General features: G+C 71.4%; 55 protein-coding genes and 1 pseudogene. 24 read left to right on the top strand and 32 right to left on the bottom strand.

What is annotated here, in order from left to right; translation table 11 throughout:
- Positions 1 to 34 precede the first annotated feature (34 nt).
- From TR46_RS05660 to TR46_RS05685, 6 genes are all read left to right on the top strand, one after another.
- On the top strand, positions 35 to 964 hold the full coding sequence (locus tag TR46_RS05660) for an NAD-dependent protein deacetylase (RefSeq protein WP_042394515.1): 930 nt from the start codon (positions 35 to 37) through the stop codon (positions 962 to 964).
- 188 nt (positions 965 to 1152) lie between these two features.
- Positions 1153 to 2685, top strand: coding sequence for an FMN-binding glutamate synthase family protein (locus TR46_RS05665; RefSeq protein WP_042394518.1), 1533 nt, complete (start codon positions 1153 to 1155; stop codon positions 2683 to 2685).
- A gap of 74 nt (positions 2686 to 2759) precedes the next feature.
- Positions 2760 to 3521 carry an alpha/beta hydrolase family protein gene (locus TR46_RS05670; protein ID WP_042394521.1) on the top strand — a complete coding sequence of 254 codons (762 nt, stop codon included), beginning with the start codon at positions 2760 to 2762 and terminating at the stop codon, positions 3519 to 3521.
- 641 nt (positions 3522 to 4162) lie between these two features.
- Positions 4163 to 5065 (top strand): lytic transglycosylase domain-containing protein, encoded by a 903-nt coding sequence (locus tag TR46_RS43545; RefSeq protein WP_052432568.1) that lies wholly within the window; start codon positions 4163 to 4165, stop codon positions 5063 to 5065.
- Positions 5066 to 5336: 271 nt separating this feature from the next.
- On the top strand, positions 5337 to 6035 hold the full coding sequence (locus TR46_RS05680) for a hypothetical protein (RefSeq protein WP_042394526.1): 699 nt from the start codon (positions 5337 to 5339) through the stop codon (positions 6033 to 6035).
- 114 nt (positions 6036 to 6149) lie between these two features.
- Positions 6150 to 6440 (top strand): hypothetical protein, encoded by a 291-nt coding sequence (locus TR46_RS05685; protein WP_042394528.1) that lies wholly within the window; start codon positions 6150 to 6152, stop codon positions 6438 to 6440.
- A gap of 97 nt (positions 6441 to 6537) precedes the next feature.
- Here TR46_RS05685 and pyrE read toward each other — a convergent pair whose 3' ends face one another.
- From pyrE to TR46_RS05715, 6 genes are all read right to left on the bottom strand, one after another.
- A complete protein-coding gene (gene pyrE / locus TR46_RS05690; RefSeq protein ID WP_042394532.1) occupies positions 6538 to 7065 on the bottom strand; it encodes an orotate phosphoribosyltransferase in 528 nt (175 codons plus the stop codon).
- A gap of 100 nt (positions 7066 to 7165) precedes the next feature.
- Complete coding sequence (locus tag TR46_RS05695; RefSeq protein WP_042394534.1) at positions 7166 to 7894, bottom strand: VIT1/CCC1 transporter family protein; 729 nt, start codon at positions 7892 to 7894, stop codon at positions 7166 to 7168.
- Positions 7895 to 8229: 335 nt separating this feature from the next.
- Positions 8230 to 9135 (bottom strand): RNA polymerase sigma factor SigF, encoded by a 906-nt coding sequence (locus tag TR46_RS05700; RefSeq protein ID WP_152626310.1) that lies wholly within the window; start codon positions 9133 to 9135, stop codon positions 8230 to 8232.
- Between the two features lie 169 nt (positions 9136 to 9304).
- Entirely contained in the window at positions 9305 to 9637 is a 333-nt protein-coding gene (locus tag TR46_RS05705) for a MerR family transcriptional regulator (protein WP_042394537.1), read from the bottom strand.
- 598 nt (positions 9638 to 10235) lie between these two features.
- Positions 10236 to 10448 carry a DUF5133 domain-containing protein gene (locus tag TR46_RS05710; protein WP_052432569.1) on the bottom strand — a complete coding sequence of 71 codons (213 nt, stop codon included), beginning with the start codon at positions 10446 to 10448 and terminating at the stop codon, positions 10236 to 10238.
- A 471-nt stretch (positions 10449 to 10919) separates the two neighbouring features.
- Complete coding sequence (locus TR46_RS05715) at positions 10920 to 11090, bottom strand: hypothetical protein (RefSeq protein ID WP_042394540.1); 171 nt, start codon at positions 11088 to 11090, stop codon at positions 10920 to 10922.
- A 591-nt stretch (positions 11091 to 11681) separates the two neighbouring features.
- Between TR46_RS05715 and TR46_RS05725 the strand changes: the two genes are divergently transcribed.
- A complete protein-coding gene (locus tag TR46_RS05725; protein ID WP_042394547.1) occupies positions 11682 to 11957 on the top strand; it encodes an isoamylase early set domain-containing protein in 276 nt (91 codons plus the stop codon).
- A gap of 104 nt (positions 11958 to 12061) precedes the next feature.
- Here TR46_RS05725 and TR46_RS05730 read toward each other — a convergent pair whose 3' ends face one another.
- From TR46_RS05730 to TR46_RS05740, 3 genes are read right to left on the bottom strand one after another with little or no spacing between them, the layout of a single operon-like run.
- Positions 12062 to 12328, bottom strand: a complete 267-nt coding sequence (locus TR46_RS05730) for a DUF4235 domain-containing protein (RefSeq protein ID WP_042394550.1) — start codon at positions 12326 to 12328, stop codon at positions 12062 to 12064.
- Positions 12325 to 12789: a DUF3618 domain-containing protein gene (locus tag TR46_RS05735; RefSeq protein WP_042394554.1), complete on the bottom strand. Its 465-nt coding sequence runs from the start codon at positions 12787 to 12789 to the stop codon at positions 12325 to 12327. Before TR46_RS05735 ends, TR46_RS05730 begins: the two co-directional genes overlap by 4 nt.
- Complete coding sequence (locus TR46_RS05740) at positions 12786 to 13214, bottom strand: phage holin family protein (RefSeq protein ID WP_042394557.1); 429 nt, start codon at positions 13212 to 13214, stop codon at positions 12786 to 12788. The genes TR46_RS05735 and TR46_RS05740 overlap by 4 nt, the downstream gene beginning before the upstream one ends.
- Before the next feature lie 264 nt (positions 13215 to 13478).
- Here TR46_RS05740 and TR46_RS05745 point away from each other — a divergent pair, with 264 nt between their 5' ends.
- Positions 13479 to 13967: a flavin reductase family protein gene (locus TR46_RS05745; protein WP_042394561.1), complete on the top strand. Its 489-nt coding sequence runs from the start codon at positions 13479 to 13481 to the stop codon at positions 13965 to 13967.
- 17 nt (positions 13968 to 13984) lie between these two features.
- Here the strand turns inward: TR46_RS05745 and TR46_RS05750 are convergent, their stop codons facing one another.
- On the bottom strand, positions 13985 to 15628 hold the full coding sequence (locus TR46_RS05750) for a phospholipase D family protein (protein ID WP_042394563.1): 1644 nt from the start codon (positions 15626 to 15628) through the stop codon (positions 13985 to 13987).
- Between the two features lie 122 nt (positions 15629 to 15750).
- Between TR46_RS05750 and TR46_RS05755 the strand changes: the two genes are divergently transcribed.
- On the top strand, positions 15751 to 17301 hold the full coding sequence (locus TR46_RS05755) for an ATP-dependent DNA ligase (RefSeq protein WP_042394566.1): 1551 nt from the start codon (positions 15751 to 15753) through the stop codon (positions 17299 to 17301).
- Between the two features lie 10 nt (positions 17302 to 17311).
- Here the strand turns inward: TR46_RS05755 and TR46_RS05760 are convergent, their stop codons facing one another.
- A complete protein-coding gene (locus TR46_RS05760) occupies positions 17312 to 20365 on the bottom strand; it encodes a glycosyl hydrolase (protein ID WP_042394570.1) in 3054 nt (1017 codons plus the stop codon).
- Between the two features lie 258 nt (positions 20366 to 20623).
- Positions 20624 to 20926, bottom strand: a complete 303-nt coding sequence (locus tag TR46_RS05765; RefSeq protein ID WP_042394573.1) for a hypothetical protein — start codon at positions 20924 to 20926, stop codon at positions 20624 to 20626.
- A gap of 216 nt (positions 20927 to 21142) precedes the next feature.
- On the opposite strand from TR46_RS05765, the gene TR46_RS05770 reads away from it, so the two are divergent.
- On the top strand, positions 21143 to 22327 hold the full coding sequence (locus TR46_RS05770) for an alpha/beta hydrolase family protein (RefSeq protein ID WP_042394575.1): 1185 nt from the start codon (positions 21143 to 21145) through the stop codon (positions 22325 to 22327).
- Between the two features lie 11 nt (positions 22328 to 22338).
- On the opposite strand, the gene TR46_RS05775 is transcribed toward TR46_RS05770, so the two are convergent.
- The 4 genes from TR46_RS05775 to TR46_RS05785 all read right to left on the bottom strand — a co-directional run bounded on the left by TR46_RS05775 (position 22339) and on the right by TR46_RS05785 (position 25471).
- The gene (locus TR46_RS05775) at positions 22339 to 23868 is read right to left on the bottom strand and encodes an ArnT family glycosyltransferase (protein WP_236655212.1); all 1530 of its coding nucleotides are present in this window, start codon (positions 23866 to 23868) and stop codon (positions 22339 to 22341) included.
- 91 nt (positions 23869 to 23959) lie between these two features.
- Positions 23960 to 24127: a hypothetical protein gene (locus tag TR46_RS43030; RefSeq protein WP_169790631.1), complete on the bottom strand. Its 168-nt coding sequence runs from the start codon at positions 24125 to 24127 to the stop codon at positions 23960 to 23962.
- A 47-nt stretch (positions 24128 to 24174) separates the two neighbouring features.
- Positions 24175 to 24753 carry a YciI family protein gene (locus tag TR46_RS05780; RefSeq protein ID WP_042394576.1) on the bottom strand — a complete coding sequence of 193 codons (579 nt, stop codon included), beginning with the start codon at positions 24751 to 24753 and terminating at the stop codon, positions 24175 to 24177.
- A gap of 121 nt (positions 24754 to 24874) precedes the next feature.
- Positions 24875 to 25471 carry an ArsR/SmtB family transcription factor gene (locus TR46_RS05785; protein WP_042394579.1) on the bottom strand — a complete coding sequence of 199 codons (597 nt, stop codon included), beginning with the start codon at positions 25469 to 25471 and terminating at the stop codon, positions 24875 to 24877.
- A 150-nt stretch (positions 25472 to 25621) separates the two neighbouring features.
- Between TR46_RS05785 and TR46_RS05790 the strand changes: the two genes are divergently transcribed.
- From TR46_RS05790 to TR46_RS05800, 3 genes are all read left to right on the top strand, one after another.
- Positions 25622 to 25888, top strand: coding sequence for a metal-sensitive transcriptional regulator (locus tag TR46_RS05790; RefSeq protein WP_042394582.1), 267 nt, complete (start codon positions 25622 to 25624; stop codon positions 25886 to 25888).
- Between the two features lie 33 nt (positions 25889 to 25921).
- Entirely contained in the window at positions 25922 to 26311 is a 390-nt protein-coding gene (locus TR46_RS05795; protein ID WP_042394585.1) for a DUF302 domain-containing protein, read from the top strand.
- 134 nt (positions 26312 to 26445) lie between these two features.
- A complete protein-coding gene (locus TR46_RS05800; protein ID WP_084717968.1) occupies positions 26446 to 28635 on the top strand; it encodes an MMPL family transporter in 2190 nt (729 codons plus the stop codon).
- A gap of 16 nt (positions 28636 to 28651) precedes the next feature.
- Here TR46_RS05800 and TR46_RS05805 read toward each other — a convergent pair whose 3' ends face one another.
- On the bottom strand, positions 28652 to 29083 hold the full coding sequence (locus TR46_RS05805) for a hypothetical protein (RefSeq protein WP_042394591.1): 432 nt from the start codon (positions 29081 to 29083) through the stop codon (positions 28652 to 28654).
- Between the two features lie 104 nt (positions 29084 to 29187).
- On the bottom strand, positions 29188 to 31116 hold the full coding sequence (locus tag TR46_RS43985) for a putative Ig domain-containing protein (RefSeq protein WP_042394593.1): 1929 nt from the start codon (positions 31114 to 31116) through the stop codon (positions 29188 to 29190).
- 259 nt (positions 31117 to 31375) lie between these two features.
- Between TR46_RS43985 and TR46_RS42095 the strand changes: the two genes are divergently transcribed.
- Positions 31376 to 31546, top strand: coding sequence for a hypothetical protein (locus TR46_RS42095; RefSeq protein ID WP_236655213.1), 171 nt, complete (start codon positions 31376 to 31378; stop codon positions 31544 to 31546).
- 45 nt (positions 31547 to 31591) lie between these two features.
- Here TR46_RS42095 and TR46_RS05815 read toward each other — a convergent pair whose 3' ends face one another.
- Positions 31592 to 32239, bottom strand: a complete 648-nt coding sequence (locus TR46_RS05815; RefSeq protein WP_042394844.1) for a TetR/AcrR family transcriptional regulator — start codon at positions 32237 to 32239, stop codon at positions 31592 to 31594.
- A gap of 149 nt (positions 32240 to 32388) precedes the next feature.
- Here TR46_RS05815 and TR46_RS05820 point away from each other — a divergent pair, with 149 nt between their 5' ends.
- The 3 genes from TR46_RS05820 to TR46_RS05830 all read left to right on the top strand — a co-directional run bounded on the left by TR46_RS05820 (position 32389) and on the right by TR46_RS05830 (position 35402).
- A complete protein-coding gene (locus TR46_RS05820) occupies positions 32389 to 33903 on the top strand; it encodes an MFS transporter (protein WP_042394597.1) in 1515 nt (504 codons plus the stop codon).
- Positions 33904 to 33961: 58 nt separating this feature from the next.
- Positions 33962 to 34462, top strand: coding sequence for a GNAT family N-acetyltransferase (locus tag TR46_RS05825; protein WP_042394602.1), 501 nt, complete (start codon positions 33962 to 33964; stop codon positions 34460 to 34462).
- A gap of 94 nt (positions 34463 to 34556) precedes the next feature.
- On the top strand, positions 34557 to 35402 hold the full coding sequence (locus TR46_RS05830) for an MBL fold metallo-hydrolase (protein ID WP_042394606.1): 846 nt from the start codon (positions 34557 to 34559) through the stop codon (positions 35400 to 35402).
- Positions 35403 to 35423: 21 nt separating this feature from the next.
- Here the strand turns inward: TR46_RS05830 and TR46_RS05835 are convergent, their stop codons facing one another.
- From TR46_RS05835 to TR46_RS05845, 3 genes are read right to left on the bottom strand one after another with little or no spacing between them, the layout of a single operon-like run.
- Complete coding sequence (locus TR46_RS05835) at positions 35424 to 36380, bottom strand: aldo/keto reductase (protein ID WP_042394609.1); 957 nt, start codon at positions 36378 to 36380, stop codon at positions 35424 to 35426.
- A gap of 38 nt (positions 36381 to 36418) precedes the next feature.
- The gene (locus TR46_RS05840) at positions 36419 to 37021 is read right to left on the bottom strand and encodes a gamma carbonic anhydrase family protein (RefSeq protein WP_042394847.1); all 603 of its coding nucleotides are present in this window, start codon (positions 37019 to 37021) and stop codon (positions 36419 to 36421) included.
- A gap of 24 nt (positions 37022 to 37045) precedes the next feature.
- On the bottom strand, positions 37046 to 37432 hold the full coding sequence (locus TR46_RS05845) for a VOC family protein (protein WP_042394612.1): 387 nt from the start codon (positions 37430 to 37432) through the stop codon (positions 37046 to 37048).
- Positions 37433 to 37506: 74 nt separating this feature from the next.
- Between TR46_RS05845 and TR46_RS05850 the strand changes: the two genes are divergently transcribed.
- On the top strand, positions 37507 to 38055 hold the full coding sequence (locus TR46_RS05850; protein ID WP_042394614.1) for a GNAT family N-acetyltransferase: 549 nt from the start codon (positions 37507 to 37509) through the stop codon (positions 38053 to 38055).
- 57 nt (positions 38056 to 38112) lie between these two features.
- On the opposite strand, the gene TR46_RS05855 is transcribed toward TR46_RS05850, so the two are convergent.
- From TR46_RS05855 to TR46_RS05890, 8 genes and pseudogenes are all read right to left on the bottom strand, one after another.
- Positions 38113 to 38802 carry a phosphatase PAP2 family protein gene (locus tag TR46_RS05855; protein ID WP_201776370.1) on the bottom strand — a complete coding sequence of 230 codons (690 nt, stop codon included), beginning with the start codon at positions 38800 to 38802 and terminating at the stop codon, positions 38113 to 38115.
- 145 nt (positions 38803 to 38947) lie between these two features.
- Complete coding sequence (locus TR46_RS05860) at positions 38948 to 39673, bottom strand: DUF998 domain-containing protein (protein WP_084717972.1); 726 nt, start codon at positions 39671 to 39673, stop codon at positions 38948 to 38950.
- A 45-nt stretch (positions 39674 to 39718) separates the two neighbouring features.
- The gene (locus TR46_RS05865; RefSeq protein ID WP_042394617.1) at positions 39719 to 41236 is read right to left on the bottom strand and encodes a catalase; all 1518 of its coding nucleotides are present in this window, start codon (positions 41234 to 41236) and stop codon (positions 39719 to 39721) included.
- Positions 41237 to 41365: 129 nt separating this feature from the next.
- A pseudogene (locus TR46_RS05870) lies at positions 41366 to 42390 on the bottom strand (YihY/virulence factor BrkB family protein).
- 88 nt (positions 42391 to 42478) lie between these two features.
- Positions 42479 to 46153: a discoidin domain-containing protein gene (locus TR46_RS05875; protein WP_042394620.1), complete on the bottom strand. Its 3675-nt coding sequence runs from the start codon at positions 46151 to 46153 to the stop codon at positions 42479 to 42481.
- A gap of 128 nt (positions 46154 to 46281) precedes the next feature.
- On the bottom strand, positions 46282 to 47310 hold the full coding sequence (locus tag TR46_RS05880) for a LacI family DNA-binding transcriptional regulator (RefSeq protein ID WP_042394623.1): 1029 nt from the start codon (positions 47308 to 47310) through the stop codon (positions 46282 to 46284).
- A gap of 87 nt (positions 47311 to 47397) precedes the next feature.
- Positions 47398 to 48663, bottom strand: a complete 1266-nt coding sequence (locus TR46_RS05885) for an MFS transporter (protein WP_042394625.1) — start codon at positions 48661 to 48663, stop codon at positions 47398 to 47400.
- Positions 48664 to 48685: 22 nt separating this feature from the next.
- Positions 48686 to 49681: a LacI family DNA-binding transcriptional regulator gene (locus tag TR46_RS05890; protein ID WP_042394628.1), complete on the bottom strand. Its 996-nt coding sequence runs from the start codon at positions 49679 to 49681 to the stop codon at positions 48686 to 48688.
- Positions 49682 to 50046: 365 nt separating this feature from the next.
- Here TR46_RS05890 and TR46_RS05895 point away from each other — a divergent pair, with 365 nt between their 5' ends.
- The 3 genes from TR46_RS05895 (at position 50047) to TR46_RS05905 (ending at position 53136) form a co-directional block, all read left to right on the top strand.
- Positions 50047 to 51189 (top strand): glycoside hydrolase family 19 protein, encoded by a 1143-nt coding sequence (locus TR46_RS05895; RefSeq protein ID WP_042394859.1) that lies wholly within the window; start codon positions 50047 to 50049, stop codon positions 51187 to 51189.
- Positions 51190 to 51412: 223 nt separating this feature from the next.
- Positions 51413 to 51832, top strand: a complete 420-nt coding sequence (locus TR46_RS05900) for a YciI family protein (protein ID WP_042394631.1) — start codon at positions 51413 to 51415, stop codon at positions 51830 to 51832.
- Positions 51832 to 53136: an RNA polymerase sigma factor gene (locus TR46_RS05905; RefSeq protein WP_042394634.1), complete on the top strand. Its 1305-nt coding sequence runs from the start codon at positions 51832 to 51834 to the stop codon at positions 53134 to 53136. Before TR46_RS05900 ends, TR46_RS05905 begins: the two co-directional genes overlap by 1 nt.
- A gap of 41 nt (positions 53137 to 53177) precedes the next feature.
- Here the strand turns inward: TR46_RS05905 and TR46_RS05910 are convergent, their stop codons facing one another.
- Positions 53178 to 53411 (bottom strand): hypothetical protein, encoded by a 234-nt coding sequence (locus TR46_RS05910; protein WP_042394637.1) that lies wholly within the window; start codon positions 53409 to 53411, stop codon positions 53178 to 53180.
- Positions 53412 to 53697: 286 nt separating this feature from the next.
- The gene (locus TR46_RS42100; RefSeq protein WP_161790089.1) at positions 53698 to 53856 is read right to left on the bottom strand and encodes a hypothetical protein; all 159 of its coding nucleotides are present in this window, start codon (positions 53854 to 53856) and stop codon (positions 53698 to 53700) included.
- Positions 53857 to 54019: 163 nt separating this feature from the next.
- Here TR46_RS42100 and TR46_RS05915 point away from each other — a divergent pair, with 163 nt between their 5' ends.
- From TR46_RS05915 to TR46_RS05925, 3 genes are all read left to right on the top strand, one after another.
- Positions 54020 to 54430 carry an SgcJ/EcaC family oxidoreductase gene (locus TR46_RS05915; protein ID WP_042394640.1) on the top strand — a complete coding sequence of 137 codons (411 nt, stop codon included), beginning with the start codon at positions 54020 to 54022 and terminating at the stop codon, positions 54428 to 54430.
- Between the two features lie 143 nt (positions 54431 to 54573).
- A complete protein-coding gene (locus tag TR46_RS05920) occupies positions 54574 to 55035 on the top strand; it encodes an SRPBCC domain-containing protein (RefSeq protein ID WP_042394643.1) in 462 nt (153 codons plus the stop codon).
- Entirely contained in the window at positions 55032 to 55370 is a 339-nt protein-coding gene (locus tag TR46_RS05925) for an ArsR/SmtB family transcription factor (protein ID WP_042394646.1), read from the top strand. The genes TR46_RS05920 and TR46_RS05925 overlap by 4 nt, the downstream gene beginning before the upstream one ends.
- Positions 55371 to 55413 lie beyond the last annotated feature (43 nt).

Genomic DNA, 55413 nt, shown 5'->3' on the forward strand with positions numbered 1-55413 from the left:
GGGCGGGAGCGGGAGCGGTCGTAGGCTGACAGGTATGCGCACCCGCCCCATCGTCGACTGGCCCGTCACCGGCGTGCCCGGCGCCGCCGCACCCGTTCCCGCCGTCACCCCCGCCGAGGGCCTGGCCCGGATCCGCGACCTGCTGGCGCGGGGCGGCGTGGCCGTGCTGAGCGGGGCCGGGCTGTCCACCGAGTCCGGCATCCCCGACTACCGCGGGGACACCGGCAGCCTGCGCCGCCACACGCCGATGACGTTCCAGGAGTTCGTGTCCGACCAGGACGCCCGGCGCCGCTACTGGGCGCGCAGCCACATCGGCTGGCGAACCATCGCCCGCGCGCAACCGAACGCCGGCCACCGTGCGGTACAGGTCCTGCGGACCCTCGGCCACGTCGGCGCGGTGATCACACAGAACGTGGACGGCCTGCACCGGGCCGCCGGAACCGCCGACGCGGTCGAGCTGCACGGCGGCCTGGACCGGGTGGTCTGTCTGGAGTGCGCGCAACTCACCAGCCGCGAGGAGCTGGACCGGCGGCTGCACGCGGCCAACGGCGTCCTGGACGCGACCGCTGCCGCGGTCAGACCCGACGGCGACGTGGACCTGGCACCGGAACAGGTGGACTCCTTCCGCGTGGTCCCCTGCCTCGCCTGCGGCGGGGTGCTCAAGCCGGACGTGGTGTTCTTCGGCGAGAACGTCCCCCGGGACCGGGTCGACCACTGCTTCGAACTGGTCGATTCCGCGAGCGCACTGCTGGTGCTGGGATCGTCGCTGACCGTCATGTCCGGACTGCGCTTCGTGCGGCGTGCTGCCAAGGCCGGCCTTCCGGTGGCGATCGTGAACCACGGCCCCACGCGCGGGGACCAGCACGCCCACGTCCGGGTGGACCTGCCGCTGGGCCGCGCACTGAGCGACCTGGCCCGGGAGCTCGGCGCCGACCAGGCCCCGCAAGGGTCCGGAGAACGCTGACCGCCGCCGCAGCCCGGGTCGGCACCCTGGGCACATGCCCGTCGGCGTGACCTCCTAGTATGCCTTTCGCATCGTTCGACGGGCGCCGACGCCCGTCAGCCGTGCGCGTCGCCCCAGGGCCTGGCTCCCGCACGACCCGACGACGTCACCGCACGGCAGCGCAGCCGTGCATCAAGGAGGAAACACTGATGCACGTCCGGAGGATCGGCGCGGTCGCCGCGGCAGCAGTGGCGCTGGTGGCAGCCCGCGACCTGGCCCAGAAGAGGCACGCACTGCTTCGCAACTTCCCGGTCATCGGGCACGCCCGGTACGCGCTGGAGACCATCGGGCCGGAACTGCGCCAGTACATCGTGACCTCCAACGAGGAGGAGCGCCCCTTCAGCCGGGACCAGCGCAGCTGGATCTACGCGTCGGCGAAGGAGGAGAACAACTACTTCGGCTTCGGCACCGAGGTCGACGTCGAGCACGTGCAGGGGCACGCCTACATCAAGCAGCGCACCTTCGCCGCCGGCGCGCTGCCGGACGCGCACGACCCGCAGGCACTGCTGCCGTCGGCCAAGGTTCTGGGCGGCCCGCGGGGGCGCGCCAAGGCGTTCCGGCCCGCCAGCGCGGTGAACATATCGGCGATGAGCTTCGGGTCGCTCTCCGGCGCGGCCATCGCGGCCCTCAACAAGGGGGCGGCGCTGGCGGGCGCGATGCACAACACCGGCGAGGGCGGCCTGTCGCCGTACCACCGCAACGGCGGCGACGTCGTGCTGCAGATCGGCACGGCGTACTTCGGCTGCCGCAACGAGGACGGCAGCTTCGACCTCGACAAACTCAAGGACGTCGTCGCGAGCGCCCCGGTCAGGGCGATAGAGATCAAGCTCTCCCAGGGCGCCAAGCCGGGGCTGGGCGGGATGCTGCCGGGCGCCAAGGTGACCCCGGAGATCGCCGCGATCCGCGGCATCCCCGTCGGCAAGGACTGCGCCTCCCCCTCTCGGCACAGCGCGTTCGGGGACGTGGACTCGATGCTCGACTTCGTCGAGCTGCTCGCCGCCGAGACCGGTCTGCCCGTCGGAGTCAAGAGCGCGGTCGGGGACATGGGCTTCTGGCAGGAGCTGGCCGCACTGATGGAGCGCGGCGATCGCGGCGTCGACTTCGTGACCGTCGACGGCAGCGAGGGCGGGACCGGGGCCGCGCCGCGGATCTTCGCCGACTCGGTGTCGCTGCCGTTCCGGATGGGTTTCTCCCGGGTCTACGGCACCTTCGCCGAGCTGGGGCTGACCGACGAGCTGACCTTCATCGGCTCCGGGAAGCTCGGGCTGCCCGAGAACGCCGTCGTCGCCTTCGCCCTGGGCGCCGACATGATCAACGTGGCCCGCGAGGCGATGCTGTCGATCGGCTGCATCCAGTCGCAGAAGTGCCACACCGACAAGTGCCCCACCGGCATCGCCACCCAGAACCCGTGGCTGGCCCGCGGCCTGGACCCGGCGTCGAAATCCACCCGGGCCGCCGTCTACCTGCGCACCCTGCGCAAGGAGCTGTCGAAGGTCTCCGGCGCGGTCGGCGTCGCCCACCCGGGTTTCATCACCGCCGACGACATCGAGATCCTCAACGGCGACTACGAGGCCCGCACCCTGGCCGGAGTCTACGGCTACAAGGACGGCTGGGGCCGGCTCGGCCCGCGCCTCGCCGACGAGCTGTCCGCGCTGCTCGCCGCCTCCGAGCCGACCCGCTGACACGGCCGGTCCTCCCGTCAGCCCCCAGCCTGCAGCCCCAGCCCCGCGAACAGTTCAACCGGAGTGATCACAGCGTGCCCGAACAAGTGAGGTTCAAGAGCGTCGTCGGCCCCGAACTGGCCGGCTCGATCGACCTGCCGGAAGGCGAGGTCCGGGGCTGGGGCGTCTTCGTGCACGGGTTCACGCTCGGTCGCAACTCGCCGGCCGCCTCGCGCGTCAGCAAGCAGCTGGCCCGCGAGGGGATCGGCATGCTGCGCTACGACAACCTCGGCGTCGGGGACTCCGACGGCGACTGGGGCGACGGGTCCTTCACGGTCAAGGTCCAGGACACCATCCGCGCGGCAGCGCTGATGGCGGAGCGGGGAACGCCGGCGGACCTGCTGGTCGGGCACTCCTGGGGCGGCGCCGCCGCCATCGCCGCAGCCGCCGAGGCGACCGGCGTCCGCGCGGTCGCCACCATCGGGGCGCCCGCCGACCCCAGCCACGTCGAGCGGCAGTACGACGCGGTGGTCGACCGTGTGCTCAGCGAGGGGTCGCACGAGTGGTTCGTGGGCGGCAGGACCCTGGTGCTCAAGCGCGCCTTCGTGGACGACGTACGCCAGGCCCGTCTCCGCGACCGGATCCGCGAGCTGGACCTGCCGCTGATCGTCCTGCACTCGCCGACCGACGACACGGTCGACATCGCCAACGCCGGGGAGATTTTCCGCGAGGCGCGCCATCCGAAGAGTTTCGTCTCGCTCGAAGGCGCGGACCACCTCCTGACCGCCCGAGGACAGGCACAGCGAGCCGCCCACATCATCAGCGCCTGGGCCGACCAGTACATCCACACCCCGTAGCGGCCCGGCGCGGCGGCAAACCGACCTGACGTATCGTCAGATGGCGTACGGCGCGAGGGATTCAGCGGCTGTGACGGCGCATCCCGGAGCCCTGCGCGCGCACGGCTGACCCAGCCCGGGCGCAGGGCGAGGCGGTGCGCCATCACGGCTGGGCCCGGGGCATCAGGCTCTGCCGGTGCAGCCGGGGCAGCCCTCCGGGCGGGGTCGACAACGCCGCGTTATTCCCGGTCGACGACTCCGACCGGATCACCAGCTGGGAGCTATACGGCCGCCCGCAGAGCGAGTTCACCGCACACCCAATTCGGACAAACATCCCTTTTGTGGGCGAATATCCGTGCTGCTCAGGCTAATTGAGACGCAGGTCACGGTTTGAGTGTGGCGTGTCGCACTTTCAAGCGGAATTTCTTGCTCCGTAAGTGAAGCCTGTGTGACGGTGCTCGAGGCAGGCGACAGAGAGACCTGCCGGGAGCGAGGCGAACGGCGCACCGAGCGTCGGAGAATCTCGCCGCCAACCCGCTCCCATGCTCGGTCGGGCCAGTCCCGAAGCTGCCGAGCGGCCCACCCGCTGTAGCGACGCCTTTGGCGAGCGCGCGGTCCGGTGTGCCCTCGGCCCTGGGCAACCCCGTCGACATCGGAGTTCCATGCGCCACCGCATCCAGCCTTCGCTCGCCCGTTTCAACCAGCGCGTCGCCGCTGTGCGCCTCAACAAGCGGCTCACCGCGGGCCTCGTCGCCACCCTGATCGTCGCCGGTACCGGCACGGGCACCGCCGTCGCCTTCACGGGCAGCGATTCAGGCACCTCCCACACGACAGCAGCGGCGAGCACCGGTACCGCCGCCGCGCGCCCGACCACCGACACGGCGAACCGCTCCGAGCAGCGCGCGACGCTCCAGGTGCCGTCCGCCGACGCCTCGGCCTCCGCAGCAGCGGCTGCCAAGGCGAAGGCACAGGCCGCCGCACAGGCCGCCGCCAAGGCGAAGGCACAGGCCGCGGCTGCTGCGGCCGCCAAGGCGAAGGCCGCCGCACAGGCGAAGGCACAGGCCGAGGCCGCCGCCAAGGCCAAGGCTGCAGCACAGGCCGCCGCACAGGCGAAGGCACAGGCCGAGGCTGCCGCCAAGGCCAGGGCGGCAGCGCAGGCCGCCGCGGCCGCGAAGGCTGCCGCCGCCGCGCGGGCTGCCGCCGCCGCACGGGCTGCCGCCGCCACCCCGACCTATGCCAACAACCTGTCCGGCTGGATCGCGGAGGCCCAGAGCATCCTCTCCGCGCACGGCGACCACGTGCCGTCGGCCGCCGCCATCAGCGCCCGGGCCATGACGGAGTCCAGCGGCAACCCCAACGCCGTCAACAACTGGGACTCCAACGCGGCCGCAGGCACCCCGTCCGAGGGCCTGATGCAGGTGATCCAGCCGACGTTCGACAGCTACGCGGTGTCCGGCCACACGGACATCATGAACCCGGTCGACAACATCGTCGCCGCAGTCCGCTACGCGAACGCCACCTACGGCGCCTTCGAGAACATCGCCTACGGCAGCAGCGGCTACTGATCCCGCGCACCGACAAGCACCTCGACGGCTCCGCACTCCTGCCCATGACGCCTGCGTCATGGGCAGGAGTGCGTCCGGCACGCCCCGCGGTCCCGGAATCGGTGAGTTCGATCAGCACCGGGCGGGTCATGGTTGGGCTGGCGCCGAAATGCGCGAAATGACATGCTTATATCGCCTTTATCACAAAAACTGCAGGCCCGCATGCCGTCTCCGCAGTGGCAACGTACGCCCCGCGTGTCACGACCTACGGCAACATCGAAGGGATGTCGCCATGAGCAACGAACGCATGGCGCGGTGGATGGGTCCGCTCGCGCTCGCCTTCCTGGTCACCATGGTTCTGGGCTTCTTCGTCCTTGCGCCCAACGCGCCGAACCAGAACGCCTCGGCCGCCACGGTCACCGCCTACTACCAGGCCCACGGCTCCGCCGCTCTCGCCGGCATCTACGTCATCGGCGCCGGCCTGGTTCTCCTGGCGTTCTTCATCAGCGCGCTACGGATCGCTCTCACCAAGGGCGACGGCGGCCACGCCTGGATGCCCACCACCGCGTTCATGGGCGGCGTCCTCTTCATCGGCGCATTCGCCGCCATCGGGATCTCGCACTTCGTGCTGATCCAGGCTGCCCACAACAACCGCACCGACATCGTGCGGACCATGAACTTCATCGACCAGAACAACCAGATCGCCGTCTTCGTCGGCGTCTCCGTCCTGGCGCTCGCGACAGGAGCGGCGATCCTGACCGAAGCGGTCCTGCCCGCCTGGCTCGGTTGGCTCTCGATCGTGATCGGAGTGCTCCCGGTCATCGGCGGCCTCGGCTTCATCGCGTTTCTGGCCCTGCCGATCTGGATGACGATCCTCGGCTTCATGATCGGCAGCAGGATGACGAGCACGGCCACGGAAGGTGCCACGGCCTCGACGCCCCGCACGACAGTGCCCACCACCCATCGCAGGCTCACCCTGCGGCATCACTGAACCGACGCCCCCGCACACCAACGGACCTCCCGGAAGGCGAACCCGGCGCATCCCGAAGAGCCTTGGACTGACGGCACAGGGGTGCCGCTACAGCAACTGAAAGTGGGATGTGACATGCGGGTTCTGCTTACCGCCCAGATGGACACGGACAAGGGCAACCAGGCGATCAAGGACAAGACGCTGCCGGAGATCATGAAGGCGGCGATCGGGGCCCTTCAGCCGGAGGCCGCGTACTTCGGGGCCAAGGAGGGATGCCGGACAGCCTTCATCGTCTTCGATCTGAAGCAGGCGTCCGACATTCCCAGTGTCGCCGAACCGTTCTTCCGGGAGCTCGGCGCCAAGGTGGAATTCATCCCGGTGATGAACTTCGACGACGTCCAGTCCGGCCTGGGCAGGGTCGACTAGCGGCGATCGGTGACGTCAGCGGGCCCCGTGCACGAGCCGGTGCACGGGGCCCCCGTCTCCACAAGCGCTGCGGACTGCCGCCGTCCGCCGTCCGACGTCAGGCCATCGCGGCACGCAGGTCGTCGGCCGTCAGCAACGACAGCAAACCGATGCCCTGTGCCGCGAGGGCTTCGGCACCGCCCTGCTGACGGTCGATCACGCACAGGGCCCGGTCCACCACGGCCCCCAGGCCACGCAGGTCAGCCGTCGACAGGACGATCTGCCCGCCGCTGGTGACCACATCCTCGACGACCAGCACCCGGCGACCGGCCACCTCCGCGCCCTCGGCCAGCCGGCACGTACCGTACGGCTTGGCCTGCTTGCGCACGAACGCGCACGGCAGACCGGTGTGACGACCGAGCGCGGTCACCACCGGGATGCCGCCCATCTCCAGGCCCGCCAGCACCTCGGTCGTGGACGGCACCAGCGGGGCCAACTGCCGGGCGATCTCGTCCAGCAGCACCGGGTCGGCCTCGAACCGGTACTTGTCGAAGTACTCGCTCGCAGTTCGCCCGGACCGGAGCGTGAACTGCCCGGTCAGGTGGGATACGGCATGGATGCGGCGAGCAAGATCGGAATATGTCACAGCCGCCAGTCTCCCAGCCGCCCGGCGAACTCGGCACACGGGGACCAGCGGGTCGGGTTCCACTGGACCGGCTCTCCGCAATCACCGTGCAGGCCGGGCATCAGGTGCCGGAGTGGCCCAGCAGCGCGCCGGCTCCGTAGGTCACCGCCATCGCCAGGGCGCCGCCCAGGACGTTGCGCAGCACGGCGGGGCGGACCGGCGCACGGCCGAATCGGGCGCTGGTCCAACCGCAGGCCGCCAGGGCGAGCAGCACAGCTCCCACGGTGATGAACAGGCGGACGGACGCGGGAGGCAGAACGATCGCCAGGAGCGGGAGCAGGGCTCCTACGGCGAAGGAGACGGCGCTGGCCCCTGCGGCGTGCCAGGGATTGGTGAGCTGCTCGGGGTCCAGGCCCAGTTCGGTCTCGGCGTGGGCGCCCAGCGCGTCGTGGGCGGTGAGCTCCTCGGCGACCCGGTGGGCCAGTGCCGCGCTCAGGCCCTTGGCCTGGTAGAGGCCGGCCAGTTCGGCCAACTCGGCGTCGGGGTCGTCGGCCAGTTCGGCGCGCTCCACGTCCAAGGTGGCCTTCTCGGCGTCGCGTTGCGTGCTGACCGACACGTACTCGCCAGCGGCCATCGACAGCGAGCCCGCGAGGAGTCCGGCCAGGCCGGCGGTGAGCAGTGCCCGGGTGGAACTGGTCGCGCCGGCGACACCGATCACCAGCCCGGCCGTGGACACGATGCCGTCGTTGGCCCCCAGTACAGCAGCCCGCAGCCAGTTGAGCCGAGCGCCGCTGTCCTGGCGGTGCGGCTCCCGGTGACTGCTGTCGGGGCGTTCGTCCTTGACCGGCATCGCGCCGCTGCTCCCCAGTGTTGATCACGCATCCGTGCTGTCTGCCGCGTCCCGACGGGCGATCAGCGACCAAGGGCGCCAGACCTGCACCTGGCGATCCTGACAGTTCTACGGGCGCGGCGTCCCCGTCTCCCGCGCCTTCTGCGTCGTGTCGCAACCTTCGGCTCAATGAAATGTATATGAGTCGATACCGGCCACGGCCCCCGTCGCGGGCTCAGTGGTCGCACAGGGCGGGGAGCAGGCTCTTCTCGGCCCAGTCCAGGAAGGGCCGCTGGGCCCGGGCCTCGAAGAACGGATCGCCCCTCTGCGTCGAGCGGCGAGGCCTCCCCCGGCGTTCACTCCTCCAGGGTGGTGCGCAGCTTCGCCAGGGTGCGGGCGAGCAGGCGGGAGACGTGCATCTGGGACAGGCCCAGCTGGGCCCCGATCTCGGACTGCGTCATGTCCTGCACGAACCGCATGGACAGGATCAGACGGTCGCGCTCGGGCAGCGCCGCGATGACGGGCTTGAGCGCGGTGAGGTTCTCCACACTCTCCAGACGCGAGTCGACCTCGCCCAGCCGGCCGGCGAACGACGCCCCGTCCTCGTCCTCATCAGCCCCCGGCGCGGTGGCGTCGATGGAGCTGGGGCTGTAGCCGTTCGCAGCCACCAGGCCCTCACGCACCTCGTCCTCCTCCAGGTCCAGGTGGGCCGCGAGCTCGGCCACGGTGGGAGCCCGCCCCAGCCGGCCCGCCAGCACGTCGGTGGCCTTCGCCAGCACCAGGCGCAGTTCCTGCAGGCGCCGCGGCACGTGGACGGCCCAACTGGTGTCGCGGAAGAACCGCTTGATCTCCCCGGTGATCGTGGGCAGCGCGAAAGTGGTGAACTCGACCCCGTAGCCCGGGTCGAACCGGTCGATGGCCTTGATCAGGCCGACGGTGCCGACCTGCACGATGTCCTCCATCGGCTCACTGCGCGCCTCATAGCGGCGGGCGGCGAACCTGACCAGGGCCATGTTCAGCTCGATCAGTGTGTTGCGCACGTACTGGTACTCGTGCGTCCCTTCCTCCAGCACGCCCAGTCGCGCGAACAGCACCTTCGACATCGCCCGCGCGTCCACAGCACTGACCGAAGCGGGATCCGACAGATCCAGCTCAGGGAAGTACACGGCCGCGGTTCGGGCAGCCATCGCGGGCGCGGGGGCCGGAACGCCTGCGGAGTGCACTGCCGACGTCGTCGTCCGTACGGTGGCGGTGGTGGTCATCGGTGAGCCCTTCCCTCGATGCGTCGCGGTGGATGCGTCGTCGTACCCGGCTGTGCAGGGCCCGTGCCCGCTACCGCCGCGTCCATGCCCGCCAATGGCGGAGCAGCAGATTCTCGACAGCGCCGGCGCGCGCCCGCGTCGGGGGTGCGCGCTGCCGCGCTACCGGCTCTCAGGGGGCGTCGGAGCGCTCGGCGCGCATCTGCTCGTTGACGCGCAGTGCCTCTTCCAGCTGGTCCTCAAGGATGACGATGCGGCACGCGGCTTCGATCGCCGTCCCCTGGCCCACCAGGTCGCGGGCACGGGCGGCAATGCGCAGCTGGTACTTGGAGTAGCGGCGGTGTCCGCCCTCGGACCGCAGCGGGGTGATCAGTCCGGCTTCGCCGATGGCACGGAGGAATCCGGGGGTGGCACCGATCATCTCGGCCGCGCGGCCCATGGTGTAGGCCGGATAGTCGTCGTCATCCAGCCGGTCTGTCGATCCGGGTTGGTTGCTGGAAGTCATGGCACCTCTGTTTGTCGTACTTCTCAAAGGATCAGGGAACGCGTCGAGGGGCCCCGGCGCCGAACCGCGCGCCAGGGCCCCGGAGGGAAACAACACCATCCACCGGCGTGGTCGCCGGGCTACATGTTCCGCACCCTGCCCCTGGGGGGTCGGGGCTGTGCGGGGGATCGCAGCTGTATGACCGGGAATCACCTTCCAATCGAACAAAGGGCTTTTCCTGGTACCCGACCTGATTGCAGGGTCGGGCGATCCTGATGGCGGGGCTCCTCTCGTAACTTCGCTGGAATCTCTACCGTGCACTGCGGTACTGCGATCTTCGGGAACGGCGTTCCCGCAGCGGCCCTGTTCGGCCGCCGGGCCCGGTCACCAGCCCTGGGGCCCACCGGCAACCTGACCGGCCCCAACGACTCCGCAACCGTTCCCACCTGCCCTGCGCGCCAGTTCGTGTCTGCCGCGCCCTTCGGACTGCTTGGCTACACAGAGAACACTACGCACGGACGCGGGCAATGTCTACTGCAGCCGGGATAGATTTTCTTGCCCGGGATGATGTGATCATCCACCCCGCCCTGGATAGGGCATCTCGGCTCCGAATGCTCGGTCAAGCAGCGGCGGACAGGCTGTCCCGACCGGGGGCGAGCAGGCGGCGAGCCTGCTCCACTGCCTGGGCGGGCTCGCGTATGCCCATGGATACGCACAGCGTGTAGTGCAGGTCCTCTCGCCGACGAAGTGTCTCCTCGCTGCCCGGGGATCCTTCCAGGGCATCGAGTGCGGCGACCAGACGGCGCAGCTCAGAAGGGTTGATCAGCGGCATGGCCAACTCCTGGCGATCGAGTCGGTACGGGCGAATCCCCACCGTCCGGCGCGGTGCTCCCGCAGGCGGCCCCTCGTGGAACCAGAGCCGATTCCGCTGAGCCTCATCCTGGTCCACATGTTCCGCACCCGGTCGGCGGCGACAAAATCATAGAGGAACTGGACGCGTAAAACTACTCCGGTCGAGATAGATTCAGTCGGTTCGGGAGCACAGTGTCCGTGCACCCACTGCGAAGCCTTCGGACGCCCGGACCACAGCCCGGCCGATCCAGCCGGTCGTCGCAGGCCGACGTGACTCGTCCTTGAAACGCTGCGCCGACTGCGCACGCTCCGCCCACGCCTGCGTGTTCGCGGCACAGGACTGCCCGTGACTCGATCAACTGGTTCTTCCGACACGGACCGCCCGAACAAGCATGTCGAAGGGGTCGGCAGCCCTTCGGCCGCCGACCCCCTGAGTGATCGGTACTGCCGCTTACCAGCGGTACCAGCGACCTCGCGAACCGCCGGAACTCACCCCGCGGAACGCGAAACCCAGCAGCCACAGCACCAGGACCGCGAGCGCGACCCACCACAGAACATGTACCGCGAAACCCACGCCGCCCAGGATCAGGGCGAGCAGCAGAACCAGAAGCAGTGCACCCATAGTCATCATCCTCCTGGCCCTCACATGCCCCCGAACGAGTGACCTATGCACGACTGTTCCCGCAGGCCAGAGGGCTGACGGCCCCAATCGGGACTCCGCTGCCCCAGACAGCCACGCCGACATGTCCGCAGCTCCGCATCACCGTGCGTCACTGGATCGCCGGGAGCGGTCAGACAACCTCGATCAGGTCCGGTAGGGCGCCGATGCCGCCCTCGCGGCGGGCACGGTGCCGGGGGCCCGCCTCCCGGCAGGGGTCTGCGCCGGCGCGCCGGCTGCTGCGGACTTCTCGGCCTTGGTGGCCCGGCATACCACCAACCGTGCGTCGGAAGCGAGTTGAAGGCGCGTTCGAGACAGCGGCCGGCGTACATCGTCGTCGACAGCGGGCCGTGGATCTTCGACAAGCACCCGCTGCTGACGTCCCTGCTGGTCATCGCCCGGGCCGTCGGCAACCTGTGCCGAGCCCAGACCCGGCCCCCGGGTAGGGGCCGGCGGAGTGAATTCGCCGCGCACGCCACCTCTGCAGGAGGCCGACGCCAGGAATGCGAGCGAGGATCATCGGAAGGATTCCCCCCGACGTGGAGGTGCAGCATCATGCTGGAGCGCAGTGTCCGCAAGGCCCGGACCGAGATCACATTCGTTCTGCCTCCAGACCATCCGGCCGAGCAGGTGAGCGTGGTGGGCGACTTCAACGACTGGCGGCCGGGGAGCCACGCGCTGAGCGCCCGTCCGGACGGCAGTCGCGCGGTGAAGGTCGCCCTTCCCAACGATGGGCGGTTCGAATTCCGCTACCTGGCATACGGCGACTACTGGTTCGACGAGGCCGACGCCGACGGCCACAACGGCCGGAACAGCTATCTGCACACCTGAACACCGCCCGGACCGGCCTCCCCCAGCCTTTCCGGTGGAGGCCGCCGGACGCAGCCTGACCGCCCCTCATCCGTCAGCCGGGCACGGCGTCCGCACACGCCTCTCTAACCGGGCCAGACGCCGGTCAGGCGTTGCACGGCCGTCGCTCCGCCGCGGTCGACCGCGGCTTTGACCACCGCGAAGACGGCGCCCTGCAGCGCCGCGGCGAGCAGGATCTCCTGCCACCCGCGATCGCGGTCAGTGGCATCGGGGGCATCGTCGTCGTGTCCGATGGCCTTCCACAGCTGCTTGAACGCCGCTCCGGCGATCACGCCGCCGACCGCTCCCAGGACCAGACCGACCGGCTTGTAGGCGATCTTGGCGGCGTTCACCGGCGCCTCCGGCGACGGAGCGCGACCAACACGGCCGCGGCCGCGACCGCCGCAGCGATCGCCGCGCGGGGACGTCGCCGCACCGCTTCCGCTGCCTGGTCGGCCTTGGCCGCGACCGTCTCCGGCGTGTTCTCGCGCACCTTCGCCGCGACCGCGGAACCCCCGTGCTGGACCGCCGCGGCAGCGCTCGCCGCCTTCTCCCGCACAGGGTCGGCGACGTTCTCCTGAACCGCGTGCAGCACCTCGGCCGCGCCCTCGCGGACCTGTGTGCCGGCCTCGGCCACCGATTCCGCCAGATCGGCCTTGATCTGGTTGCTCTTGTCCTTGGCCCGCGCCCTGACGTGGGCTCTGGCGGCGATCTCCTGCACCGTCTCCCCCAGTTCCTCGCGGGTGCCCTCGACCATCGCCTGCAGTTCCTGCGCAGTCGGCGTGCTCTTCCTGTCCTCGGGTCCGTCGGTCATCGTTTCGCGCTCTCCTTGATAGTGGCCACATCGGTCCGCAGACCGGTCACGGCCTGCTCCGGGGCGACCGGCACCGCCCGAGCCGTCTCCCGCCTGCCCGCCACGCCGAGTCCGGCCGCGACCAGGAACAAGGCGGCGGCCACGATCAGCGCCGACGCCCATACCGGCACGACCAGCGCCAGCGCTGCGACGGCCGCAGCCACCAGCGTCGCCGCCCCGAGCCCGGCCAGCACGCCGGCGCCGCCGAACAGGCCCGCGCCCAGGGCGAAGGCCTTGCCCTTCTCCGTCATCTCCACCTGCGCCAGCCGCAGCTCCTCCCGCACCAGCCGGGACGTCTGCTCGGTGGCGCGCGCGACCAGCTCTGCGATCGGGGCGTGCGAGGTGTCGGGTCCGTGATCCGAAACTGTCCGTTCTGCAGCATCCATCAGCACTTCTCCTTCGCGTCGCTCACTGGGTGGCTACCCCGATCACGTCGGCGCAGACGCGCGGCGTTCGCCGCCTCACGGCGGAAGCTGTCCGGTTTTTCCGGTTGGATCCCGGGAATGCGTCACCCGGTGCACCGCCGCGGCCGCGAGCAGCCGCCGCACCGGGCGCCGACGCGAACGACGCGAACGACAGTCGGACGGAGACATCTCATGCACGTGGACCGTTCGGGCGAACACCGGAACGCGCAGTAGGGCCTGGCGGCCATGGCGTCGTTCGACGACTTCACCAACGCGCTGGACTACCCCATGTACGTGGTCACCGCGAGTGCCGACGGCCGCCCCTCGGGCTGCCTGGTGGGCTTTGCCTCCCAGTGTTCGATCAACCCGCCCCGCTTCCTGGTGTGGCTCTCCAAGGAGAACCACACCACTGAAGTGGCGGCCCGGACCGACGTGCTGGCGGTCCATCTCCTGGGTCCCGACCAGCAAGGGCTGGCCGCGCTGTTCGGATGCCTGACCGCCGATCAGGGCGCGGACAAGTTCGCGTCGGCGCCCTGGCAGCCGGGGCCCGGCGGGGCGCCGGTGCTCTGCCATGTCACCGCCTGGTTCGAGGGCCGCATCGAGCAGCGCTTCGACGGCGGGGACCATGTCGGACACCTGCTCGCCCCACTGGAGAGCGGCGGATCGGCGTCCCCGGCACGCGGGCAGCTCACCTACTCCGCCGTCCGGAACCTCGAACCCGGTCACCCCGCCTGAACTTCCTCTGCACCCTCTCAGAATTCGCCAGCCCGCCGCATCGCGCGCGGGCGGCCGTCCGGATCGGCGATGAGCCGTTGCAGCGGAGTGCTCAGCAGCGTCGCCGTGCGCGAGAGCCGCGGGTCGCCGTAGCGGCGCAGCCGTCCGGGCGGGCGCGGGCCGGTGCGCCCGGCCGCGTGCCAGGCGTCGAGGGCCGCGGCCGAGTCGGCGAAGGCGCGGAAGGCAGCGGCCGGGTCGCACAGCACCTTGGCGGCCTCGTCACCGCCGCCGACGTCGGGTCCGCCGCCGCTTCCTGCACCGCCCAGGTCCAAGTGCTCGCGGCCCAAAGTCAGCCGCAGGTCCCGGGCGAAGACCCGGGCCCGGTCGCCCAGGCCGGCCGGGTCCAGCGGTTCGCGGGGATCCGGGGCGCTGTCCAGCACGACGCAGCTCAGTTCCGAGTCATGGGTCCAGGAGCGGCGATTGATGTTGTCGGAGCCCACCGCGGCCCACACGTCGTCGATGACACAGACCTTCGCGTGGACGTAGACCGGTGTCCCGGCGTGGTTCTCCACCCCGTACACCGCGAAGCGCTCTCCGCCGGCGCCTCGCAGCAGCCGCAGTGCCTCGATCCGTCCCAGCAGATTCATCGGCCCGGTCAACCGGCCCTCCTGGTCGGGGAGGAGCGGGACGACGGCGATCATCCGCAGGCCGGGCTCGCGGGCCAGCGCCGCGGCGAAACCCGCCACGACCGGGGCCGACCACAGGTACTGGTCCTCCAGGTAGATCAGCGACCGCGCCCGGGCCAGGGCCTTGCGGTAGCCGCGGGCGACGCTGCGCTCGCCGCGCGGGGCGAAGGGGTAGCCGTGGCGCAGGGCCGGGTAGGTCCGCAGCAACTGCACGGCGTGCTGTCCGCCGGCCACGGGAGCAGGGTCGGGGAGCTGGGGCGGCAGCGGGTCCGCGACGGTGTCCTGGCGGTCCACTGCCTGGCGGATCCGGCCGGCGAGGCTGCGGCTGAGCGGGGACGGGTCCTGCCAGCGCTCACGGAAAACCGCCTCGATGTCGCCGACAGCCGGCCCGCGGACCGCCAGTTGGAGGTCGTGCCACGGAGGCCGCCGGCCGTAGGCGGCCGACATCGGCTGGGCGTGCGGATCGCCGAAGTGGCGGGCGTCGTCCCGGCGGCTGTGGCACAGGTCGATGCCGCCGACGAAGGCGACATCGCACTCCGGGCGGCCGGGATGGCGCAGCACGACGAACTTCTGGTGGTGCGAACCGCCGGGCCGCACCCTCATGTCCAGCAGGCACTCGCCACCGGCCGCCTCGATCTCCTCACCCAGATGCCGGTTCTCCCGCTCACTGAACTGGAACTGGTCCAGGTGCGAGCGCCACACCAGGCCCTTGACCACCACCCCGCGCTCCGCCGCGCGGCACAACGCCTCGCCCACGGAGTCCGCACCGTCCAGCGGTTCGTCCGGGTCGCCGCGCCAGTCGGTGAACAGCAGCAGGTCACCGCGTCGCTGAGCGCGTACGGCGTCGAGGAGCGCGGCGAAATAGCTGCGGCCGTGCACCAGCGGACGCACGGTGTTGCCCCGGCTCCACGCGGCGCCGTCCGGTCGCCGGGCGTCGATCCCGGTGGAGGGGTTGCCGCGCTCGGCCGCTGCCAGCATCCAGTCCTCAAGGCCCATGGCCGACGCCTTCCCCGTGCCGGCCGAGCCAGGCCCCGCCACCGGTCCCGAAAGCGCCGCCGGCCGGCCGGGCCGGCACGACGCCCGGGCGGCTCCGGCCCGGCCGGGACACAATGGGGGCCATGCAGCTTCACCAGGTAGCCGCAGTCTCGCGGGACACCGCTGCCGAGCCGGCCCGCAACGCCAAGATCGCGCTACTCGCCGATCTGCTCCGCGGGCTCGAACCGGCCGACCGGCACGCCGCGGTCGTCCTGCTGTCCGGCGAGTCGCGTCGGATGCGGGTCGGTGTGGGACCGGCGGCGCTGCGCGACCTGCCCCCGGCCGCGCAGCAACCGCAGTTGGGGATCGCGGAGACCGAACAGGCCCTGCAGGCCATCGCCGAACTGCAGGGGCCCGGATCCCAGGCCGAGCGCCACCGGATGCTCGACGACCTCTTCTCCCGGGCCACGCCCGAGGAGCAGGCCTTCCTGCGTGCGGTGCTGGGCGGCGAGCTGCGGCAGGGCGCGCTGGACGCCGTCATGGGCGACGCCGTCGCCAGAGCTGCGGGGGTTCCCGTGGCGGACGTCCGCCGGGCGCTGATGTTCCGGGGATCGGCGGCTGCGGTCGCCGATGCGGCGATGACCGGAGGCTCGGCCGAACTGCGCGCCTTCGGCCTGGAACTGGGCCGGCCGGTACGGCCGATGCTGGCCGCCTCCGCACCGGACGTCGCCTCCGCCATGGAACGCATCAGGCCCGCCGCGCTGGAGTGGAAGCTCGACGGCATCCGGGTGCAGGTGCACCGGGACGGCGACCGGATCGGCGTCTACACCCGCAGTCTGGACGACATCACCGCCCGCGTACCCGAGATCGTGGAGGCGGTGCGGGCGCTGCCGGTGCGCTCGCTCGTCCTCGACGGCGAGGCCCTGGCCCTGGGCCCGGACGGGCGGCCCCGGCCCTTCCAGGTCACCGCCGCGCGCACCGCCTCCCGCAAGGACACCGAGACGCTGCGCGCCGAGGTCCCGCTGAGCGTCTTCTTCTTCGACCTGCTCCACCTGGACGGCACCGATCTGCTGGACGCGCCCGCGCAGCACCGCAACGACACCCTGGCGGCGACCGTACCGCCGGAGCTGCTGGTGCCCCGGCTGGTCACCGCCGACGACGACGCGGCCCGTGCGTTCTTCCGCGACTCGCTCGCCCACGGCCACGAGGGCGTCGTCGTCAAGGAACCCGACGCGCCCTACGCGGCCGGCCGCCGGGGCGCCGGATGGATCAAGGTCAAACCGCGGCACACCCTGGACCTGGTGGTGCTGGCCGCCGAGTGGGGAAGCGGCCGCCGCCGCGGATGGCTCAGCAACCTGCATCTGGGGGCACGGGCGGACGGCGCGCCGGGGCTGCCGGAGGGCACCGGCGACTGGGTCATGCTCGGCAAGACCTTCAAGGGCCTCACCGACGAGATCCTCGCCTTCCAGACCCGTGAACTGCTGCTGCGCGAGGTCCGCCGGGACGACTGGACCGTCTACGTCCGGCCCGAGCTCGTGGTCGAGGTCGCCATCGACGGCCTGCAGCGCAGCCCCCGCTACCCGGCCGGACTGACCATGCGCTTCGCCCGGGTACTGCGCTACCGCGACGACAAGGGCCCAGCCGACGCCGACACCGTCGCCACCGTCAGAGAGCTCGCAGCCGAGGGGCTGTGACCGGGCCGGACTACTCCGCCCGGGCCTGCCCGTAGGGCACCAGTTGCACGGGCCCCAGCAGCCCGTAGGCTCCGCGCCCGGCAACGGCGTAGACGGCGGGGTCGCTGACGCGCAGTCGGTTCTCGAGCGGGGTCGCCACCTCCACCTGGACGGTGTTGCGCCCGCGCCGCAGATACGGGCCGACGTCCGCCACCAGACCGATCTGGTCGACCGGGTCCAGCCGGGTGCCGTTGACCGTCACCCGGCAGGTGTCGGTCGCGGCACCGAGATGGAGCGTCGCGCCGAAGCCGCCGGTCCAGGATTCGGGCAGGTCGAGGGTCGCGGTGTAGGTGCCGATCCCGGAGACGTCCTGCAACTCGGGGACGGCGGACCAGGGGGCCAGCGCGTCGAGGGCCAGCGAGTGGTGCACCACCGCAGTCCCGGTCCCGGTGGCGTCGGGCTGCCAGTCGTCCACCTCCAACTGCCAGGCCGTCAACGGGATGGGGTCCGGAACGGCGCCGATGACCGCGACCGCGGCCGGCCCCCTGGACAGCTCGGTGGTGTAGCTGCCGGCCTTCGCCGAGCGCACGGCCAGACCGCTGTCCACGAAGAGCACCGAATCGGCGTCGGTGGCGGTCGCGAAGGGCTGGTTGCCGCGCAGGTCGTCGCCGAACAGCCCGGGACGGCCCAGAGCCACCACGTGGGCCTGCGAGGGCTGCAGGGTCACCCGCAGGGTGATCACGTCCCCGTCCCGGGTGTACTGGGCGATGCGTTCGGCCTTTCCGCTCCACAGGTCGAGCCGGTAGGGCACGGCGTCGGCGGCGGAGGCCCGGAAGGACACCTCGTGGTCGATCGCCGCGACGGGGGGCTTCACCGTTGCGGCGTGCTGCCCGTTGCACAGGTAGTAGTAGTCCACGCCGTCCGCGACCCGGTGGGCGTTCAGCAGGGTCGACGGCGTGGAGTACCCGGCGTCCGGTCCGAGGCCGAGGTCGGCGAGCGCCCCGGGCACGTCCGCGGCGGCGGCGACCACCCGCACCCTGCGCTGGGAGAGCAGCTGCGCCATCACGTTCGCGAGCTCGGCCTGCCGGCCGGTGACGGGCAGGCCCGGCGGGGCAGCGGCGTTCCACGCGCCCAGGAACACCAGCGGCAGCCCGGCGCGGGTCAGCGCCAACAGCCGTCGGGCGTCGGCCACGCGCAGGGTGCACAGTGAGCCGTTGAAGTGGTCGCCCTCGATGAACATCACCTTGTACGCGATACCGTCGGGTGCCAGCCGTCCCTTGCGCACGGTGGCGTCGGGCAGGTCCAGCAGTGTGCTGCTGAGGAGCTGGTGGGTCCAGCCGAGGGTGATTCCGGTGGGGGTGAACCAGGACGCGCCGATGCCGGTGGCGCTGTAGCCGGTCTGCCGGAAGACGGCCACGTCGGCCCTGGGCTCGCCCGCCTGCAGCACCTGGTGGACCCGGCTGAGGTAGCCGGAGATGTCGGTGATGTGCCGCCAGGTGGGCTGGCGCGGACCCCAGGACTCGCCGTATCCCACCGTGCCGCCGTAGGGCGTGAAGGCGGCGAATCCGGGCCAGGCGGCGCCGGGGGCGGTGGCGTAGGAGAAGCCGTGGATGACGCTCTGGTTCACCCCGGCCGCGTAGGCGCCGCCCATGGTGTGCAGGAACTTGTTCCAGGTGGTGTTGTAGGCGCCGCCCGCGAAGGCGCCGGCCTCGCAGGAGAGGATCTTCCGCCCGGCCATGTCCCGGCCACCGGCCAGGCAGCGGAAGTCGTCGAGGTTCTTGAAGCCGAGCGACTCGCCCTCGGGAATGTCCAGGATCGCCGCGGACTCGATCGAATCGGTCTGCAGCCCGTACGGCTGGCCGCGCAGGAGCAGGCCGATGGAGTGTGCCCACTCCTTCAGCGGCGTGAAGTGGTTCCGGTTGAAGAGGTCGGAGACGGTCTGCCAGAAGTCGAGGAGCGCCTCGTTCGTGGTCGTCGTGTCATACACGAACACCGGCTTGCCGTTGTTCTGCATGATCACCGGCAGGTACGGCAGCAGCGAGCGGCCGGTGCGCCGCTGGAAGGCGGCGGGCAGCTCCGCCGTCCACATCAGCGCCTTGGTCTCGATCTCGATCGAGTCCTCGAACAGCGCCCCACCGGCCTGCTTCAGCAGCTTGCGGATCCGGGGGGTCAGCAGCTCCTTCTCCCAGAAGTCCGTCACCGCACGGGTGCCGGCCGCGCTGAAGTGGTCCACGACGTAGGCGGGCGGGTCGGTGTGCGGGCCGGCCTCGGGCTGCTGCCCGGAGCCGCGCACCCAGTAGGAGATCAGCACGTACGGGCCGTCGGTCGGCGCGGTCCAGTCGATGGTGGTCCCGCCGGTGACCGTGCTGGTGAGGTCGACCACCGATGCCGGGTCCAGGCCGGTCGCCTTGCGGGTGGTGTTGGCGGCGTACACCCTCGCGGCCTGGACCAGGAGCAGGTTCTGTACGGTGACGCCCGGGGCGGCGGCCTGGACCGCGGGCGGCACCGGGCCGCTGTAGCGGGCGCCGGCCGCCACGCTCACGCTGCCGTAGGCGAGTTCCTTCATGGCGGCGGGGCTGTCCGGAGTGATCGAGGGCACGGCCGCGGGCCAGCTCGGGCCGACCGTGATGTCGACGGATATGCCCCGGCGGGCCGCCTGCTCCAGTGCGGACTCGACCCCGGCGTTCCACGGCGCGGTTCCCCAGCCGTAGGTCTTCGGCTGGAGAACGGTGACGTCGGTGATGCTGTGGTGGTTGGCGGAGATCTCGACGCCGCCGAACCCGGCGTCAGCTATCTGGTCGATCTCCCGAGCGATCTCCGCGGGGTCCACCAGACCGTCGGGCCACCAGTAGCGGAACTTGGGACGCACCGCCGCCCCGGGTCTCGCGAACCACTCCCCCGACCGGGAGGCGGCCGCTCGCGAACTCACGGCAGGAGCCTGCGCCGAGGCGCTTCCCGGGTCCCCCAGCACCAGCGAGCCGGCTGCGCCGGCCACGGCAGCAGCGGCCAGGAAGCTGCGCCGGGTCACTCCGGCCTGTCGGCTGTCCGGACCATGGGAATCGCTCGTCGTTGCGCGACTGTTCATGCCACCCTCGATTTTTGAATCGATTTAAGGACAGCCGGACGCTATACGGGCTTCTGATTGATGGTCAAGGGGTCAGTCTCAGGAGATGGCATTGAAACGATGTTCAATCGCCCGAAGACCCCGCGCCGACCGCTCCACCCGGGCTCGGCGGGTGGAGCGGCCCCGCTACCGAGATCACGCCCGAGGGCTGCGACCCGTGCGGCAGTGGCGGGGGGAAGGGGTTCAGTGGTCACCCTTCGGCGCAGTGTTGAGGGTCGGTCAGGCGTCGAAGCTGTCGTCGCAGGCGTCGGCCGCCTGGGTGTCCATCATGGTCCAGTGGTCGAAGCAGCTGCGCCAGGGGTGGTCGTCGTCGACGGTGCCGAAGACGTGGGCGGTGTCGGTGCTGGTGCTCGAGGTGGAGACGGATCCGCCCCACTTGGTGGCGGTGGCGGAGGCGTTGTCCATGCTGCTGCCGGAGGTGGACACGCCCCACTTCCCGTCGGCGAAGGCGGGGCCGGCCGCGGTGAGGGCGGCTACGGCGATGGTTGCGGCAGCGGCGGTGCGCAGGAGTGCGATCTTCATGATGACCTTCCGGACTCAAGGGACGGACAGTGACTCTGCGTGTGCATTGTTACACTCTGCGTCCAGGAAGGCGGTGAGCCGCTCGCGTGTCGGATCGAGGCCTCGAACTCCCGCGCTCGGTGTCCGTCGCAGGGATGACCCTCGTCCGCGATGACGACCCAAGATCGCTCGGAGTGCCGACGCCCGAGACCGCGGCTCCCTTCTACCGTCGTCCCCATGACTCGCACTCATCGCACCACGCTGGCCGCCGCCCTTCTCGCCCTGGTCCTGCCGCTGCCGATCGCCGCTGCGGGAACCGCCTTCGCGGCGTCGCCGCCTGCCGCCGCCGGCTCTGCCACGGCTTCCGCGCTGCAAGTCCAACTGCCGCGCCCGACCGGCCGGTACGCGGTCGGCACCGACAACCTGCACCTGGTCGACCGGCAGCGCCAGGACCCGTGGGTGCCGTCGGCCGGGCCGCGGCAGCTGATGGTCTCGATGTACTACCCCGCGGTCCACGGCACCGGCCGCCCCGCCGCCTACATGACCACGGCGGCCGCGCAGGACTTCGTCGACTTCGCGGTTCCCGGCAGTCCGCTGACCGCTGCCGCTCTGGCCGCGACCGAGACCTACGCGTACACCGGCGCCCGCCCCGAGCACGGCCGCTTCCCGCTGGTGGTGCTCTCTCCCGGCATGGAGCAGCCGCGCGCGGTGCTCACCGGCCTGGCGGTGGACCTGGCCAGCCGCGGCTACGTCGTGGCAGTGGTCGACCACACCTACGAGAACCCCGGGACCACCTTCCCCGACGGGACCACACTGGGCTGTGTGATCTGCAACCAGCCGGTCCCCGGCGGCGCGGCCGCCATCGTCGACAGCCGCGCCAAGGACCTCTCGTTCACCATCGACCAGCTGACCCGGGGCCACTCGCCCTGGCCCCGCGCGGACCTCATCGACCGCTCCCGGATCGGGGTGGCGGGCCACTCACTGGGCGGTGCCGCCGCGCTGGCGACGATGGTCGCCGACCCGCGGGTGCGGGCCGGGGCGGACCTGGACGGCACCCTGTTCACCCCGGTGCCTGCGGGCGGCCTGGCCGGGCGCTCCTTCCTGCTGTTCGGCACGCAGATCGACCACAACGTCGGCGGTTCGGACACCACCTGGGGCGACACCTACGCGGCACTGGACGGATGGAAGAAGTGGCTGACCGTGGCGGGCACCGTGCACGCCAGCTTCACCGACGTCCCGATCCTGGCCACCCAGGGCGGGATCCCGTTGCCGCCGCAGATGACGATCTCGGCCCAGCGCGGCATGCAGCTCACCCGCGACTACCTCGCCGCCTACTTCGACCAGCAGCTCAAGGGCCTCCCGCAGCCGCTGCTGGCCGGCCCCGACCCGGCCCACCCCGAGGTCGCCTTCCAGCAGCCCTGAGCCTCCGTCAGTCAGTACTGGCGCAGTGACGGCCAGAGCACGGACCAGCGCTGGTGTGCGCCCTCGCACAGCACCAGCCGTGCGTTCTGCTCCTGGTTGCCGATGCCGTGGCCGTTGTCGATCCGGCCCACGGTGCGGCAGCCGGCGAAGTGCTGCTCCAACCGGTGGCCGTCGGCCTGTTCGAGGAGCAGCACGGGACCGTCGTCGCTGTCCGGGGGCGGGCCCCAGTCGTACAGGCTCATGTGGCCGGAGTAGGCGGTGGGCAGCCCGTAGGCGGGGCCGTAGTGGGCGAGGGCGCCGGCCTCGCCGTAGTTCGAGGTGAGCAGGACGGCGCGGGCCCGCTGAGCTTCGGGGATCACCGTCCAGGCGGCGGCGGTGGTACGGGTGAGCTGGGGCCAGCCGACCTGCTCGCCCTGGTCGATGTCGACGGCGTTGGTCACCGTGACCGCCGGGACCGGCAGCACCGGCAGGGCGGCCAGGGCGCTGGTCGCCGCCGCCAGGAGGAGGGGCGCGATGATCCGCCGCAAGCGCCGGGCACGGCGGACGACGGGTTCGCACCCGGCCGCGGTCACGGCGAGCAGCAGTGGCAGCGGGTAGTACGGTTTGCCGCCGCCCACCAGCACCAGGACGCACAGCACCGGGTACGCGAGCCCCAGCGGACGGGCCCAGCGCAGCTCGTCCTCGCGGAGCAGCCGGAGCAGGCCCACCACCGCCACGGGAACCAACACCGGGGAGAACTCCAGCAGTTGGAGCGGGAGGAACAGCAGCCGCCCCGATACCCCGTCGACGTGGCTGAGGACCCGGGCCACCTTCACTTCCGGCCAGCCGTGGGTGGCCTGCCACACGAGGGTGGGTGCGCAGATGAGGAGTGCCAGGAGCAGCGCGAGGAGCGGTCCGAGCAGCGGTCCGAGCAGCGGCCGTGCGGCGATGCCGGGCCGGGGGCTCCACGGGGTCCCGCGCCAGGGGCGGGTCGCCAGCACACCCACCAGCAGGGCGAGGATCAGGGGGAGGATGAGCTGCTTGTTCAGCAGCGCCGCCCCGACCGCCGCGCCCAGGGCCGGCCACCAGCGGGCGTCGCCGGTCCGCAGCAGCCGCAGTGCCAGGAGCAGGACGCCCAGTTCGGCGGTCAGATCGAAGGTGCTGGTGGACAGCAGGTGGCCGACGCCCAGCACGTATCCCGAGCAGGCGCAGCACCCGGCCGCCAGGACCTGCCCGCCGCGGCCGGCGCCCAGTTCCCTGGCCAGCAGGGCGGTCAGCACCACCGAGCATCCGCAGAGCAGCGCGGGGACGACCCGCAGACCCGTCGGGCTCGCACCGAAGACGGCGGCGCCGAACCGGGCCAGCAACGGGGTCAGCGGGGGCTGGTCGACATAGCCCCAGGCCGGATGCCGACCGGCGAGCAGGAAGTACAGCTCGTCGCGGTGGAAGCCGTACCGCCCCGACAGTGCGATCAACAGCACCGCCACCGCGGCCGCGACGGCCGCGACCGGCCGGAACGCGAACGGCAGCAGACCATCCCGACCATCCCCCCGAATGCCCACCGCAGCAGCATGTCACCTCGCTGTGGCGCGGCCAAGGGGCGCAGCCCACGGCGTACCACCGCTGGGCCCGGGAAGCCCGCACGGGAGGCTCTCAAGGATGCTTCAGAAACCTCAGGTAGAACGCCCCGAACACCAGCACGATCCCCACGTTCGCCATCAACCGCGGCCAGAACTGGTGTCTGAAGAACAGCACGTCCACACCCACCACGACGGCCACCATGGCGAGTACGTACAGTACGACGATCGCCTGTCTTCCCATCCTTCAACGCTACTGCGCGCATCGCTTCGGCGGCGGCTGCGAGGGCCTCATTGCGGCCGTCCGCCGAAGTACCAGTCGTGGACCTCGATGTCGGTGTACCGGTGGTGTCGGTGCGAGGTCAGGACGGTGCGGGCCGTGGCGGGGTCGGGCGCCCGCAGCAGCACCCCGGTGCCCAGCCAGGTGTCACCGTCGTCGGACAGCAGCGGCCCGTAGGCGATCAGATCGTCCCGGTCGCAGGTCGACCCCGGACCGGCATCGTGCGGATCGGCGTCCGGGGGCCGCGTGCCGAGGCCGAGCACCAGGTAGAGGGGGTCCTCGGTCTCTCCGCCGGGGAACTCCCACATGGTGCGCCCGAGCATGTTGCGCCACCGGCGCAGCATGACGTCGCGGTACACCCCGGCCTGGTAGTTGGGCTCGTCGAAGGCGAACGCGCGGGCAGCTGCGGGGTCGGGCAGCTCGACGATGTGCACGCTGCCGGTCGCTGCCCCGCCGTCGCTGGTCAGCGTCGGCCCGCGGGCGATCAGCTGCTCCGCGTACTGGTCCATGTAGGACCAGTGGTCCTCCAGCAGTTCGGCACGCAGCGCTGCCGATCGGGACCGGTCGCGGTGGTAGCAGAAGAACTCCATGTCGATCTCTCCGATGCTGGTTCAGTCGAGGGACGATTCCGCCACCAGGTCGGCGAAGCGCAGGACGGCGTCGCCGACCCCGCCAACAGCGCCCCCGCGGCCGGGGTGGTCAGTGCCGTGCTCATGTCCCGACCTCCGGGGAGGTCTCCCCGGAGGCCGGGAATGCGAACTGCCACACCGCCACCTGGCGCGCCTGGTCCGCGTCGTCAGGGCCGGCGTGCCGGTAGCGCGTCAGCAGCTGCTCCATCTCCTCTGCCAGTGCGCGTAGTTGCGCCGGCGTGAGGGTGAGCTTGTGGCTGCTCATGCCGGTCGCGTCGCGCCACTGCGACGGCCAGCCGCTCTCCCGGTCGAGCCACTGCGTGTACTGCTCGTCGAACTCGCGGTGGTAGTCGCGCAGGACCCAGGCCAGCGCGGCGCCGGCGTCCGCGTCGTCCGCGAAGTCGCTCGGCGCCCAGGAGTGGGCGCTGGAGGCGGCCCGCCACAGGCGGCGCCGCCCGGCCCCCTGGCCGGTGTCCTCGACGAGGCCGACCTCGGCCATGCGGCGCAGGTGGTAGCTGGTCGCGCCGGTGTGGGTGCCCAGCTCGGCCGCCAGTGTGGTGGCCGTGGCGGGGCCGCCGCGGTGCAACTCGCCCAGCAACCGCGTGCGCAGCGGGTGGGCCAGGACTTTCACGGAGTCCGGGGTGAGTCTCTGTGCGGGGTCCGGGTCTTGGTGCGCCATGAGTGCACACTATCTGTGCATAGGTTCTGTGCATAGGTTCTGTGCACACACGGGTACAGCGCCCCGCGGCCCGGAGCGGGCTGCCGACTCCGTAAAAATACCCACCGGGGTATAGTGGCGGGTAGAAGACGAGGCGAAAGGACGAATCCCATGCAGGTGGACGAATCAGCGACCGGCCCGGTGCTCAACCGGCTGCGGCGCGCGCAGGGCCAACTGGCCGGCGTCATCGCCATGATCGAGGCCGGACGCGACTGCAAGGACGTCGTCACCCAGCTCGCCGCGGTCTCCCGGGCGCTGGACCGGGCCGGATTCAAGATCGTCGCGAGCGGTATGCGCCAGTGCCTCGCCGAGGCCGACGGGCAGACCGCACCGATGACCGAGGCGGAGCTGGAGAAGCTCTTCCTGACTCTCGCCTGAACCGGCCCGAACGACGCACCCTCTGGAGCGGACATGGACTACGGCATCACCGTCACCCTCGACACCCCCTTCCCCGAAGCGGTCGGCCTGGTCCGGGAGGCCCTGGCCGACCAGGGCTTCGGCGTCCTGACCGAGATCGACGTCCAGGCGACCCTGCGGGCCAAGCTCGGCGAGGAGATGGAGGACTACCTGATCCTCGGCGCCTGCAACCCGCCGCTGGCGCACCGGGCGCTCGCCGCCGACCGCCGCATCGGCCTGCTGCTGCCCTGCAACGTGGTCGTGCGCACCGCCGACGACCGCACGGTGGTGGAGGCGATGAACCCGCAGATCATGGTCCAGGTCACCGAAGAGCCCGAACTCGCCGCCGTCGCGGACGAAGCCACCGCCCGCCTGCACAAGGCACTGGCAGCCCTGGCCTCCTGACGATCCGACCGCAGCACCGCAAGGACCCTTAGGGCCGGACTCTCAGGTCCGACCCGGCCGGTCCCTGCCCTCGCATGCCCTTTTGCATACCCCCCTAGGTATTTTTTCGGTCCTGGCCCGACAAGGAGCTTCCGTTGAACCGTCCCGAATCCGTCCTCACCGACAGCCCACCCGCACCGGTCGCGACCGCCCGGCCAGGAGCGCTCGGACGCCTGGGCGTGTGGTCCGTGCACCACGTGCGGACCGTGCTGGTCGGCTGGCTGCTGGTGGTCATCGCCTTGGGCGCCTTCGCCCCGCAGGTCACCTCCGCACTGTCCGGTGCCGGCTGGCAGGCCAACGGCTCCGACTCCGTCAAGGTCCGCCAACTCGCCCAGCAGCACTTCGCCGGCAACGCCTCCTCCGCCCTGCAGATCGTCGTCAGCTCGGACCGGCCGGTCAGCGACCCGGCCGTCCAGCAGGTCATCGCCAAGGCCGAGAAGCTGGCCGCCGCGGACCCGCGGGTGTCCACCGTGATCGGGCCGCAGCCCGGTGCCACCATCAGCCGCGACGGCCGCACCGCCATCCTGCTGGCCGGTGCCAAGGCCGGCCCCGATGACATGGTCCGCGCCGCCGACGCGCTCAAGGGACCGCTGGCCGCCCTGGCCACCGACGGCACCACCGTGCACGCCACCGGCGCCTCCGTGCTGTGGAGCGACTTCAACACCGCCAACCACGACGCGATGATGAAATCCGAGTTCATGTCCTGGCCGGTCACCCTGGCGATCCTGGTGCTGGCCTTCGGCTCGCTGGTCGCCGCCGGGCTGCCGCTGCTGCTCACCATGGCCGGCCTGGCCGCCTCCGCCGGATCGCTGGTGCTGATCGGCCATCTGTTCCCGGTATCGGTCTGGGCGATGAACTTCGCCATGATGTTCGCCCTGGCCCTGGGCATCGACTACGCGCTCTTCCTGGTGGTCCGCTTCCGCGCGGCCCGCAGCGGACCTGCCGGACCTGATCGAGCTGATCTACCTGCTCCGAGCACCGCGCAGGCGGTGGCCGAGACCATGGACACCGCCGGCAAGGCCGTCCTGCTGTCCGGCGCCACCGTACTGATCAGCCTGTCCGCGGTGATGCTGGTGCCCTCCCCGGCCTTCCGGTCGATGGCCGGCGGCATCATGCTCGCGGTGCTGTTCGTGCTGGCCGCCACGCTGACCCTGCTGCCCGCCGTCCTGGGCAAGCTCGGCCACCGCGTCGACGCCCTCGCGCTGCCCCGGTTCCGCTCCGGCGGCCACCGCTCAGCGCGCTTCGCCGCCTGGGGCGAGCGCTTGTGGAAGCACCCGCTGCGCTACGGCGCCGTCGCCCTCGCCGTCCTGCTGGCCCTGGCCGCACCGGTGATCGGCCTGCGCACCGCCATGCCGTCCATCACGGTCATCCCCGCCACGGACAGCGCACGGGCCGGCTACACCACCGTCCAGCAGGCCTTCGGCCCCGGCGCCCCCGGCACCCTGCAGATCATCACCCCCACCGCCCGGGCCGCCGACGCCGCCGCCAGGACGGGTGCCACCCCCGGCATCGCCGCCGTCATGCCCGCCCAGTCCGCCGCCGACGGCTCCGACTGGTCGATGATCCAGGCCGTGCCCACCGTCGACCCCTCCAGCCCGCAACTGAAGGCGACCGTGACCGCACTGCGCTCCGAACTGCCCGCCGGCAGTCTGGTGGGCGGCGCGGCCGTGGAGAACCTCGACCTGCAGCATGTGCTCGACCAGAAGACCCCCCTGGTCATCGGCGTCGTGCTGGCTCTCGGCTTCGTGCTGCTGCTCATCGCCCTGCAGGCACCGCTGATCGCCGCCCTCGGCACCCTGGCCAGCCTGCTGTCCACCGGCGCCGCGTTCGGCACCGCCCGGCTGATCTTCCAGGACGGCCACGGCGCGGGCCTGTTGGGGTTCCACTCCCAGGGCTTCCTGGACGGCTGGGCCCCGGTGTTCTTCTTCGCCATGATCTTCGCCATCGCGATGGACTACACCGTCTTCCTGCTCGCCTCCGCCAAGGAGCACTACGAACGCAGCCACGACCCGCGCCAGGCCATGGTCGGCGCACTGGCCCACTCGGGACGGGTGGTCTTCGCCGCCGCCGCGGTCATGGTCGCGGTGTTCTTCACCTTCGCCCTGTCGGGCCCGCTGCCGCCCAAGGAGATGGGCATCGTCCTGGGCGTCGCCGTCCTGCTCGACGCCGCCCTGGTCCGCCTGGTCCTGCTCCCGGTCATGCTCCGCCTCACCGGCCATGCCGCCTGGCACACGCCCGCCTGGCTGCGCAGGATCCTGCCCGACATCACCTTCTCCCACGGCTGACCCCCGACCGGGGGCCTCAGCCGGCGGTGATGAGCACGGTTGCCGTGAAGGTGCGCTGGGCGGGTGTGCAGAGCAGGGCCTCACCGCAGGTGGTGCGGGTCGCGGTGAGGGTGGCGCGTCCGGTCGTCCGTGCCTGGAATCGGGCGGTCACGGTGCCGCAGCCCTGGCCCGGGACGCAGCCGGGGGCGGGCGAGGTGAGGGCGGTTCCGAGCGGCTGGAGCGCGTCCGGCGCGGAGCTGCGGGGCCCGGACCAGTACGTGCTGTGCAGCACCAGGTCCACGGTGCCCCCGGCGGGGATCGTGACGGTGCGGCCCGAGGACCGGTCGTCCAGGGTGACCGTCGGCGCGGCGGTCGGCGCGGTGTGGGTGCCGGTGCCCGCGGAACCGCATCCGGCCGGGCCCAGGAGGGCGGTGATCAGCAGTAGGGTGGCCGGTGCTCGCGGGCGCATGCTCGGTTCCTTCCGACGCAGGTGCCCATGGGACGGCTCCGCCCCGGGAGGGGTTCCCTCCCGGGGCGGAGTACCGAAATCTGATCAGGGATCAGGGATCAGGTTCAGGAGACGTTGATCGCCGTGTCGTCGATCACGAAGCTGGTCTGCAGCGAGGAGTCCTCGGTCCCGGTGAACTTGAGGGTGACCGTCTGCCCGGCGTAGCCGGACAGGTTGAGGGACTTCAGGCTGTAGCCGCTGTTCTTGTTGAGGTTGGAGTAGGTGGCGACGGTCGTGCTGCCGACCTGCACCTTGAGAGTGTCGTAGGCGCTGGTGGTCGTCGTCTCGGCGGTGTCGATGTGGAGGTAGAAGCTCAGCGTGGCGGTGCTGCAGCCGGCCGGCACGGTGACCGACTGGGACAGCGTGTCGGTGTGGGTGCTGCCGTAGCCGTCCAGCCAGGCCTTCCAGCTGCCCGAGTGCGCGGGCTGGCTGCTGGAGTTGTCGATGACGCCGGACGAGGCGGTCCACGGGGCGGCGGAGCCGGTCTCGAAGCCGGGGTTGCCGAGCAGCTGGCCGGCGGTGCAGCCGCCGCCACCACCGGAGCCGGAGACGGTCCAGCTGAAGCTGGTGCTGCCGCTGGCGTTGGTGCTGTCCTTGGCCGTCACGGTCACCGAAGAGGTACCCGCGGTGGTCGGGGTGCCGGAGATCAGACCGGTGGAGGAGATCGACAGGCCCGCCGGGAGGCCGGTGGCGCTGTAGGTCAGGGTCTGGCCGGAGGCCGAGTCACTGGCGCTGATCTGCAGCGAGGCCGCGGTGCCGACGGTGCCGGACTGGCTGCCGGGGTTGGTCACGCTGACCGTGTTGCCGGTCGAGCCGCCGCCGACGATCGGGTGCGAGATGGCGCAGGCGTTGGTGTCGTTGGACCAGCTGGCCTGCTCGGAGAAGGTGCCGGTGCCCATGGTGACCCTGGCGGCACCGCCGGTGGTGCCCGGGGCGATCCAGGCGCACTCGTCGGAGTTCTCCTGGCCGTTGTAGGAGCTGCCGGTGTTGTTGGTCCAGCCCCCGGCCGGGTTCTGGTCCGACATCATCTCGTGCCACTCATGACCCAGCGTCATGGTCCAGCCGTCCAGGGTGCCCGGCGAGGTCACGAAGCCCACGCCGCAGCCCGAACCGGAGTCCATGTTGTAGGGCTGGTTGCTGAAGGCGATGTCGCCGTAGTTGGAGGCCACCGCCCCGCCGGTGAGCGTGGAGTCGCCGTTGTAGTCGTGCCAGGCGCAGTACTGGCCCTGGTAGCTGTCCGGGTTGGTCCCGTGCGGCGAAAGGATCACGTAGTAGGCGTCCCGGTTGGCCGCGGCGGTGGTGTTGCCGAAGTGCGCGGCCGCGTTGACGGCTTCCACACCGAGCTGATGGCCGCTGGCGGCGCTGGGGGACGCGCCGGCGTTGTCGTACCAGACGCCGGCCAGTACGCCGCCGCTCTGGTACGGGACGAAGTTGGCGTTGGAGGGGCAACTGGTGGCGCCGGTAGCCACGTTGGGCCCGTCGCACCACTGGGTCAGGTCGGCGGACCACAGTTCGTTGCCGGTGCCGATGCCCTTGAACATCTCCTGGGCGACCGGCGCTGCGCCGTCCGCGTCGCCGGAGAAGGTGGCGTCCCCGCTGCTGTTGGTGGACTGGGTGCCCCACTGGGAGCCGTAGAACACCAGGTAGACCTTGGAGTGGCCGCTCTGGACGCCGATGCCGTCGATACCGCCGCCGTAGGACAGCGTCTCGGGGCCGGTGGCGGCGTTCGGCGTGGCCTGGGAGGCGGCCCAGCTCTTCATCTTCGTGTTCTGTGCGATGGTCGGCACCACACCGTGCCGGTAGGAGTGCTGGTAGGCCGGGCTGTAGGGGTCGGCCACCGAGTGGTTCTGCGACGACTGTGCCTGCGGCGCCGGTGTGGAGGCGACCGCCTGGGGTGCGGCGGCGGCGACGAGCGCGCCGGTGAGGAGGGAGAGCGACGCGAGCCCGGTCAGGGCGGCGCGTAGCCTACGACGAGGTGCCTGGGACGAACCCATGGTGGGGGTTTCCTCTCATGCCGATGGCGTGAGCGCCGGTGGGCGTCACGAGATCAGGTGCATGTACGGGGAAGTGCCGAAAGTGACACCACGTCAAGTGGTGCACAGGGGCTGACGCGCAGAAGCAAAGCAGACTTGATGAAGACAGGTCAACACCCTGGATGGCCATGAAATATCGGGCCAAACCCTAAGAACTGACTAAGGTTCCAGCTCCGGGCACCCGGACCGGCCATAGGGGGCTCAGATTTCCGTCCAAGCGATGGCAAAGAGTTTGCACAGCGGGCACTCAGGGTCGTCCGCTGCCGGACTGGCCATCGTGCACCGCCTGGTCACCTCCGACGGCGGCACTGCCCGGCTGCAGGACACCCCCGGCGGCGGCCTGACCGTGGTGCTGGAACTGCCGACGCCGGTGCGGCCCGGCCCGGCCTGATCCCCGTCGGCGCTCTCCCCCGGCGCGGGAGCCGTCAGCGCCCGGTCACACTCCGGCTTGCAGACGCAGGCCCGCCAGGGTCAGCTCCAGGGCGGAGCGGAACTGGTCGACGTCGTCGTGACCGTCGAACTCGTCGACGATCTCGTGCACGAACGGGAACTCTTCGGGGTCGAGCTCCCGCCACGTCTGGGCATAGCGGCCGAGGAGCTCGTCGCGGTCCACGGCGCCGTCCAGGACCTCCTGGGGCGGCTCCTGCCCCAGGTCGACGGCGGAGCCGACGACGACCCCCACGATCGCGGACACCGCATGGAACCGCTGGCGCGCGCTGAGATCGAGTCGAAGGGTCTGCTGGCCGAGCCTTTCGTACAGGCGCAGGGAGTTGTTCTGGGCACCGCTGTTGCGCATGAAGTAGGCGCCCAGCCAGGGCCGCTCCACGATCGCCTCGAACAGCGTCACGGCCATCGCGCGAAGGGCGTCGATCGGGTCGTCGCCGGCCGGGAGCGCTTCGACGTCAGCCAGTACCGCGCCGATCACGTGGTCGGTGGCGCGGTCGAGCAGTTCGTCCTTGCTCGCGACGTACCAGTAGATGCTGGCGACGCCGCCGCCGAGGCGCTGGGCCAGCGCCCGGAACGTCAGCGCCGGAGCCCCGGCCTCGTCGAGCAGGGCCACTGCCTCGGTGAGCACGGACTCCATCGAGTGCGAGGCCCGTCGACGTCCCTCGCTCGAACGGTTCTGCAGCTGTCCCATGGCTCACATTCCATCACATCTTGCGGTTCATCGAACGCTGTTCTATCGTATCGTACGTCGTTCGATAACCGAACGCCGTACGATCGGAGGCCGCCATGACCACCACCCCACCCCAGACCCCGTCCCGCACCTATCCGTCGCTGCGGGCGGCATGGATCCCCCTTGCCGCCCTCTGCCTGGCCTTCTTCGTCGAGATGGTCGACAACACCCTGCTGTCGATCGCGCTGCCCACGATCGGCCGCGATCTCGGCAGTGGGACCACCGCGCTGCAGTGGGTCACCGGGGCGTACTCGCTGACCTTCGGCGGCCTGCTGCTGACCGCCGGGTCGATGGCCGACCGGCTCGGCCGCCGCCGGGTGCTGCTGGTCGGACTCGCCGTGTTCGGTTCGCTGAGCCTGTGCGTCGTCCTCGTCACCACGGCAGGTGAGCTCATCGCCCTGCGGGCCGCACTCGGCATAGCCGCGGCGGCCATGGCTCCGATCACCAACTCGCTGGTCTTCCGCCTGTTCGACGACAAGGCCCTGCAGATGCGGGCCATGACCGTGATGATCATCGTCGGCATGTCCGGCTTCGTCCTCGGACCCCTGCTCGGCGGCACCGCTCTGGCCCATGTGCGGTGGCAGTGGCTCCTGGTCGTCAACGCCCCGATCGCGGTGATCGCCTGCATCGGGGTCCGGCTCGGCGTGGCCGCCGACCGGAAGGAGGACCTGACCACCGACGCGCTCGACCTGCCGGGCGCCGCCCTGAGCATCAGCACCATCGGACTCGCCTGCTACTCGCTGACCAGCGGTGTCGAGCACGGGTGGCTCTCCGTGACCACCCTCGCCTCGATCGCGGGCGCCGTCGCGGCCGCGATCGCGTTCATACGCCACGAGCACCGCACAGAGGCACCCATGCTGGACCTGCGGCTCTTCACCGACGGCACGGTCCGCGGCGCCGCCATCGCGCAGGTCGGGACATCCATCGCGATGGCCGGCGTGATGTTCGGACTGATCCTCCACTTCCAGTACGCCTACGGGTGGAGCCCGGTGCGGGCCGGCCTGGCCAATCTGCCGATCATCGTGACGATGATCGGCGCGACCCCCCTCTCCGAATGGCTCGCGCGCCGCTTCGGCCACCGCGTCGCCTGCCTGGTCGGCGCTGTCTGCCTGGCCGGCTCGCTGGCAGGCCTGTCCTGGGCCGTCGACCACGGGTACGCAGCCATCGCCGTCTGCATGGTGCTGATGACCGTGGGACTGCGCACCGTGATGACGATCTGCGCGGTCGCCCTCGTCAGCGCGATGCCCGGGAACCGCACCTCCATCGGCGCGGCCCTCAACGACACCGCCCAGGAGGTCGGCTCCAGCGTCGGCACCGCCGTGGTCGGCACCCTGATCGCGGCGCTGGTCACCACCCGGCTCCCGGCCGGCACCTGGAGCAGCGACCTCGTCGCCTCCTTCTTCCACGGCGAACGAGTCACCTACGCGCTGCTCGCAGTCGTCGTCGGACTGGTCGCGGCGGGCGGCGCGCTGAGCCTCACCGACTCCCACACCGTCGAGGAGCCCGCCGGCGAAGAACAGGACGGCGAAGAACACGCCGGCGAGGAACCCGCGATGGAAGAAGCCGTCTGACGCCGCCGTCGTCAGAAAACCGGGTGGCCGTGCGGTGGTACGTGGGTAAGGTCGGGCAATGCCCGAGTTGACGCGGCTTCACGCCGACCATGCCGCAGCGGTCCTGGCCTTCGAGCTGGAGAACCGCGGCTACTTCGCCACCTCCGTCTCCGACCGCGGCGACGACTTCTTCGACCGGTTCACCGACCGGTACCAGACCCTGCTGGCCGAGCAGGAGTCCGGGGACTGCGCCTTCTATCTGCTCGTGGCCGAGGACGGCTCGGTACTCGGCAGGTTCAACCTCTACCGCATCGAGGACCACACCGCGGATCTCGGCTACCGGGTCGCCCAGCACGTCGCCGGCCACGGCGTGGCGACCGCGACCGTCCTGGAGCTGTGCCGGCTGGCGGCGGCCCGGCACGGTCTGCGTACGCTGCGGGCCGCCGCTGCCCACCGGAACGCCCCCTCCCGGAAGGTGCTGGCCAAGGCCGGGTTCGTCCCCGTCGGCCCCGCCGAACCGGCCCACCTCGGCGGCGAACCGGGCACCTGGTACGAGTGCGACCTGGTACACCCCCGGTGAACCCGCCCAGCGCGCCTGCTTCGGGAGACGCCGACCAGGGCCCACTGTTGATGCCGGGTCGTCACACGGCGGGGATGTGGAGGGGCAGGTTCTGATGTCGTCTTCGAAGCCGGTCGTGCCGGCCACCGCGATGCAGCTCCCGATCTGCTGCACCTGCGGCGTGCAGTACGGGGCAGCACGCACTGACTGCCCGATCTGCCTGGACGAGCGGCAGTACGTCGGCTGGGAGGGCCAGCGTTGGACCACGCTGGCCGAGTTGCGCGCCGGCGACCGTCGAGGCCGGCTCGACGAGGAGGGACCCGGGGTGATCGGGGTCGGCGCCGTGCCGTCGGTGGCCATCGGCCAGCGTGCGCTGCTGGTCCGTTCACCGTCGGGCAACGTGCTGTGGGACTGCGTGGGCTACCTCGACGACGATCTCGCCGCCGAGATCGAAGCCCTGGGTGGGATCAGCGCGATCGCCGTCAGCCATCCGCACTTCTACGGCGTGATGACCGAGTGGGGCCGGGCCTTCGGCGCCCCGGTGTACGTCCACGCCGCCGACCGGGAGTGGGTGGGGCGGCCCGATCCGGTGATCGAGTACTGGACCGGCGACACCCACCGGATCGCCCCCGGCCTGACGCTGATCAACGCGGGCACGCACTTCGCCGGGGGCACGGTGCTGCACTGGGCCGACGACCCGGAGGGCCGCGGCGCGCTGTTCAGCGGCGACATCTTCATGGTGGTGATGGACCGGCGCTGGGTCAGCTTCATGTACAGCATCCCCAACTTCATTCCGGAGCGGCCGAGCACCATCCGCCGCGCGCTCGCGCTGGTCGAGCCGTTCGCCTTCGAGCGCATCTACGGTGCGTTCTGGGGACGCGTGGTCAGCGCCGACGGGGCGGCAGCGGTCCGGCGCTCCGCGGAACGGTACCTGCGCTTCGCGACGGAAAACGACTCGTAGCGGCCGGCGCGGCGGGGACGCTCAGGCTGCGGCGGGCTCCGGGTCGAGGACCGAGTCGATCTCGGCCAGTTCCTCCGGCGTCGGCACCCACTGCCCGGCGGCGGCGTTGGCGCGCACCTGATCGGCGTTGGTCGCCCCGGCGATGACCGAGCCGCAGCCGGGCCGGGCCGCCAGCGCGCCCACGCCGATCTCCAGGACGCTGCGCCCGTGCGCCTCACCCCAGGCCGCGAGGCGCTCGACCGTGTCCAGACCGGCCTCGGTCACCCGCTCGGGCCGCGAGGCCAGGCGCGAGCCCGCAGGCACGCCCGTGACCCGGCGCACCTTCCCGGTGAGCATGCCGTTCGCCAGCGGGAAGTACGGCAGCACACCCAGTCCGTAGTGCAGCGCCGCGGGCACCACCTCCCGCTCCACGCCGCGTTCGAGCAGCGACCACTCGTTCTGGGCCGATACGAACGGGACGGCCCCGATCTCCCGGGCCACGTGCGCGGCCTCGGCGATCTGCCAGCCGGCGAGGTTCGAGTGCCCGATGTAGCGCACCTTGCCTTCCCGTACCAGCTCGCTGAGCGCGGCCAGCGTCTCGGCGATCGGGGTGCGCGGGTCCGGGGTGTGCAGCTGGTACAGGTCGATGTGGTCGGTCTGCAGGCGCCGCAGCGACTCCTCGACCGCGCGCCGGATGTAGGCCCGGCCCCCCTTCGACCCGGCCGCCGGCCCGTATCCCAGGTCCGCGCTCTGATGGCCGAACTTGGTGGCCAGCACGACCTCGTCGCGCCGCCCCTTCAGTGCCTGCCCCAGCAGCGTCTCGGAGGCGCCCGCACCGCCGTACATGTCCGCGGTGTCGAAGAGCGTCACCCCGGCGTCGAGCGCCGCGTCGACCACCGCGAGCGTCTGGGCCGCGTCCAGACGCCGGCCGAAGTTGTTGCAGCCGAGCCCGACCACCGAGACCAGCAGCCCGCTGTTGCCAAGCGTTCGATATTCCATGGGGCCACTCTAGATCCGGCTCGACCTCGGGCCGCGCCTCAGCTCTCGCAGTCGTCGCGGTGGCGGCCGAGGGCGCGGCCGAAGCGATCGGAGATGCCCGGCATCAGGCTCCCGCCGTCGGCCGGTCGCTCCAGGCCGAACACGTAGCCGGGGAAGTCCAACTCCTTCTGCGCCGCCCAGATCGCTTCGTGGTCGGCAGCCGGAAGGACCCGGAGGGGATCGCCCACGGCCACCCAGCCGATGGGCACCAGGGAGTCGGCGGGCAGCACCGTGCGCAGGTGCACGACGGCGTTGATGCGCACCTCGGAGCGCGTGCCGATCCGGGCCCCGTTGAACACACGGCAGCCGGTGGCCAGGAACACCTCGTCCTCCACCTGACAGCCGGTCAGGTACGAGGCGGGCCCCACCAGGACCTGCCGGCCCAGGCGCAGCGGATCGCGGCGGGTGCCGCGCAGCACGGCGTTCTCCATCACGATGGTGCCCTCGCCCAACTCCACCGGGCCGCCCTCGGCGGTGAGCACGGCGCCGAACAGCACCCGGCAGTCCGGCCCCACCCGCACATCCCCGCAGAGCGTCGCATTCGGCGCGACATAGGCGGTGGGGTGGACCGTCGGCGAACAACCCTCGTGCTCAAGCAGCATGAAGGCGATCATGCCACACACCCGTCAGGGGCGAAAGCGCAGCGGGTGGTCGGCGGGGACCTCCACGACCGCGATGCGCACCCCGTCCGGGTCCTCGATCCACATCTCGACCAGCCCCCACGGCTCGCGCACCGGGGGGCGCGCGATGGCGACGCCGCGCCCCACGAGTTCCTGGTGCGCGCGGTCCACGTCCGCGACCTGGAGCCACAGCCGCAGGCCCGGCGCCGGCGGCTGCTCGGCCCGGCCGGAGACTTCCAGGAAGCCGCCGCCCAGGAAGTACACCGTGCCGCGCTCGGGCCCGGTGCCGAACTCGCGGTAGACGACCAGGCCCAGCTGCCGACCGTAGAAGTCCCGCGAACGCTCGGGGTCGGTGGGACGCAGAAGGGTCCGGCTGCTCAGTACGTGCACCATGCCGAGCGACCCTATCCGCCGGGTTAGGCTCTGCAGGCCGCCGCCACGCAGTCGATCAGCAGGGAGACACGACGATGGACACCGCCGACCGCGCCGCCGGAGCGCTCAGCTACCGGGACGCCACCGAGGCCGACGTCCAGGCGCTGGTGCTGCTCATCGAGTCGGCCTACCGCGGGGATTCCAGCCGCGTCGGCTGGACCACCGAGGCCGACATCCTGCACGGGTCGCGCACCGACCCCGACGGCGTGCGCGCGGTCATCGCCAAGCCCGGCAGCAAGCTGGTCACCGTCGAGCGCGACGGCGGCCTGGTCGCCTGCTGCCAGCTCGAACACCGCGGTGACGCGGCCTACTTCGGGATGTTCGCGGTCTCTCCCGCACTTCAGGGCGCGGGCCTGGGCAAGCAGATCATCGCCGAGGCCGAGCGCATCGCACGGGCCCAGTGGGGCGTGCAGGAGATGCACATGACCGTGATCTCGGTGCGGGAGGAGCTGATCGCCTTCTACGAGCGGCGCGGTTACCGCCGTACCGGAGAGCTGACGCCCTTCCCGTACGGCGACGAGCGGGTCGGCCTGCCGCAACGCGACGACCTCGTTTTCGAGCTGCTGGTCAAGGAACTGGGCTGAACGGAGGAGTGCGCGGCGGAGGGGCGCGCACGGTGGCGAGGCGTCGGTCCGCGCGTCTCAGGCGGCGGGCCCGTCCAGGCGGCCGGGGAGGGGGGCGGTGTCCTCGTCAGCGGGGGCGTCGGGGACGGTTCCGGACCATCGGCGCAGCACGGTGTTCAGCCGCGGCATCAACGCGCAGGTCAGGGCTGTGGCGAGGAACCAGCCGGCGATGACGTCGGTGGGCCAGTGGACGCCCAGGTAGACCCGGCTGAAGCCGACTCCCACCGCCCACAGCGCCGGCAGGACGCAGGCCGGCAGCCGGGTCCACCACCGGCGGCACCACGGGTACAGGGCTGCCGCCAACGCGATCGCGACCAGCGCGGAGGTCGTGGTGTGGCCCGACGGCATGGCCGAGCCGCCGGCCGCGGTGGCCCAGTCGGCCCGGGGCGGCCTCGGCCTGGCCAGAGCCGTGGCCAGGGTGACCCGCGCGGCCTCGCCGAGCGCCAGACCCAGCACCCCGAGGAGCGCACCGCGCCACCACAGCACGCGGCTCCTCGACGCGAGGGCCCCGGCCAGGGCCGCGAGGACATACGGCGGGGTGCCGGTCCCGGTGAACGTGACGGCGCGGGCGGCGCTGGTCAGTCCCGGCGACCGCCGCGCCAGGAACCAGCGGTGCAGCGAGGTGTCGACGGCGAACGGGGTGCCGTGGCGCAGGGCCACCGTGGTCACCAGCGCCGCGAGCAGCACGGCCGCCGCCGCGGCTGACACCAGGCGCCGTCGCGGTGGCCGCGCCGGGGCCGACGGAGGTCCGAGCGCTCTCGCGAGCCAGCTCCGCCAGGAGCCGCGGTCCGCACCCATCGCTGCCCTCCACAGTCGCCTCAGCCGGATGGTGGCAGCCATCATCCCAGAGTGTCTACATTGCTGTAGTCACCAGCCGCTGCCGACCGGCGTTCCACTGCTGCCACGGGCACCGTAAGTTGCGGCCCTCTTCCTGGACGGCGTTCGCCTGCACGCTGCCGGCGGACACCCACTGCCGGTCGGCGGCGGCTGGTGACTCAGCGGCGAGCCGGCGCCGGCACACCGCGACGACCACCAGGGGCCACACCGTCTGGGCCGCGCACAGGGCCCGTTCGGCGACGCCGGCGACACCGTGGCCACGCAGCTCCGCCAGGAACCACAGAACCCCGGCCAGCATCAGCAGGGTCACCACCAGCACCGTCCACGGTCTGAGCACCCACGGTGCGCCCGCACCGCGCCGGGTGGCCAGCACCGGCCACAGGGCCATCAAGGCGAAGCCCACCCCGACGACCGTGCCGTGCCGCAGCGACGCTCCGGCGCGTGGTTCCGGCGTCAGCGCGAGCACCATCGCCGCCACGCCGCCGGCCGCCAGGGCGATGCGCCCCACCGGCGGGACGGCCCGCAGCCCGGCCGCCGTGGCGACATGGCACACCCCGAGGCCCGCGATCGCCGCGGTCATCAGCCACCGGTAGGGCTCCCCCACCGAGGCCAGGGTGCTGATCGTGTCCGTGACCGGGTCGTAGCCCGGTCCCAGCAGGACTGCCGCGACCGTCCAGCCGCCGACCAGCAGGACCGGCGCCGTTCCCGCAGTAATCACGGTCCACCAGGGGACAGGGCGCATCCTTCCACGTTAGAACGGAGCGCCCGCCGGCACCTGTCGGCGCGGCTACGCCTTGTCCTGCATCGAGCGGCGGGCCGGGTTGCCCTGCTGGTCGGCCTTGGGGTCCTTCTCCCCGGCCTTGGCGTTCACGCCGTCCCTGATGCGTCGGCCCGTCTCGGGGTCGATGCGGGTCCAGTACTCGAAGGCCCGCTGCAGGACCGGTTCGGTGACACCGTTCAGGAGATGGCCCACCACGTTGTCGACCAGACGGGCGCGGGCTTCGTCGTCCATGACATCGCGCACCAGCGTCCCGGCCTGGCCCCAGTCGTCGTCCTGCGCGTGGTCGACGTAGGCCGTGCGGGTGATCTCCCCGCTCACCTGCCAGCTGGGCGGCGTGCCGAACCGGCCGGTGTCGGCGGCCGGGCCGCCCTTGGAATTGGGCGCGTACACCGGGTCGGCGGTCCTCCGGTACGCCATCGGCCCGTCCTTGGAGTAGCTGTGCACCGGGACGGTCGGAGCGTTGACCGGCAGCTGCTGGTAGTTGGCGCCGATGCGGTGGCGGTGGGCGTCCGCGTAGGCGAACAGTCGCGCCAGCAGCATGCGGTCGGGGCTGGGGCCGATGCCGGGAACGAAGTTGTTGGGCTGGAAGGCGGCCTGTTCGATCTCGGCGTGGTGGTCCTCGGGGTTGCGGTCCAGGGTCAGCCGGCCGACCTCGATGAGCGGGTAGTCGCTGTGCGGCCACACCTTGGTCAGGTCGAACGGGTTGAACCGGTAGGCCGCGGCGTCCTCGTCCGGCATCACCTGGACGTACAGTGTCCAGCTCGGGTACTGCCCGTCGCGGATGTGCTCGAACAGATCACGGGTGTGGTAGTCGGTGTCCACGGCCGCCATCTGGTCGGCCTCGTGCTGGGTGAAGTGCTCGATGCCCTGGTCGGTCTTGAAGTGGTACTTCACCCAGGACCGGCGGCCCTGCTCGTTGATCCACATGTAGGTGTGGGAGCTGTAGCCGTTCATGTGCCGCCAGGTGCGCGGGATGCCCCGGTCGCCCATGAGCCAGGTCACCTGGTGGGCGGTCTCGGGTGACAGGGTCCAGAAGTCCCACTGCATGTCGTGGTCGCGCAGGTTGTTGTCGGCCCGGCGCTTCTGGGAGCGGATGAAGTGCTGGAACTTCAGCGGGTCCTTCACGAAGAACACCGGGGTGTTGTTGCCGACCATGTCGTAGTTGCCCTGGGTGGTGTAGAACTTCAGGGCGAATCCGCGCGGGTCCCGCCAGGTGTCCGGGCTTCCGCGCTCGCCGGCGACCGTCGAGAACCGCGCCAGCACCTCGGTACGCACGCCCGGCTGGAAGACGGCCGCCTTGGTGAAGGCGCTGACGTCCCCGGTCACCGCGAAGTGGCCGAAGGCGCCGCTGCCCTTGGCGTGGGGCTGCCGCTCGGGGATGCGCTCCCGGTTGAACTGGGCCATCTGCTCGATCAGGTACCCGTCCTGCAGCAGCAGCGGACCGTCCGCCCCCGCTGTCAGCGAATGCTCGTCGCTCTCGGCGGGAGCGCCCGAGTCGGTGGTGGTGGCCGGAACCTCAGTCATGCGACCTGCCTTCCCAAGAGGGTGCTGCGGGGTGCCAGCTACACGTATCCCCCGGTCCGATCCACTAAACCGCGGTGCTGTGAACCGCGGCCCTGGCCGCGTCGCCCCGGCGTCCGCCGCGGGACGCGGTCACCGCCGGTGCCGGAGCAGGGACGGGGGCCAGGTGCGGGTGTCCCGGGTTCGACGTACGGCTCGGCCTCCTCGGGCAGTCCGTCCCTGATCGCGCGTTCGCGGGCGAGTTCCGCGTCGAGCTCCAGGCCCAGCAGGATGGCCAGATTGGAGATCCACAGCCAGACCAGGAAGACGATGACGCCGGCCAGCGTGCCGTAGGTCTTGTTGTAGCTGCCGAAGTTCGTCACATACAGCGCGAATCCTCCGGATGCCAGCAGCCACACGACCACGGCCAGCAGACTCCCCGGGGTGAGCCAGCGCGGGTGGGGCGCCCGGACGTTCGGCGCGGCCCAGTACAGGACGGCGATCATCACGATCACCAGGACCACCAGGACCGGCCATTTGGCGATGGACCAGGCCGTCAGCCCGGCGCTGCCCACGCCCAGGAACCGGCCGGTCTGGTCCGCCAGCGGCCCGCTGAACACGACGATCACAGCGCTGGCTGCCAGCAGCACCATCATCAGCACGGTCAGCCCGAGCCGCAGCGGCAGCGTCTTCCAGACCGGGCGCCCCTCGCGGATGTCGTAGACGCTGTTGGAGGCGCGGATGAAGGCCGCGATGTACCCGGACGAGGACCACAGCGCGCCCAGCAGGCCGACCACGGCCAGCACGCCACCGGTACCCCGGCTTGCCTGCAACTGCGTGACGGTGGAGCGCACCACGGTACGGGCCGCCCCCGGAGTGAACTGCTGCAGGTTGTCCAGGAGCCGGTTGGTGGTCGAGGGGCCCGCCAGTCCCAGCAGAGCGACCAGGACCAGGAGCGCCGGAAAGATCGCGAGCACCGCGTAGTACGTCAACGCCGCCGCCCGGTCCGACAGCTCGTCCTCGACGAACTGCCTCCCGGTCCGCTTCAGCACCGCCCGCCAGGAGCGGGAGCCGAGCTCCGCAGGCTTCTCCGGCGCCGCAGCGCCGTCCCGCTCGTCGGCTCCCGGCACCGGGGCGCCGCTGTCCACCCCTTCTGCTCCGTCGCTCTTGTCACCCATAAGGGACGGATAACCGGGAATGTCCGCTTCAATCGCCGTCGATGACGAAACCCCTCGAACAGTCAGGGAGGGGCGCCGGGCGGGGCGGCTACCGTGCCCACGTCCTCGGGACGTTGTAGCCCTCGACCCGCAGCGCGGGCCGACCCGAGGGGAGCGCCTCGGCGGGCCAGGAGAGGGTGACCGACTGCGACTCCCCGGGCAGCAGCCACAGGTAGTTGTCCCCGTACAGGGTCGGCAGCACCCGCTCGCCGCTGTGGTCGTCCAGCAGCGACAGCCGTATCATCGCCGCCACGGCCGAGCCCCGGTTGCGGACCGTCGCGGTCAGCGTCCGGCGCGCGCCCGAGCCGCTCGGGCCGCTGATCGCGGCCGAGACGCGTACGGCCGGAGCGCTGTTGAGCACCGCCATGTCGGTGGGCTGCCGGTAGCGCCAGTAGGTGTTGGTGGACCGGACCCGCCCGTCGCCGTCCGTCAGGGCCAGCCGCAGCAGGTGGAATCCGGGCAGGTCGTCGGTCCAGCCGACGGCGAAGGCCTGCGTCGTGCTCGACGCCGCGACGTCCAGCGTCGTCCGCCGGGTCGCGCTTAGCTGCTGCCCCTTGATGTCGAGCAGCTGGGCCGTGACGGTCGCTCCGTCGAGCGTCCCGGGCGTGTGGTTCACGGCGATGACCTGCCAGTCGACCGGACCGGCCTGGACGTGGACGGCTTCACAAGCCTTACGGGCGCCGTAGTAGGTCCCGTTGACGTCGAAGTCGTAGTCGTAGGTCTGCCACACCGTGCTGTGCCACGCCGGGTGGGACATCCACAGCATCAGACCGCTCGCGTCGTTCCAGAGGTTGGCGTTCCATGCCTCGAACATGGCCCGGGTGTTCTCGTAGTTGACGAACTGTGCCTTACGGGCCAGGTCGTCCAGGCCGGCGGCGGTTCCGAGCCGGGACTCGATCGCCGCCCGGTAGTTCTGCGGGGCCTGGTTCCCCTTGGTGCTCCAGTCGTGATAGAACCAGGCTCCGCCTATCGGCCACTCCGGTTCGTCGCCGACCAGGTTCCGCAGGCTCTCGGCGGTGGACACCACCGGCATGCCGATCTCGGTGTGGAAGCCGAAGCTGCCGCTGCCGTAGGTGCTGGGGGCGTAGTACCGCTCCGGCTCCACCCAGCCGTACGGGCCTCCTCCGGTGACGATGCCGCCGGCCGAGTTGTTCTGGTAGAAGAGGTCGGGGGCCGCGGCCGCCACGGCCTGCCGCATGCCGGTGTCGATCGCCGCCGGCGGGTTGCCCTCGTTGGCTCCGCACCAGACCACGATGCTGGGGTGGATGCGGTAGCGCAGCACCGTGTCCCGGGCCAGGTCGTTGAAGGCGGTGTGGTCGGGCGGGTCCATGCCCCAGGCGTTGGGGAAGTCGTTCCAGACCAGCAGGCCGTGCTCGTCGCAACTGGCGTAGAACTCCTCCCGGTTGCTGCAGCCGACCCAGTTGCGGATCATCGTGAAGTTCATGTCGCGGTGCATCCGCACGGCCGCGTCCATCCGGGCTTCGGGCATCCGGCGCAACAGCTCGTCCCAGCCCCAGTTGCCGCCGCGGCAGAACACCCGGACGCCGTTCACACTGATCTTCAGCGGCGTCGGGGCGTTGTCCACGGACTTGACGTCGGTCCAGGTCGCGCCGTCGTCGGACACCTGGATCAGATAGGTCTTCGGATACGCCTGCTCCCACACGATCACGACCCGGTCGAAGGCGACCGGGGCGCCCAGGTCGACCTGGATCCACTGGTCGTCCTGGTAGGCCGAGGACCAGCGGGTGTCGGGGTTGCCGTCGGTGGCGTTGGCGGCCGGGTTGGACCCGTCCTCGGACGAGGCGCTGACCGCCTTGTGCAGGGCCAGGTCGGTGCCGGGCGCGCTGCTGCCGATCACCGAGAGGGCCCAAAGGGAGAACCCCCAACCCGTGGCCCGGGTCCGGCACTTCACCCGGACGTAGCGCGCCTGCCGCGCCCCGAGCGGCACCGACTGGGTGTACGCGTCGTCGGTGCTGGTGAACGGCAGTGGGACGGCGTAGTCGTAACCGAACTGCCGGATGCCGAAGCGGGCGGTGCGCCGGTCGCTCTGCTGGCCGTCGACCGACGCGGTGAGCGCGAGGTCGTGCAGGTCGGGACTGCCGTAGCCGTTCGGCCACCACAGCTTCGGGTTGCGGAGGAGCAACTGGGGGTGGCTGTCCGGGGTGAAGGTGGCGTCGAGGCTGCCGCCCGCCGGGACGGTGACGGTCTGTGACACGGTGACGTCGTCGAAGGCGGCGGTGACGGTGACCTGCTGGTCGGCGGTGTCGGCGTTGTGCACCGGGACCACGATGGTGAGCGCGGCCTTGCTGGTCAGGGGCAGGTCGGGAAGGCGGGTGTCGACCCGCGGGTCGCCGATGACGGCGTGGCCGGTCGAGCGCAGCCGCACATGGTTCCAGATCCCGGAGACCCGGTCCCGTACCGCCGGCATCCAGTCCCAGCCCGAGGACGCGAGGTAGGTGGGCGAGTTGCGGTTCATCATGTCGGCGCCCGCGTCGACGAAGGACAGGCCGTCAGGTCCCTTGTCGCCCGGGCTGCCCGGGAACGGCATCGGCGTGATCTTCACCGCGAGCGCCTGTGCCCCCTCGGCGGCCAGCAGGGACGTCACATCGTGCGCCGAGCGGGCGAAGGGGTAGGTCAGCCCGCCCGCCTGCCGGCCGTTGAGCCAGATGTCGGCCTGGTGGTTGACCCCGTCGAACTCCAGCCAGACATGGCGGCCGGCGCCGGTGCGCAGCTCGCTCGGCAGGGCGAACTCGCGCCGGTACCACCACGAGTGGCGCGACAGTGCCTCGGGGATCCGCAGGTTGTTCAGGCCGGCCACCGGATCGGGCAGGTGCCCCTGCTCGACCAGGGAGGTCAGCACGGTGCCGGGGACGGTGGCGGGCAGCCAGCCGCTGACGTCCACCGCGGGCCGGGACAGCTCCGCGCCGGTGCCCGCGGCCCGGTCGTCCATGGTCAGCGTCCAGCCCGACTCCAGGGGCACGGTGCCGTCGGCGGCGACGGCGAGCGGCGGCGCCGGGTGCCGGTTGGTGCCCCAGTCGGTCCAGCCGGTGGCCGGGGGGCGGCCCGCGGCCGTGCCGTACACCTGGAAGCCGTTCAGGCCCAGCGGGTTGCCGTTGGAGCGCTCGGTCACGGTCAGCCGTACCCAGCGTGCGCCGACCGGACGGTCCAGTTGGATGTCCACCACGCCGCCGGTGCCGGCGGTGGTGCGGTGGACGTTCGTCCATTGCCGGTCGTCGAGGGACACCTCGACGGTGAAGGCCACCGCGCAGCTGGAGAGGACCTCCTGGCCGGTCGTCCCGTCCCACGGATCCCCGCCGGTGGAGGGCACGAAGACCGGGTCGTCGACCGTCGCCTCGAAGGTCAGCCGGACGGCGTCCACCTGGCAGTCCGCCTGGAGGTCGACGCAGATCCACTGCGGGTCGCCGACCGCGGCCCGCCAGCCGGTGCCGCGGACACCGGTCCCGCTGATCCCGTCCACCGCGAAGGCGCCGGGCGTGGGCGCGTAGGCCGTGGACGACACGGTGACCGGGCGGTACGCGGCGAGTTCGGTGGACGCCGGGGTCCCCTTCGGGATCGGTGCCGCCGGGTCGGGCGTCCTCGGGGCGGCGGAGGCGGTCGCGGAGCTGACGGCCGGCAGCACGGCGCTCAGGCCGATGCCGGCGAGCAGGGTGGAGCCGGTGGTCACGACCGACCGGCGGGTGGGGTGGGTCGAGGGTTCTGACATGTGCGGCAGTTCCGTTCCTGAGCGGGCCCGACGGGACGGCCGGCCCCCATCCCGGCTCCTCATGACAACGTTGACATACGCTGTTCCCCTCCCCGCTCCTTGTCAAGGGATCCGCGGCATTCCGTGGATCAGCCGCAGGCTGTCCCCGGCCGGATCTCGCCGGAGCCACGGGCCACAAGCCTTGTCCGGAAACGGAGTTCACGCGGGGGGCGGCGATCCCCCGCCAGCCTGCCGAACAGCAGCTCGGCCGCGGCCCGACCGAGCGCCTCCGGATCCTGCACCACCACGGTCAGGCCGGGGCTGAGCAGATCCGCAAGCTCCAGGTCGTCGAAGCCGACCACTGCGATCCGGCCACGGTCCTGCGCGGACAACGCGCGCAGCACCCCCACGGTGATCCGGTTGTTGCCGGCGAGCACAGCCGTCACACCGACCTGAGCGGACGTCAGCCGCTCGACCGCCGCACCCACCTCGGCCGGACCCGTGGACCCCATCACGATCCACTCCGGCGACACCGGGAGACCCGCCCCGGTCATCGCCTCCCGATAGCCGCGCAGTCGCTCGGCAGCGGTGGGGATGTGCGGCAGATCCCCCAGGAACCCGATGCGGCGGTGCCCGTGCCGGATCAGGTGCGCCGCGCCCTCCCGCGCGCCACCGACGTTGTCCGTCAGCACCGCGTCCGCCTCGATCCGTCGCGCCGGACGGTCCACGAACACCGCCGCGAGGCCCGCCGTCAGCTCCGGAAGCAGGTAGCGGTGGTCGTCCCCCGCAGGCACCACGATCAGTCCGTCGACCCGACGGGAGCAGAAGGTCAGCGCCAGTTCCCGTTCCCGCACCGGGTCCTCCGCGCTCGAACCGGCGAGCACCAGGCACCCCCGGCTCCGCGCCGCCTCCTCCACCGCCCGGTTGAGCTGGGAGGAGAAGGGATCCGCGATGTCCTCCAGCAGCAGGCCGATACTGGCGGTCCTGCCGCTGCGCAGCGAACGGGCGCCGTCATTGCGCCGGAAGCCCAACTCGGCGATGGCTGCCCGCACCCGGGCAAGGGTCGCCTCGGAGACCCCGGGCTCCCCGTTGACCACCCGCGACACGGTCTTCGGTGCCACCCCCGCCCTCTTCGCGACGTCGTTCATGGTCGGTCGGGCACCGTAGTGCGTACTCATGGGCCGAGCCTACGGACAGGACCGCGGTCGGCGCGCCTCCCCGGCGCGGCGCCGAGCTGCCGGCACTCCCCTTCGGGCGGTCCGGCACTACTGAGTGTCGATCCGCTGACGTTCCTGTGCGCGGGCCATCCTGGCCAGGCCGATGACGGCGACGCAGCCGAGCGCGGCCGGGATGAGGAAGGTGTGGGGCAGTCCGACGGCGGCCGATCCGATGCCTCCAGCGACTCCGCCCAGGGCGGAGGCCAGGGCGGTGGAGCTGAGGAAGATCGCGGACGCGGTGGCGACGGCTGCCGGCAGGAGTCGCTGGGCCACGATGATGCCGAGGGCGGCGAAGACCCCCCAGACGCCGCCCATGAGGATCTGGCCGGCGAACAGCCCGGCGGCGGTTGCGGTGGTGGCGAAGCAGATGTTGGCGGCGACGCCGAAGGCCGCACCGGCGGCCATCAGCCGCATCATTCCGATGCGGCGGGCCACGACCACGGCCAGGGGCATCAGCAGGAGTTCGACGAGGGGTTGGATGCCGATGACCGCGCCGCTGAGGCCGGAAGCGAAGCCGAGTTGCTTGTTCATGTAGATGGGCAGGTAGGCGTACTTGATCGGTTCCCCGGCGTAGACCAGGACGTAGAGCGTGGTGAAGGCGAGCAGCGGCAGCATCGCCCGCGTCCCGGGGCGTCGGGCACCGGGTTGCGGCGTGTGGTCGGCCGCGAGCGGGGCGTCCGGGGTGCGGAGGGTGCCCAGCGGGACGATCTGCGCCACCGCGCAGGCCGCCGTGGCCAGGAACATGACGCGCGGGGAGGTCTGGGAGGCCAGGAACGATCCGGCGGCCGGACCGATCACCCAGCCACCGGTCAGTGCCATCCGTATGACGGATACGACTCCGTCGTTGTTCGCGTTCGGGTGGGTCGTCGTCTCGTCGTGGATCGCGGCGAAGAGCTGCGAGGTGGCGGCGCCGGCGAAGCCCAGCACGACGGCACTGATGACGTAGGGCATCCACAGCCGTGTCGACAGCCCGATGGCCGCCCAGCCGACGAATCCGGCGACCGCGCAGACGCGGAACAGACCGAGGCGTCCGCCGACCCGGTCCGAGCGCGAGCCGACGAGGTAGCCGGCCACCGGTGCGGTCAGGCTGGTGAGGTAGAACAGCCCGGCTGCGGTGAGCGAACCGCCGAGGTTGTTCACCAGGAACGACGCGATCTGCGGTGCGGCCGCCGAGGACCCCAGTCCGGACAGGAACAGGGCGACGGTGGCGCCCCGGTACAACGGGGACCCGAGCACGAGTCGCAGCGCCGACGCGCGTTCCGCCCGTTCGCCCAGCGCCGGTCCCGTGGCCTCGGCCTGCTCGTCCACTGCCATCGCCGTCGTTCTCCTGGTGTCTTCAGTTCTGGGTGCTCTGGCGGGTGACGAGTTCGACCGGGAAGCGCTGCCGGTGGCCCGGCCCCGGGTTGCCCTCCAGGAGCAGCCGGGTGGCGGCCGCCGCCATCTCCTCGACGGGCAGCCGCATGGTGGTCAGCGGCGGATTGGCGCAGACGGCGGCGATGCTGTCGTCGAAGCCGATGACGCTGACGTCCTCGGGAACGCGCCTGCCGGTGGCGGTGACGGCCTGGACGGCTCCGGCCGCCATCAGGTCGCAGGCCACGAACATCGCGTCGATGGCGGGCTCCTGTTCGAGCAGGAGCAGCGCGGCGGCGTATCCGCCTTCGCGGTGGAAGTCGCCGTCGGCCCCCACCGCGGTCAGCCCCAGCTCCTCGACGGCGCGCCGGTACCCGAGACGCCGGTCGATCGCGCACGGGTTGTCGGCGGGACCGTGGATCGCGGCGATCCGGCGGCGGCCGAGCCGGTGGAGTTCGGCGACCGCGGCGTGGGCACCGCCGGTGTTGTCGGCCTCCATGCCCGGCACGGACGCGGCGGTGGGCACCATCGACACGACCCGGCGGCACCGTCGGTAGAGCCGGGCCGCCACCGCCGGGGTGGCATCGGCGAGCACCATTCCGAGCGTGGCGTCGGCCGCTATCTCCTCGACGGCGTCAGCGGCGGCCTCGCGGCCCACCGCGTGCAGGCGCAGTTGCGCGTCGGCGCTTTCGAGTACCGGCATCATTCCGGCCAGGACCCGGCTGAAGTACGGATGGGTGCCGAGCCGGCCGGTCCGGTTGCCGGAGGTCACGGCGATCACGTCGACGGCACGGCGGCGGCCGGAGGCCAGGGCCCGGGCGGACTCGTTGGGCTGGTAGCCCAGCTCGGCGACGACGGCGCGAACCCGGGCACGGGTGAGCTCCGACGCGCCCGGGGCATTGTTGACGACCCGGGAGGCCGCCGCCCGGGACACCCCGGCCGCGCGCGCGACGTCGTCGATCGTGGGCCGGAACCCGGTCATCGGAACCCGCACTGTCCACCGCCATCCGTTCGAGTCGTCGGAGCAGTCCGGACCATAGGCCCGAGAGCGCTCTCACGCAAAGCCCATTCCGATAGGTCTAGACCTTGACGGGGACATGTGATGTGAGTTCAATCAGGTCCGAGGAATGTGCTGACGTCACCTCAACTGCCGTTCTACCAGCGGCTTGTCGGCACATCTCTGGCTCCCGCCCGGCCCCGGGCGGGCGAGCCGTCCTGCCCTGCCCCCACAGCGGCGTGGACGCAGGCACGTCACAGCCTCCCCCTCCACGACAAGGGAGTACCCCCATGCGCACCTTCCACCTGCCCCGACGGCGGCCCCGGCCGCTGCCCCGGCTCTCCTCCGCGATGGCGCTGACCGGCGCGGCCGTGCTGGCCGCGAGCGGCCTCACCCTGGCCATGGCGCCCGCCGCCGCGGCGGCGGTCAACTCCGGCGAGAGCTACACCGTCACCAACCTCAACAGCGGCAAGTGCGTGGACGCCAGGGCGGCCGGCACCGCCAACGCCACCGCCGTCCAGCAGTACGCCTGCAACGGCACCGCCGCCCAGAACTGGGTGTTCACGGCCACCAGCGGCGGATACTTCCAGGTCGGCAGTGCCGCCGGTACCGCCCAGGTCTGGGACGACTCCAACGTCTCCAGCGCCGACGGATCACTGATCCAACTGTGGACCTACGGCGGCGGCAACAACCAGCAGTGGCTGCCGGTGCTCGAATCCGGCAGCACCTACCACTTCGTCAACCGCTTCAGCGGCAAGTGCCTGGACGTCCCGTCCGCCTCCACCGCGGACAGCGTCCAACTGCAGCAGTACACCTGCAACGGCACCGCGGCCCAGTCCTTCAACCTGTCCAGCGGGGGCGGCGGTACGGGCAACCCGCCCGGCGGCTTCGTGGTCAGCGAGGCCCAGTTCAACCAGATGTTCCCGAACCGGAACGCCTTCTACACCTACAGCGGCCTGACCGCGGCGCTCAGCGCCTACCCGGGATTCGCCACCACCGGCAGCACCACCGTCCAGAAGCAGGAGGCCGCGGCGTTCCTGGCGAACGTCGACCACGAGACCGGCGGGCTGGTCTACGTCACCGAGATCGACCAGTCGGGGAACTACTGCGCCAGTGAGTCCTACGGCTGCCCGGCCGGAACCTACGCCTACTACGGGCGCGGCCCGCTGCAGATCAGCTGGAACTACAACTACAAGGCGGCCGGGGACGCCCTCGGCATCGACCTGCTGGACAACCCCTACCTGGTCCAGAACGACGCCTCGGTGGCCTGGAAGACCGGGCTGTGGTTCTGGGACACCTCGACCGGTGGCGGCAGCATGACCTCGCACGACGCCATGGTCAACGGCGCGGGCTTCGGCCAGACCATCCGCGCCATCAACGGCGGCCTCGAGTGCAACGGCAACAACACCGCCGAGATGCAGGACCGGATCAACGACTACCAGCAGTTCACCCAGATCCTGGGCGTCCCGGCCGGCAGCAACCTCAGCTGTTAGCCACGACCGGCTCCTGCCCGGGCCACCGCCCGGGCAGGAGCCGCGTGGCAGCCGTTACGGGTCCAGGCGGGCGATCGTCAGCGCCGCCGCGGCCCGCGGTCAACCGGTTTTCGGATTCCGCGGAAGTCGCGGCGGTGTCGTGTCGATCCGCTGCCGTGCCGTTCGACCTAGGGGTGAGAGGGTCGAGGGACGACCCGGTACACAGGTGCACAGGAGGCCGAAGATGTCGAAGTACATGCTGATCATGCGCGGCACGGACGAGTCCATGGCGAAGATGATGGAGACGCCCTTCGAGGAGATGCTCGAGACGGTGGGCCGCTTCAACGAGGAACTGATCCGGGCCGGGGTACTGGTGGCGGCCGAGGGCCTGGACGACGCCGGACAGGGCGTGGTGGTCGACTTCGGCGGCGAGACGCCGGTGGTCACCGACGGTCCCTACGGTGAGACCAAGGAGCTGTTCGGCGGCTTCTACCTGATCGACGTGGCCTCCAAGGAGGAGGCGGTCGAGTGGGCCAAGCGCCTCCCCGCGGTGCCCGGCTCCAAGTGCGAGGTCCGCCGCGTGCCGAGCGTGGACGAGTTCCCGCAGGACAACGAGTGGATCATCAAGGAGCGGGCCTGGCGTGAGCGGACCGGCCAGCTCTGATGCGCGCACCCGGAGAAGGCCCGCCGAGCCCGCAGGCGGCTCGGCGGGCCGTGGAGGCCGTGTGGCGGATCGAGTCCGCCCGGATCGTCGCCGCGCTCAGCCGCTACACCGGGGACTTCGAGCTCGCCGAGGACGTCGCCCAGGAGGCACTGGCCGAGGCGCTGGTCAGCTGGTCGCGCGAGGGTGCGCCGGCGAACCCGGTCGGCTGGCTGCTGACCACCGCGCGGCGGCGGGCGATCGACAGCTACCGCCGGGGCTCGGCCCTGGACGAGCGGTACGCCGCACTCTTCGGACGCCTCACCGAGGGGCAGGCCAGCTCGGGGGCCGAGGTGCCACCGGAGCGGGCGGACGACCTGCTCTGGGACCCCGACCGGGTGGACGACGACGTCCTTGCGCTGATGTTCATCGCCTGCCACCCCGTGCTGTCCCCCGAGGCGCGGGTGGCGCTGACGCTGCGCACGGTCGCCGGGCTGACCAGCGAGGAGATCGCCCGCGCGTTCCTGGTGCCGGTGCCCACCGTCCAGGCGCGCATCACCCGGGCGAAGAAGACGATCGCCGCAGCGGAGGTCCCGTTCGAGCTGCCGTCGGCCCAGGAGCGCCGCAACCGCGTCGGCGGGCTGCTCAGCGTGCTGTACGTGATCTTCACCGAGGGCTCGACGGCGACCGCCGGCGACGATCTGCTCCGCGCCGACCTCGCCTACGAGGCGATCCGCCTGACCCGCATGCTGGCCGCTCTGCTGCCCGACGAACCGGAGGTCTCCGGGCTGCTGGCGCTGTGCGAGCTGACGGCCGCGCGCTTCCCCGCCCGCACCGGCCCGGACGGCGAGCCGGTGCTGCTCGAGGACCAGGACCGGCGGCGGTGGGACCGCTCCGCGATCCGCCGCGGCCTGGCCGCGATCGGCCGGGCCGCCGCACTGGGTCACGGCCTCGGCCCCTACGGGCTGCAGGCCGCGATCGCCGCCTGCCACGCGACGGCGCCCTCCGTCGCCGAGACCGACTGGCAGCGCGTCGTGCTCCTCTACGAGGCGCTGGGCCGGGTGGCCCCCTCCCCCGTCGTCGAACTCAACCGCGCGGTCGCCGTCGCGATGGCCGCCGGGCCGCAGCAGGCCCTCGACATCGTCGACGAACTGGTCGCCGGCGACCGGCTGTCACAGTCGCATCTGCTCCCCAGCGTGCGCGGTGAACTACTGCGCCGACTCGGGCGCACCGCCGAGGCCCGGGCCGAACTCGAACTCGCCGCCCGGCTGTGCCGCAACATCCGCGAACGGTCCGTCCTGCTGCGCAAGGCGGCCGCACTCGGCTGAACGCGGCAGGCGCGAGCCGGGGTTCCGCCGCGGTCAACCCTTCATCTCCCGGACCACTCCCCCGGCGCATCGACCCAGTGGACCTGCGCCGGGTCGGTGAAGTCGGTGCCGGGCCGCTGCTCCTCGACGAAGGCCATGAACTCCTGCTGACTGGCACAGGCCCGCCACAGCGGACCCCGGCCGCGGCGCACCAGCCGGACATGGCGGTGACGGTCCTCGGCGACGTAGGCGCTGACCTCGACGGGATACTGCTCGGGCCCGGGATTGGTGTCCATGGCACCAGCGTCAGCCCGCACCGGCCGGGCCGCACTCCGGCGCGACGGCCCCGTTCGGGGCGCGCCCGACGGTCCGGCGACGGCAGGCGCCGCCGCGGGCGGTCGGCGGGGCCGCCATCGACCTGACCGGGATCGACATCCCCGACGACGCCGAACTTCGCAGCTGGTCAGACGCTTCCCGGACCGCAAGCTCACCCTAAACCTGAGGTTCAGGGTGAACTTCCATCCGCTGCCGGCACAGGTGTGATCACGAGAAGGACATCCCGGCAGGCGCTCCGGGCCGGCCCTACTCCTCGCGACTGAACGCGGCCTCCTCGGCCTCGGCGTTCTGGGCGTTCTGCGCAGCCGCGACGAGCTCGCGCACGTATGAGTGGGCCTGCTCCTGCGACAGCTCGGGGGCCAGGGCCAACAACCGGCCCGCCCACTCCTCGATCAGATCAGTCATACAAACCACGACACCACTCCCTCCCTCCGCCCGCCACTCCGACGGATCGCGCCCCGGCACGGTCGTCCGGGGTCCGGGCGCGATGAGTTCCGGTCTCCCCGCCGGTATGTATCGACGAGCCCGCCGGAACCCGCCGGGCGAACCGGTCACAAGGGAGAACCCGATGTCACACACCCACGTCGAGGACGAAGCCGCGATCCAGGCCGTGCTGGTCGACTCCTACCGGGCCTGGGAGGCCGGCGACGCCGACGCCATGGTCGCCGACTACACCACGGACGCGACCGCCATCGTCACCGGCTCGCTCCGCGACGGCCGCGAGGCGATCCGCACCAGCATGGCCCAGGGCTTCGACGGGCCGCTCAAGGGCACCGCGACCTACAACAAGCAGCTCAGCATCCGCTTCCTCGGCGACGACGCCGCAATCGTCGTCAGCGAATCCGGCATCCTGTTCCCCGGCCAGACCGAGGTCCCGGAGGCCGGCAAGGTGAACTGCACCTGGACCCTGGAGAAGCGCGACGGCCAGTGGCTGATCGCCGCCTACCACAACAGCCCGGTGCTGACGCCCGGACAGTAAGCAGCAGGGCGGCCCCGTCCTGCCAGTCAGGGCGGGGCCGGCCTGGCCTCCCCGACCATTCACGCAACTAAAGGTTGCGTGAGGGTGGGACCGGCGATACGCTGACATGCAACCGTTAGTTGCGTTTAGGCCAGGAGGAGCACATGGAGTACGGCAGCATCGAGCGGGAGCTCCGCATCGACGCCACCCCCGAGGTGGTCTACGAGGTGGTCAGCTCTCCCGAACACCTGCGCGAGTGGTGGCCTGACGACGCCGACCTGGACCCGGTCCCCGGAGGCACCGGCTCGATCACCTTCGGCGACCCGGCCACAGCCGACGCGGAGATCGCGCTGCTCACCGTCCTGGAGGCCGACCCGCCCCGCCGGTTCGCGTTCCGCTGGGCGCACAGCGAGGGCCCGGCCACCGAGGCGAACTCGTTCCTGGTGACCTTCGACCTCGCTCCCTCCGGCGGCGGCACCCTGGTGCGCTTCAAGGAGACCGGTTTCCGTGAGCGCGGGTGGGAGGCCGCCGTGCTGGAGGAGGCCTACCTCGACCACGTCCGTGGCTGGAACGTCTTCCTCCCACGCCTGGTCGCGCATGCCAACGAGCTGGTCGCGCGGCCGTGAGCACCGACATCGACGACGACCTCTGGTCCGCCGTCGGCGACCCGACCCGCCGGCGGATGCTCGACCTGCTCCTCACCGCCGGCGGCGGCACGGCGACCACGCTCAGCGAACGGCTGCCGGTGACCCGGCAGGCGGTCGCCAAGCACCTCGGCGTGCTGGACCGCGTCGGTCTGGTGCACATGACGCCTGCCGGGCGCGAGCGCCGCTACGAGGTGGACGAGGCCCAACTCGCCCGCGCGGTGGCCCAGCTGTCCGCTGTCGGCAGGGCCTGGGACGCCCGACTGCTGCGGATCCAGCGGATCGCCGAGCGGATCCAGCGCGGCAGGTCCGACTGACCGCGACGTCCGACCGGCACACACCCGACCGCTCAACCACCCG

Origin of the sequence: Streptacidiphilus carbonis, assembly GCF_000787775.1 — a bacterium.
Taxonomy (GTDB): Bacteria; Actinomycetota; Actinomycetes; order Streptomycetales; family Streptomycetaceae; genus Streptacidiphilus; species Streptacidiphilus carbonis.

Coding starts and splice junctions, on each gene's coding strand:
- TR46_RS05905 (WP_042394634.1), top strand. CDS start 51,832: ATGCGCGCACCCGGAGAAGGCCCGCCGAGCCCGCAGGCGGCTCGGCGG.
- TR46_RS05740 (WP_042394557.1), bottom strand. CDS start 13,214: ATGGATGCTGCAGAACGGACAGTTTCGGATCACGGACCCGACACCTCG.
- TR46_RS05780 (WP_042394576.1), bottom strand. CDS start 24,753: ATGGAGTTCTTCTGCTACCACCGCGACCGGTCCCGATCGGCAGCGCTG.
- TR46_RS05835 (WP_042394609.1), bottom strand. CDS start 36,380: ATGGAATATCGAACGCTTGGCAACAGCGGGCTGCTGGTCTCGGTGGTC.
- TR46_RS05850 (WP_042394614.1), top strand. CDS start 37,507: ATGGACACCGCCGACCGCGCCGCCGGAGCGCTCAGCTACCGGGACGCC.
- TR46_RS05865 (WP_042394617.1), bottom strand. CDS start 41,236: ATGACTGAGGTTCCGGCCACCACCACCGACTCGGGCGCTCCCGCCGAG.
- TR46_RS05725 (WP_042394547.1), top strand. CDS start 11,682: ATGCTGGAGCGCAGTGTCCGCAAGGCCCGGACCGAGATCACATTCGTT.
- TR46_RS05795 (WP_042394585.1), top strand. CDS start 25,922: ATGGACTACGGCATCACCGTCACCCTCGACACCCCCTTCCCCGAAGCG.
- TR46_RS05895 (WP_042394859.1), top strand. CDS start 50,047: ATGGCGCTGACCGGCGCGGCCGTGCTGGCCGCGAGCGGCCTCACCCTG.
- TR46_RS05680 (WP_042394526.1), top strand. CDS start 5,337: ATGAGCAACGAACGCATGGCGCGGTGGATGGGTCCGCTCGCGCTCGCC.
- TR46_RS05910 (WP_042394637.1), bottom strand. CDS start 53,411: ATGGACACCAATCCCGGGCCCGAGCAGTATCCCGTCGAGGTCAGCGCC.
- TR46_RS05860 (WP_084717972.1), bottom strand. CDS start 39,673: ATGCGCCCTGTCCCCTGGTGGACCGTGATTACTGCGGGAACGGCGCCG.
- TR46_RS05700 (WP_152626310.1), bottom strand. CDS start 9,135: ATGACCACCACCGCCACCGTACGGACGACGACGTCGGCAGTGCACTCC.
- TR46_RS05715 (WP_042394540.1), bottom strand. CDS start 11,090: ATGGGTGCACTGCTTCTGGTTCTGCTGCTCGCCCTGATCCTGGGCGGC.
- TR46_RS05660 (WP_042394515.1), top strand. CDS start 35: ATGCGCACCCGCCCCATCGTCGACTGGCCCGTCACCGGCGTGCCCGGC.
- TR46_RS05750 (WP_042394563.1), bottom strand. CDS start 15,628: ATGGGCCTTGAGGACTGGATGCTGGCAGCGGCCGAGCGCGGCAACCCC.
- TR46_RS05880 (WP_042394623.1), bottom strand. CDS start 47,310: ATGAGTACGCACTACGGTGCCCGACCGACCATGAACGACGTCGCGAAG.
- TR46_RS05665 (WP_042394518.1), top strand. CDS start 1,153: ATGCACGTCCGGAGGATCGGCGCGGTCGCCGCGGCAGCAGTGGCGCTG.
- TR46_RS05900 (WP_042394631.1), top strand. CDS start 51,413: ATGTCGAAGTACATGCTGATCATGCGCGGCACGGACGAGTCCATGGCG.
- TR46_RS43030 (WP_169790631.1), bottom strand. CDS start 24,127: ATGGGAAGACAGGCGATCGTCGTACTGTACGTACTCGCCATGGTGGCC.
- TR46_RS05845 (WP_042394612.1), bottom strand. CDS start 37,432: ATGGTGCACGTACTGAGCAGCCGGACCCTTCTGCGTCCCACCGACCCC.
- TR46_RS42100 (WP_161790089.1), bottom strand. CDS start 53,856: ATGACTGATCTGATCGAGGAGTGGGCGGGCCGGTTGTTGGCCCTGGCC.
- TR46_RS05790 (WP_042394582.1), top strand. CDS start 25,622: ATGCAGGTGGACGAATCAGCGACCGGCCCGGTGCTCAACCGGCTGCGG.
- TR46_RS42095 (WP_236655213.1), top strand. CDS start 31,376: ATGGCAAAGAGTTTGCACAGCGGGCACTCAGGGTCGTCCGCTGCCGGA.
- TR46_RS05735 (WP_042394554.1), bottom strand. CDS start 12,789: ATGACCGACGGACCCGAGGACAGGAAGAGCACGCCGACTGCGCAGGAA.
- TR46_RS05710 (WP_052432569.1), bottom strand. CDS start 10,448: ATGCCGCTGATCAACCCTTCTGAGCTGCGCCGTCTGGTCGCCGCACTC.
- TR46_RS05685 (WP_042394528.1), top strand. CDS start 6,150: ATGCGGGTTCTGCTTACCGCCCAGATGGACACGGACAAGGGCAACCAG.
- TR46_RS05920 (WP_042394643.1), top strand. CDS start 54,574: ATGGAGTACGGCAGCATCGAGCGGGAGCTCCGCATCGACGCCACCCCC.
- TR46_RS05830 (WP_042394606.1), top strand. CDS start 34,557: ATGTCGTCTTCGAAGCCGGTCGTGCCGGCCACCGCGATGCAGCTCCCG.
- TR46_RS05840 (WP_042394847.1), bottom strand. CDS start 37,021: ATGCTGCTTGAGCACGAGGGTTGTTCGCCGACGGTCCACCCCACCGCC.
- TR46_RS05805 (WP_042394591.1), bottom strand. CDS start 29,083: ATGCGCCCGCGAGCACCGGCCACCCTACTGCTGATCACCGCCCTCCTG.
- TR46_RS05885 (WP_042394625.1), bottom strand. CDS start 48,663: ATGGCAGTGGACGAGCAGGCCGAGGCCACGGGACCGGCGCTGGGCGAA.
- TR46_RS05785 (WP_042394579.1), bottom strand. CDS start 25,471: ATGGCGCACCAAGACCCGGACCCCGCACAGAGACTCACCCCGGACTCC.
- TR46_RS05705 (WP_042394537.1), bottom strand. CDS start 9,637: ATGACTTCCAGCAACCAACCCGGATCGACAGACCGGCTGGATGACGAC.
- TR46_RS05915 (WP_042394640.1), top strand. CDS start 54,020: ATGTCACACACCCACGTCGAGGACGAAGCCGCGATCCAGGCCGTGCTG.
- TR46_RS05820 (WP_042394597.1), top strand. CDS start 32,389: ATGACCACCACCCCACCCCAGACCCCGTCCCGCACCTATCCGTCGCTG.
- TR46_RS05760 (WP_042394570.1), bottom strand. CDS start 20,365: ATGAACAGTCGCGCAACGACGAGCGATTCCCATGGTCCGGACAGCCGA.
- TR46_RS05890 (WP_042394628.1), bottom strand. CDS start 49,681: ATGACCGGGTTCCGGCCCACGATCGACGACGTCGCGCGCGCGGCCGGG.
- TR46_RS05875 (WP_042394620.1), bottom strand. CDS start 46,153: ATGTCAGAACCCTCGACCCACCCCACCCGCCGGTCGGTCGTGACCACC.
- TR46_RS05695 (WP_042394534.1), bottom strand. CDS start 7,894: ATGCCGGTCAAGGACGAACGCCCCGACAGCAGTCACCGGGAGCCGCAC.
- TR46_RS05815 (WP_042394844.1), bottom strand. CDS start 32,239: ATGGAGTCCGTGCTCACCGAGGCAGTGGCCCTGCTCGACGAGGCCGGG.
- TR46_RS05765 (WP_042394573.1), bottom strand. CDS start 20,926: ATGAAGATCGCACTCCTGCGCACCGCCGCTGCCGCAACCATCGCCGTA.
- TR46_RS05745 (WP_042394561.1), top strand. CDS start 13,479: ATGGCGTCGTTCGACGACTTCACCAACGCGCTGGACTACCCCATGTAC.
- TR46_RS43985 (WP_042394593.1), bottom strand. CDS start 31,116: ATGGGTTCGTCCCAGGCACCTCGTCGTAGGCTACGCGCCGCCCTGACC.
- TR46_RS05825 (WP_042394602.1), top strand. CDS start 33,962: ATGCCCGAGTTGACGCGGCTTCACGCCGACCATGCCGCAGCGGTCCTG.
- TR46_RS05770 (WP_042394575.1), top strand. CDS start 21,143: ATGACTCGCACTCATCGCACCACGCTGGCCGCCGCCCTTCTCGCCCTG.
- TR46_RS05755 (WP_042394566.1), top strand. CDS start 15,751: ATGCAGCTTCACCAGGTAGCCGCAGTCTCGCGGGACACCGCTGCCGAG.
- TR46_RS43545 (WP_052432568.1), top strand. CDS start 4,163: ATGCGCCACCGCATCCAGCCTTCGCTCGCCCGTTTCAACCAGCGCGTC.